65 protein-coding genes (2 of these 65 only partly in view) are annotated in these 55,060 nt (G+C 66.3%); 54 read left to right on the top strand and 11 right to left on the bottom strand.

Translation table 11 applies throughout. The features are described 5' to 3' along the window. From OPIT5_29535 to OPIT5_29500, 8 genes are all read left to right on the top strand, one after another. Positions 1 to 443, top strand: partial view of a LuxR family transcriptional regulator gene (locus tag OPIT5_29535; GenBank protein ID AHF93708.1) — the 3' portion only. It extends 235 nt beyond the left edge of the window; 443 of the gene's 678 nt are visible here — the last part of the coding sequence; its start codon lies off the left edge, out of view; its stop codon occupies positions 441 to 443. 215 nt (positions 444 to 658) lie between these two features. Continuing rightward, positions 659 to 877, top strand: a complete 219-nt coding sequence (locus OPIT5_29530) for a DNA-directed RNA polymerase subunit omega (GenBank protein AHF93707.1) — start codon at positions 659 to 661, stop codon at positions 875 to 877. Next, the gene (locus OPIT5_29525; protein ID AHF94902.1) at positions 874 to 984 is read left to right on the top strand and encodes a hypothetical protein; all 111 of its coding nucleotides are present in this window, start codon (positions 874 to 876) and stop codon (positions 982 to 984) included. Before OPIT5_29530 ends, OPIT5_29525 begins: the two co-directional genes overlap by 4 nt. A gap of 46 nt (positions 985 to 1,030) precedes the next feature. Beyond that, positions 1,031 to 2,611 (top strand): molecular chaperone GroEL, encoded by a 1,581-nt coding sequence (gene groEL / locus OPIT5_29520; protein ID AHF93706.1) that lies wholly within the window; start codon positions 1,031 to 1,033, stop codon positions 2,609 to 2,611. A gap of 51 nt (positions 2,612 to 2,662) precedes the next feature. Further along, a complete protein-coding gene (locus OPIT5_29515; protein AHF93705.1) occupies positions 2,663 to 2,857 on the top strand; it encodes a 50S ribosomal protein L35 in 195 nt (64 codons plus the stop codon). Positions 2,858 to 3,342: 485 nt separating this feature from the next. Further along, complete coding sequence (locus tag OPIT5_29510) at positions 3,343 to 4,296, top strand: N-acetyl-gamma-glutamyl-phosphate reductase (GenBank protein AHF93704.1); 954 nt, start codon at positions 3,343 to 3,345, stop codon at positions 4,294 to 4,296. A 71-nt stretch (positions 4,297 to 4,367) separates the two neighbouring features. After that, positions 4,368 to 4,829 (top strand): hypothetical protein, encoded by a 462-nt coding sequence (locus OPIT5_29505; protein AHF93703.1) that lies wholly within the window; start codon positions 4,368 to 4,370, stop codon positions 4,827 to 4,829. 30 nt (positions 4,830 to 4,859) lie between these two features. Further along, a complete protein-coding gene (locus OPIT5_29500) occupies positions 4,860 to 5,645 on the top strand; it encodes an esterase (GenBank protein AHF93702.1) in 786 nt (261 codons plus the stop codon). Positions 5,646 to 5,813: 168 nt separating this feature from the next. Here the strand turns inward: OPIT5_29500 and OPIT5_29495 are convergent, their stop codons facing one another. The 9 genes from OPIT5_29495 to OPIT5_29455 all read right to left on the bottom strand — a co-directional run bounded on the left by OPIT5_29495 (position 5,814) and on the right by OPIT5_29455 (position 19,011). After that, a complete protein-coding gene (locus OPIT5_29495; GenBank protein AHF93701.1) occupies positions 5,814 to 6,392 on the bottom strand; it encodes a guanylate kinase in 579 nt (192 codons plus the stop codon). A 30-nt stretch (positions 6,393 to 6,422) separates the two neighbouring features. Next, complete coding sequence (locus OPIT5_29490) at positions 6,423 to 6,962, bottom strand: hypothetical protein (GenBank protein AHF93700.1); 540 nt, start codon at positions 6,960 to 6,962, stop codon at positions 6,423 to 6,425. A 543-nt stretch (positions 6,963 to 7,505) separates the two neighbouring features. Continuing rightward, positions 7,506 to 8,879: a dimethylallyladenosine tRNA methylthiotransferase gene (locus OPIT5_29485; GenBank protein AHF93699.1), complete on the bottom strand. Its 1,374-nt coding sequence runs from the start codon at positions 8,877 to 8,879 to the stop codon at positions 7,506 to 7,508. Positions 8,880 to 9,185: 306 nt separating this feature from the next. Next, a complete protein-coding gene (locus tag OPIT5_29480; GenBank protein ID AHF94901.1) occupies positions 9,186 to 13,889 on the bottom strand; it encodes a hypothetical protein in 4,704 nt (1,567 codons plus the stop codon). Between the two features lie 29 nt (positions 13,890 to 13,918). Continuing rightward, entirely contained in the window at positions 13,919 to 14,320 is a 402-nt protein-coding gene (locus OPIT5_29475) for a beta-lactamase (protein AHF93698.1), read from the bottom strand. A 280-nt stretch (positions 14,321 to 14,600) separates the two neighbouring features. Continuing rightward, a complete protein-coding gene (locus OPIT5_29470; GenBank protein ID AHF93697.1) occupies positions 14,601 to 15,848 on the bottom strand; it encodes an ABC transporter in 1,248 nt (415 codons plus the stop codon). A gap of 80 nt (positions 15,849 to 15,928) precedes the next feature. Beyond that, on the bottom strand, positions 15,929 to 16,750 hold the full coding sequence (locus tag OPIT5_29465; GenBank protein AHF93696.1) for a macrolide ABC transporter ATP-binding protein: 822 nt from the start codon (positions 16,748 to 16,750) through the stop codon (positions 15,929 to 15,931). Beyond that, complete coding sequence (locus OPIT5_29460) at positions 16,747 to 18,117, bottom strand: RND transporter (GenBank protein ID AHF93695.1); 1,371 nt, start codon at positions 18,115 to 18,117, stop codon at positions 16,747 to 16,749. The genes OPIT5_29465 and OPIT5_29460 overlap by 4 nt, the downstream gene beginning before the upstream one ends. 435 nt (positions 18,118 to 18,552) lie before the next feature. Then, positions 18,553 to 19,011: a hypothetical protein gene (locus OPIT5_29455; protein AHF94900.1), complete on the bottom strand. Its 459-nt coding sequence runs from the start codon at positions 19,009 to 19,011 to the stop codon at positions 18,553 to 18,555. Positions 19,012 to 19,676: 665 nt separating this feature from the next. Between OPIT5_29455 and OPIT5_29450 the strand changes: the two genes are divergently transcribed. The 42 genes from OPIT5_29450 (at position 19,677) to OPIT5_29245 (ending at position 46,038) form a co-directional block, all read left to right on the top strand. Beyond that, positions 19,677 to 19,895, top strand: a complete 219-nt coding sequence (locus tag OPIT5_29450) for a hypothetical protein (GenBank protein AHF93694.1) — start codon at positions 19,677 to 19,679, stop codon at positions 19,893 to 19,895. Further along, positions 19,892 to 20,653, top strand: coding sequence for a hypothetical protein (locus OPIT5_29445; GenBank protein AHF93693.1), 762 nt, complete (start codon positions 19,892 to 19,894; stop codon positions 20,651 to 20,653). The genes OPIT5_29450 and OPIT5_29445 overlap by 4 nt, the downstream gene beginning before the upstream one ends. 48 nt (positions 20,654 to 20,701) lie before the next feature. Beyond that, positions 20,702 to 20,947: a hypothetical protein gene (locus tag OPIT5_29440; GenBank protein ID AHF94899.1), complete on the top strand. Its 246-nt coding sequence runs from the start codon at positions 20,702 to 20,704 to the stop codon at positions 20,945 to 20,947. 11 nt (positions 20,948 to 20,958) lie between these two features. Beyond that, the gene (locus OPIT5_29435) at positions 20,959 to 21,054 is read left to right on the top strand and encodes a hypothetical protein (GenBank protein ID AHF93692.1); all 96 of its coding nucleotides are present in this window, start codon (positions 20,959 to 20,961) and stop codon (positions 21,052 to 21,054) included. A 2-nt stretch (positions 21,055 to 21,056) separates the two neighbouring features. Next, complete coding sequence (locus OPIT5_29430) at positions 21,057 to 21,899, top strand: hypothetical protein (protein ID AHF93691.1); 843 nt, start codon at positions 21,057 to 21,059, stop codon at positions 21,897 to 21,899. Beyond that, positions 21,896 to 22,564, top strand: a complete 669-nt coding sequence (locus tag OPIT5_29425; GenBank protein ID AHF93690.1) for a hypothetical protein — start codon at positions 21,896 to 21,898, stop codon at positions 22,562 to 22,564. The genes OPIT5_29430 and OPIT5_29425 overlap by 4 nt, the downstream gene beginning before the upstream one ends. 8 nt (positions 22,565 to 22,572) lie before the next feature. After that, the gene (locus OPIT5_29420; protein ID AHF94898.1) at positions 22,573 to 24,450 is read left to right on the top strand and encodes a hypothetical protein; all 1,878 of its coding nucleotides are present in this window, start codon (positions 22,573 to 22,575) and stop codon (positions 24,448 to 24,450) included. Between the two features lie 55 nt (positions 24,451 to 24,505). Further along, positions 24,506 to 25,522, top strand: a complete 1,017-nt coding sequence (locus tag OPIT5_29415) for a hypothetical protein (protein ID AHF94897.1) — start codon at positions 24,506 to 24,508, stop codon at positions 25,520 to 25,522. A gap of 40 nt (positions 25,523 to 25,562) precedes the next feature. Then, the gene (locus tag OPIT5_29410) at positions 25,563 to 25,850 is read left to right on the top strand and encodes a hypothetical protein (GenBank protein ID AHF94896.1); all 288 of its coding nucleotides are present in this window, start codon (positions 25,563 to 25,565) and stop codon (positions 25,848 to 25,850) included. A gap of 7 nt (positions 25,851 to 25,857) precedes the next feature. After that, complete coding sequence (locus tag OPIT5_29405; GenBank protein AHF93689.1) at positions 25,858 to 26,211, top strand: hypothetical protein; 354 nt, start codon at positions 25,858 to 25,860, stop codon at positions 26,209 to 26,211. 1 nt (position 26,212) lies between these two features. Further along, positions 26,213 to 26,482, top strand: coding sequence for a hypothetical protein (locus OPIT5_29400; GenBank protein ID AHF94895.1), 270 nt, complete (start codon positions 26,213 to 26,215; stop codon positions 26,480 to 26,482). Continuing rightward, complete coding sequence (locus OPIT5_29395; protein AHF94894.1) at positions 26,479 to 26,823, top strand: hypothetical protein; 345 nt, start codon at positions 26,479 to 26,481, stop codon at positions 26,821 to 26,823. The genes OPIT5_29400 and OPIT5_29395 overlap by 4 nt, the downstream gene beginning before the upstream one ends. Beyond that, a complete protein-coding gene (locus OPIT5_29390) occupies positions 26,820 to 27,287 on the top strand; it encodes a hypothetical protein (protein AHF94893.1) in 468 nt (155 codons plus the stop codon). The genes OPIT5_29395 and OPIT5_29390 overlap by 4 nt, the downstream gene beginning before the upstream one ends. Before the next feature lie 2 nt (positions 27,288 to 27,289). Continuing rightward, the gene (locus tag OPIT5_29385) at positions 27,290 to 27,589 is read left to right on the top strand and encodes a hypothetical protein (protein ID AHF93688.1); all 300 of its coding nucleotides are present in this window, start codon (positions 27,290 to 27,292) and stop codon (positions 27,587 to 27,589) included. An 18-nt stretch (positions 27,590 to 27,607) separates the two neighbouring features. Continuing rightward, positions 27,608 to 28,156, top strand: coding sequence for a hypothetical protein (locus tag OPIT5_29380; protein ID AHF94892.1), 549 nt, complete (start codon positions 27,608 to 27,610; stop codon positions 28,154 to 28,156). Between the two features lie 48 nt (positions 28,157 to 28,204). Next, positions 28,205 to 28,531 carry a hypothetical protein gene (locus OPIT5_29375; protein ID AHF94891.1) on the top strand — a complete coding sequence of 109 codons (327 nt, stop codon included), beginning with the start codon at positions 28,205 to 28,207 and terminating at the stop codon, positions 28,529 to 28,531. A gap of 50 nt (positions 28,532 to 28,581) precedes the next feature. Then, positions 28,582 to 28,806 carry a hypothetical protein gene (locus OPIT5_29370; protein AHF94890.1) on the top strand — a complete coding sequence of 75 codons (225 nt, stop codon included), beginning with the start codon at positions 28,582 to 28,584 and terminating at the stop codon, positions 28,804 to 28,806. 140 nt (positions 28,807 to 28,946) lie between these two features. Further along, on the top strand, positions 28,947 to 29,651 hold the full coding sequence (locus OPIT5_29365; GenBank protein AHF94889.1) for a hypothetical protein: 705 nt from the start codon (positions 28,947 to 28,949) through the stop codon (positions 29,649 to 29,651). A 43-nt stretch (positions 29,652 to 29,694) separates the two neighbouring features. Beyond that, complete coding sequence (locus OPIT5_29360) at positions 29,695 to 30,501, top strand: hypothetical protein (GenBank protein ID AHF93687.1); 807 nt, start codon at positions 29,695 to 29,697, stop codon at positions 30,499 to 30,501. Next, positions 30,498 to 30,701, top strand: a complete 204-nt coding sequence (locus OPIT5_29355) for a hypothetical protein (GenBank protein ID AHF93686.1) — start codon at positions 30,498 to 30,500, stop codon at positions 30,699 to 30,701. The genes OPIT5_29360 and OPIT5_29355 overlap by 4 nt, the downstream gene beginning before the upstream one ends. Then, a complete protein-coding gene (locus OPIT5_29350; GenBank protein ID AHF93685.1) occupies positions 30,698 to 31,054 on the top strand; it encodes a hypothetical protein in 357 nt (118 codons plus the stop codon). Before OPIT5_29355 ends, OPIT5_29350 begins: the two co-directional genes overlap by 4 nt. Further along, positions 31,054 to 31,257: a hypothetical protein gene (locus OPIT5_29345; protein ID AHF93684.1), complete on the top strand. Its 204-nt coding sequence runs from the start codon at positions 31,054 to 31,056 to the stop codon at positions 31,255 to 31,257. Before OPIT5_29350 ends, OPIT5_29345 begins: the two co-directional genes overlap by 1 nt. 205 nt (positions 31,258 to 31,462) lie before the next feature. Beyond that, a complete protein-coding gene (locus tag OPIT5_29340; protein AHF93683.1) occupies positions 31,463 to 31,852 on the top strand; it encodes a hypothetical protein in 390 nt (129 codons plus the stop codon). A gap of 39 nt (positions 31,853 to 31,891) precedes the next feature. Further along, positions 31,892 to 32,146: a hypothetical protein gene (locus OPIT5_29335; protein AHF93682.1), complete on the top strand. Its 255-nt coding sequence runs from the start codon at positions 31,892 to 31,894 to the stop codon at positions 32,144 to 32,146. A gap of 12 nt (positions 32,147 to 32,158) precedes the next feature. Continuing rightward, positions 32,159 to 32,821, top strand: a complete 663-nt coding sequence (locus OPIT5_29330; GenBank protein ID AHF93681.1) for a hypothetical protein — start codon at positions 32,159 to 32,161, stop codon at positions 32,819 to 32,821. A gap of 7 nt (positions 32,822 to 32,828) precedes the next feature. Next, positions 32,829 to 34,385, top strand: coding sequence for a hypothetical protein (locus tag OPIT5_29325; GenBank protein ID AHF93680.1), 1,557 nt, complete (start codon positions 32,829 to 32,831; stop codon positions 34,383 to 34,385). Further along, positions 34,382 to 35,899, top strand: a complete 1,518-nt coding sequence (locus OPIT5_29320; protein ID AHF94888.1) for a hypothetical protein — start codon at positions 34,382 to 34,384, stop codon at positions 35,897 to 35,899. The genes OPIT5_29325 and OPIT5_29320 overlap by 4 nt, the downstream gene beginning before the upstream one ends. A gap of 126 nt (positions 35,900 to 36,025) precedes the next feature. Further along, entirely contained in the window at positions 36,026 to 36,853 is an 828-nt protein-coding gene (locus tag OPIT5_29315) for a hypothetical protein (protein ID AHF94887.1), read from the top strand. Next, positions 36,850 to 37,491, top strand: a complete 642-nt coding sequence (locus tag OPIT5_29310; protein AHF94886.1) for a hypothetical protein — start codon at positions 36,850 to 36,852, stop codon at positions 37,489 to 37,491. Before OPIT5_29315 ends, OPIT5_29310 begins: the two co-directional genes overlap by 4 nt. 11 nt (positions 37,492 to 37,502) lie before the next feature. After that, complete coding sequence (locus OPIT5_29305; protein AHF94885.1) at positions 37,503 to 38,588, top strand: hypothetical protein; 1,086 nt, start codon at positions 37,503 to 37,505, stop codon at positions 38,586 to 38,588. A 65-nt stretch (positions 38,589 to 38,653) separates the two neighbouring features. After that, the gene (locus OPIT5_29300) at positions 38,654 to 39,067 is read left to right on the top strand and encodes a hypothetical protein (protein AHF94884.1); all 414 of its coding nucleotides are present in this window, start codon (positions 38,654 to 38,656) and stop codon (positions 39,065 to 39,067) included. Positions 39,068 to 39,134: 67 nt separating this feature from the next. Further along, on the top strand, positions 39,135 to 40,088 hold the full coding sequence (locus OPIT5_29295; protein AHF94883.1) for a hypothetical protein: 954 nt from the start codon (positions 39,135 to 39,137) through the stop codon (positions 40,086 to 40,088). A 56-nt stretch (positions 40,089 to 40,144) separates the two neighbouring features. Further along, positions 40,145 to 40,600: a hypothetical protein gene (locus tag OPIT5_29290; protein AHF94882.1), complete on the top strand. Its 456-nt coding sequence runs from the start codon at positions 40,145 to 40,147 to the stop codon at positions 40,598 to 40,600. Between the two features lie 2 nt (positions 40,601 to 40,602). Continuing rightward, on the top strand, positions 40,603 to 41,097 hold the full coding sequence (locus OPIT5_29285; protein AHF94881.1) for a hypothetical protein: 495 nt from the start codon (positions 40,603 to 40,605) through the stop codon (positions 41,095 to 41,097). A 52-nt stretch (positions 41,098 to 41,149) separates the two neighbouring features. Further along, positions 41,150 to 41,974 carry a hypothetical protein gene (locus tag OPIT5_29280; protein AHF93679.1) on the top strand — a complete coding sequence of 275 codons (825 nt, stop codon included), beginning with the start codon at positions 41,150 to 41,152 and terminating at the stop codon, positions 41,972 to 41,974. A gap of 42 nt (positions 41,975 to 42,016) precedes the next feature. Then, positions 42,017 to 42,577, top strand: coding sequence for a hypothetical protein (locus tag OPIT5_29275; GenBank protein ID AHF93678.1), 561 nt, complete (start codon positions 42,017 to 42,019; stop codon positions 42,575 to 42,577). A gap of 12 nt (positions 42,578 to 42,589) precedes the next feature. Then, positions 42,590 to 43,444, top strand: a complete 855-nt coding sequence (locus tag OPIT5_29270) for a hypothetical protein (protein AHF93677.1) — start codon at positions 42,590 to 42,592, stop codon at positions 43,442 to 43,444. Between the two features lie 9 nt (positions 43,445 to 43,453). Continuing rightward, entirely contained in the window at positions 43,454 to 43,741 is a 288-nt protein-coding gene (locus OPIT5_29265; GenBank protein AHF94880.1) for a hypothetical protein, read from the top strand. Positions 43,742 to 43,797: 56 nt separating this feature from the next. Continuing rightward, positions 43,798 to 44,529 (top strand): hypothetical protein, encoded by a 732-nt coding sequence (locus OPIT5_29260; GenBank protein AHF93676.1) that lies wholly within the window; start codon positions 43,798 to 43,800, stop codon positions 44,527 to 44,529. A gap of 81 nt (positions 44,530 to 44,610) precedes the next feature. Continuing rightward, entirely contained in the window at positions 44,611 to 45,192 is a 582-nt protein-coding gene (locus OPIT5_29255) for a hypothetical protein (GenBank protein ID AHF93675.1), read from the top strand. 11 nt (positions 45,193 to 45,203) lie between these two features. Further along, positions 45,204 to 45,353, top strand: coding sequence for a hypothetical protein (locus OPIT5_29250; GenBank protein AHF93674.1), 150 nt, complete (start codon positions 45,204 to 45,206; stop codon positions 45,351 to 45,353). A gap of 115 nt (positions 45,354 to 45,468) precedes the next feature. Next, positions 45,469 to 46,038: a hypothetical protein gene (locus tag OPIT5_29245; protein ID AHF94879.1), complete on the top strand. Its 570-nt coding sequence runs from the start codon at positions 45,469 to 45,471 to the stop codon at positions 46,036 to 46,038. 72 nt (positions 46,039 to 46,110) lie between these two features. Here OPIT5_29245 and OPIT5_29240 read toward each other — a convergent pair whose 3' ends face one another. Then, complete coding sequence (locus OPIT5_29240; GenBank protein AHF94878.1) at positions 46,111 to 46,317, bottom strand: hypothetical protein; 207 nt, start codon at positions 46,315 to 46,317, stop codon at positions 46,111 to 46,113. On the opposite strand from OPIT5_29240, the gene OPIT5_29235 reads away from it, so the two are divergent. The 4 genes from OPIT5_29235 (at position 46,316) to OPIT5_29220 (ending at position 54,297) form a co-directional block, all read left to right on the top strand. Continuing rightward, positions 46,316 to 48,925, top strand: coding sequence for a hypothetical protein (locus tag OPIT5_29235; GenBank protein AHF94877.1), 2,610 nt, complete (start codon positions 46,316 to 46,318; stop codon positions 48,923 to 48,925). The two genes, OPIT5_29240 and OPIT5_29235, sit on opposite strands and share 2 nt — an antisense overlap. Before the next feature lie 21 nt (positions 48,926 to 48,946). Beyond that, positions 48,947 to 50,821: a hypothetical protein gene (locus OPIT5_29230; GenBank protein AHF94876.1), complete on the top strand. Its 1,875-nt coding sequence runs from the start codon at positions 48,947 to 48,949 to the stop codon at positions 50,819 to 50,821. A gap of 631 nt (positions 50,822 to 51,452) precedes the next feature. Next, positions 51,453 to 52,919 (top strand): hypothetical protein, encoded by a 1,467-nt coding sequence (locus OPIT5_29225; protein ID AHF94875.1) that lies wholly within the window; start codon positions 51,453 to 51,455, stop codon positions 52,917 to 52,919. A gap of 4 nt (positions 52,920 to 52,923) precedes the next feature. Next, positions 52,924 to 54,297: a hypothetical protein gene (locus tag OPIT5_29220; GenBank protein ID AHF94874.1), complete on the top strand. Its 1,374-nt coding sequence runs from the start codon at positions 52,924 to 52,926 to the stop codon at positions 54,295 to 54,297. 57 nt (positions 54,298 to 54,354) lie between these two features. On the opposite strand, the gene OPIT5_29215 is transcribed toward OPIT5_29220, so the two are convergent. Next, a protein-coding gene (locus tag OPIT5_29215) for a CRISPR-associated protein (protein ID AHF93673.1) crosses the window boundary here: on the bottom strand, positions 54,355 to 55,060 show its 3' portion. Its footprint extends 893 nt past the window's final position; the window shows 706 of its 1,599 coding nt (coding positions 894-1,599); its start codon lies beyond the right edge, outside the window; the stop codon is at positions 54,355 to 54,357.

The raw sequence follows: 55,060 nt of genomic DNA, 5'->3' as shown, positions 1-55,060 counted from the left end.
GGGTGCTGGTGCTCTCCGCGCACAGCGATGACGAGTATGTGGCCAAAATGGCCGCGGTCGGCGCGTCGGGCTATCTGGTGAAACAGAATTCCGGGCAGGTGCTGGTCCGTGCGATCCGGGAAATCGTCGCCGGGCATCCGTATTTCAGTGCGTCGATCCTGAAGCGTCTGCGGGACGCCGCGCAGAGATCCAGCGAACGTGGCGCGCCACGCAAGAAATCCGATCCGCCGCTGACCACGCGCGAAGCCGAAGTGCTGCAACTCGTGGCCGAAGGCGCGGCCAACAAACAGGTCGCGGCCGAACTCGGCATCAGCATCAAGACCGTTGAAAAACACCGGCAGCAACTGATGAACAAGCTCGACATCCACGACACCGCCGGGCTCACCCGCCACGCCATCGCGACCGGCGTCATCGAGAGCCGCGTTCAGGTGACGACCGACTGACGACACGCGCGCCGGCATTCATCTTTCATCTATAATCATTTCAACCGCGTGCCCCGCGAGCGTGTTGCCCCACCGGGCTGCCGGCGGGCGCGATATATGTCGCGTTTGCGGCACTTCACTTCTACACTGTTCAAACCAGCCGGGATCAAGGCCCGGATATATCATATGTCATTCACCGCCACTTCTGTTTCAGCGCCCGTACCCCCTTTTATCCAATGAGAGACGACTACATCCAAAACGCACTCAAGGTCATCACCGATCCCTATATCCTGATCAACGTCGTCTCGCGCCGCGTCAAGCAACTCCGCCTGGGCCATCGTCCGCTGGTGGTATCGCTGGAAAAAATGGCTCCCGAAGACATCGCCCTGCGCGAAATTTACGAAGGCAAAATCAGCTATGACCTTCCGACGGCCGGCGAACTGGCGCGCCGGTGAAGAGAGACACCGTGCCCGTCGTCCGGCACAGCGGTGACGAGGTGCGGCTCGACGACCGGAAATACACACTCGTCCGCGAAGACGACATCCCCGGCGTCGTCGCCTGAGCAGGTACGTATCCAACACTCAACCACAACCGGAAATTCAATCATCATGGCAGCAAAACAACTCCTTTTCGACGAGGCAGCCCGTCAGAAAATTCTCCGCGGCATCGAGCTCCTCGCCCGCGCCGTAAAAGTCACGCTCGGCCCCAAAGGCCGCAACGTCGTCATCGACAAAAAATTCGGTTCGCCCGCGGTGACCAAGGACGGCGTCACCGTCGCCAACGAAATCGAGCTGCCCGATCCTTACGAAAACATGGGCGCGCAGATGGTGAAGGAAGTGGCGTCCAAAACCTCCGATGCCGCGGGCGACGGCACCACCACCGCCACCGTGCTGGCCGAGTCCATCTACAAGGAAGGGCTGCGCAGCGTCACCGCCGGCTGCAACCCCATCTTCCTCAAACGCGGCATCGACAAGGCCGTGGAGGCCGCGGTCCTCGAACTCGCGCGCGTGTCGCGGAAAGTGTCCACCGGCGACGAAATCCGGCAGGTGGCGACCGTCTCGGCGAACTGGGACGATTCCATCGGCCGCATCCTCGCCGACGCGATGGACAAGGTGGGCAAGGACGGGACGATCACGCTGGAGGAAGGCAAATCCGTCGAGACCACGCTCGAGGTGGTCGAGGGCATGCAGTTCGACAAGGGTTACCTCTCGCCCTACTTCACCACCGGCGAGGACCGCCTCGAGGCGGTCCTGGAAGACGCTTACGTGCTCGTTCACGAAAAGAAAATCGGCAGCGTGCAGGATCTCCTGCCCCTGCTTCAGGTGATCGCCCAGGGGAAACGTCCGCTGCTGATCATCGCGGAGGACATCGAAGGCGAGGCGCTCACGACGCTCGTCCTGAACAAGATTCGCGGCATCCTGAATGTCTGCGCGGTCAAGGCTCCCGGTTTCGGGGATCGCCGCAAGGCCATGATGGAAGACATCGCGACGCTTGCCGGCGGACGCTGCTTCAGCGAGGACCTCGGCATGAAGCTGGAGAACATTTCCCTCAGCGAACTGGGCAGCGCCAAACGCATCACCGTGGACAAGGAAAGCACGATCATCATCGGCGGCGCCGGGACGCCGGCGGACGTCCAGACGCGCATCAGGCAAATCCGGCGCGAGATCGCGGAAACCACTTCGGACTACGATCGGGAAAAGCTCCAGGAGCGCCTGGCCAAGCTCGCGGGCGGCATCGCGGTGATCAAGGTCGGCGCCTCGACCGAGCTCGAAATGCAGGAGAAAAAGTCGCGTCTCGACGATGCGCTGCACGCCACCCGGGCCGCCGTGGCGGAAGGCATTGTCGCCGGCGGCGGCGTCGCCCTGTTGCGCTGCGGCCCGGTCGTCGACGCGCTGAAGCTCGAAGGCGACGAAGCCATCGGCGCGCAGATCGTGCGCCGCGCCATCGAGTCTCCCATCCGCGCCCTTTGCGCCAATGCCGGGATCGAGGGCGCAGTCGTCATCGACCGGGTGGAGGCGGGGAAGGGCAACCACGGCTTCAACGTCGCCACGGGCGAATACGAGGACCTGGTCAAGGCGGGAGTCGTCGATCCGGCCAAGGTGACGCGCACCGCGCTGCAAAACGCCGCCTCGATCGCCGGCCTGCTCCTCACGACCGAGTGCCTGATCACCGAAATCCCCGCGAGCTGACTCCGGTCCCCCTCCCCCCCCCCACACCGTATCTATTAGTCGAATACAATTATGCAAAAGACCAAAAAATCGGTCGCCAAGCGATTCAAGCTGACCGGAACCGGCAAGCTGTTGCGCCGCACTCCCGGCTTCCGGCACCTGCTGGCTGCGAAAAGCACGAAGGCAAAACGGCGCGCATCGAAGGACAAGCTCGTCGCCCCCGGGCACGCCGCTGCGCTGAAGCAGTGTCTGCCGTTCGGTCTTTGACACGGGGCCGGGGGGGGAGGGGAAGCCCGGACACGGAGGGCTTGCGGCTACGCGTCGCTGCAAGCGTTACCGGAGCCTCCTTGACTATACCTGATGTTATGCGGGCCGACGTGGCACGGGCATCCTTGCCCGTGGACGGCGCTCCGCGCCGCAAACGTCCCCCCTCTCCCCGGCAATCATGGGCACGGATGCCCATGCCACACCAAACCCACGGACTGGAAGCCCGTGCCACGACGCTCTCCGCGTAACATCAGCCAGGAAGATGACGAAGGCATCCCCGAAGACTGGCCGGTGAGGGTGCAAGCGCGGCGTTTTCTAAAAAAACAAAGGTTCCGGATGCAGGACCGGGTGGCAGGAGACGGGACCTCTTCGTGCTCTTCTTGTCTTCTGTTCAAAGGTTTGGTTTTGGCTCTGCCAATCCGGACCCAAGTGTGGAGAAAGGGTTGCGAGGCGCGGGACAGACTGCGATGGTGAGGCCTTTGCGCATGAAAACCAAAGTCTTTGTCGACGGCCAGGAAGGCACCACCGGTCTCCAGATATTCGAGCGGCTCGCGGCGCGCGCCGATGTCGAGGTGATCGAAATCGATCCGGCCCGGCGCAAGGACTCCGCCGCCCGCGCGGCCTGCCTCAACGCCGCCGATGTGGCGTTTCTTTGCCTGCCCGACGCCGCCGCCAAAGAGTCGGCCGCGCTCGTCACCAGCCCGCGCACCTGCGTGATCGACGCCTCCACGGCGCACCGCGTCGATCCGGCGTGGGCGTACGGATTGCCCGAACTCGGCGCCGCGTATCGCGAAAAAATCCGCACGGCGAAACGCATCGCCAACCCCGGGTGTCATGCGACGGCATTTCTGCTCGCGGTGCGGCCCCTGGTGGCTGCCGGGCGGGTGCCGGCCGATTTTCCGTTTTCGGCGTTTTCCATCACGGGTTACAGCGGCGGCGGCAAAAAGATGATCGCCGACTACGAACAGCAGCCGGCGCCGGCGAAGCTCGCCAGCCCGCGCCTCTACGCGCTCGGCCTCGCGCACAAGCATCTGCCCGAGATGCGCGTGCATGCGGGCCTCGCCGCCGCGCCGCTTTTTAATCCGGTGGTCGCCGCCTTTTACAAGGGCCTGTCCGTGACCGTGCCGCTGCCGCTCGCCAGCCTGCCGGGCAAACCCTCGCCGGCCGCGCTGCACGCGGTGCTGGCGGAGGCGTACGCCGGTGAAAAGTTCGTCCGCGTCCTGCCCCTTGGCGACGAGTCGGCGACGCTCGACGGCGGGTTTTTCGACGTGCAGGCATGCAACGACACCAACCGCTGCGACATCGGCGTGTTCGGCAACGACACCCAGGCGGTGATCATCGCGCGGCTCGACAACCTCGGCAAGGGGGCCTCGGGCGGCGCCGTGCAGAGCATGAATCTTCACCTCGGCCTCGACGAAGGGGATGGCCTGCCGGCATAAAACCGGCCACGGATCAGTATCCGCATCGGATCAGCGCCCCGGACACCCGCCTCCAACCCACACCACATCTCATGAAGGTAACGTTTACGACCAGGGAATACACCCGCCTGCTGGAGCTCGTCTGGCTCGGCCTGCAAACGACGATCCCGCGCGACGGGCAGGAGGCGCCGGCGACGAAGCGCTTTGCCGAGATCGAACAAAAACTGCTCGAGCTCGCCACGCCGTTCGGTTGCGCCGATCTCGTGACCGTGGGCAGCGACGGCCGCCTCACCCTTTCGGAAAAACTCTACGAGGACGAACGCCTCCGGAAGATCCTCGGCGATTACGACAACGATACCTTCTGGCACGAACTCGTGACACGCCTCGCCGACCGCGACCTGTCGGCCGAACAGGCGCGCCATCACGCCTCCGGCAAGGGCGGCCCGCCGATCAACGCCGACGCCCGGCTCAAGCAGCTCGAGGACGGTTACTGGGACGAGTTCGAGAAAAACGACCTCGCCAACGTCGTCCTGATCAAGGGGGCGAAGGGATAAATCCGGACGGATAACGCGAAAGGATCATTTATGGCCTGGGCAACGGTTCACTGGAAAAGCGCGATCATTGGCAAGCAGACGACCCTCCAGGTGCTGCTGCCCGAAACGGGCAAGCCGCCTTACGCCACGTTTTACCTGTTGCACGGGCTCTCCGACGACTCGTTCAACTGGCTGCGCAACACCCGCATCGAATGCTACGTGGCCGGCCTGCCGCTGATCGTTGTCATGCCCGACGGATACCGGAGTTTTTACACGGACCACGAGGAAGGGCAGGCGTGGGGGCGGCATGTGGGCGAGGAGATCCCGGCATTTGTCGAAAAGACCTTTCCCGCGAGGGCGGCCCGCAGCGGCCGCGCGATCGGCGGGCTTTCGATGGGCGGTTACGGGGCGTTGCGCCTCGGGCTTGGTTACGCGGACCGGTTTTGTTCGGTCAACAGCCATTCGGGCGCGGTCGGCTGGGGGCAGATCGCCCGTTCGGCGGATTACCGGAAGGCGGTCCGGGCGCGCGGGTGGGCGCCGGAGTTTGCGGAGGAGATGCGGCGGATTTTCGGACGCTCGCCCCGCCGCGGCAGCGCGCACGATCTGCTGGCGCTCGCGACCGAGGCGAAGGCGGCGGGCAAACTGCCGAAGCTGATGCTCGATTGCGGCACGGAGGATTTTCTCATCGAGGACAACCGCGCCTTCGCCGCCGCGCTGACAAAACACGGCGTGCCGCACCGGTACACGGAACATCCGGGCGAGCACAACTGGGATTATTGGGACACGCACATCCGCGAGGCGCTGGCGTTTCACGCGGCGAACCTGCGGTTGAAGTGAGGGTAAAGGAGCGGCGGCATTCCTGCCGCTGCTTTGCCGGACAGGGCATCCGGATATCGGAAAAACATCCCGCGGCACCGAGCGGTTACGACCTCGTGTTGTATTCCGGCAAATGAGGCGAGGCGCTTTCGCGCCTCGTCGCAGCGGCAGGAATGCCCCCGCTCCGGTTCAGGCCGCGTGCTGTTTCCAGATGCGGACGAGCGCCGCGAAATCTTCCTCGCGCGAACGGCTTTCGATGACGTGGTCGAACTTGCCGATCTCGCGCAGCTCCGCCTCGGCGGTCTGCATGCGGCGGTCGATCTCGGCAGGGGTCTCGCCGCGCAGCTCGAGGCGCTGGCGGAGTTCGGAGATGGGCACGGTGACGAACACCGTGGTCATGCAACGCGCCAGCAACGGATCGGTGGCGGCGGCGCGGCGAAAATTTTCCACGCCCTGCACATCGATGTTGAGGATGAGGCTGCGTCGGGCGGCGAGGGGCTCGTGGACCGACGAGGCGAGGGTGCCGTAGCGGTTCTTTTTGTGGACCCAGGCCCATTCGAGAAATTCTCCGGCGGCGACTTTTGCGTCGAATTGTTCCGGCGAGAGGAAATGGTAATGCACACCGTCGATTTCGCCGGGGCGAGGTTCGCGGGTGGTCGTGGTGACGACGCGTTCGAAGCCGGGGATTTCGGCGACCATGCGGTCGCAGAGCGTGGTTTTGCCGGAGCCGGCGGGGCCGGCGAGAACGATGAGGACGGCGGCGGACACGGGTGGAAAAGCGTGATCAGGCCGGGCGTTTCAGTAGCTGAAAGCCACGATGGTGAGGAGCACGCCGTAGCCGGCGAGCAGGGCGCCGAAGACGCGGGAGCGGCCGGGCGTGCGGTAGAGCCACTCGATAAAATCGCGCAACCGCCACGGCTGGGCGCCGATCCAGAGAGCGAACAGGATGCCGGCGAAGACGAGCGACACCATGAACAGCCGCGCCGGGTGTTCGTATTGCGTGAAGGCGGCGTGGAGGAGCGGCGAGGCGACGAGAAGGAGCAGGATGGCGATGCCGCGCACGGCGAGAAATTCGGGGACAAATTGCCAGGCCAGCACGGCGATCACCGCGAAGCCGATGAAGAGCGGGGTGCGAAACTCGCCGAAGTCGGCCGCGGAGAGGTTCCAGACGTTGAAGAGAAACCAGGCCGCGCCGAGCCCGAAAAACACCGCCGCGGCGCGGCGCGAACGGGGGAGCGCGCGGACGCTGGCGGTCACGAGGGAATTGTTGGCGAGGAAGAGGCTGCCGAGGCCGAGCAGAAACAGGCCGGGCAGGAGCGTGGCGAGGAGGAGCGACATGGAAATGATGATCTTCAGGAAAGTGGTTTTGACCGCAAAGAGGCCTAGAAACGCAAAGAGCGGGGCGGGTATCAAGATTTCTCCGGGAGAGGCGGGAGTTTTGGCGCAGGATCAGACCGGATAGCCGCGAAGGCGGTAAAATGTCACCGGATCGCGGTCAGGACGGACGGGGAGGATTTTTTAGCCGCAAAAGAGCGCAGCGCGGCGCAGCCGCAACCGAAGGCGGGAGGGAGGGGCTGCGGGCAAGGAAACAAGATACGGGGAGGGCGTAACCTCTCTCTCTTTCTCTCTGCGCCTGCTCCCAATCTCTGTGGTGCAAATTCTTACACCGCAGAGATTGGGAGTGGGCGCAGAGGGCAAGCCAGCGTCCCCGGAATGCTCAACTTCTCCCGGATTCAGAATCCTCGCGCACTGCAACGAATCCCCGGGATCGCAGTGCAAAGGGTCTTTTTGCAGGGAAATCCTCCATGGCGCTTATAAGCGCCACGCACCGTTTCATCCGCGTGAAGATTTTTACGCTCCTTCGCGGCTAATGGCTTGTTTTCACGCGGCTTCCATGCCGGCGAGTTCGAGCTGGCCGTAGAGGGTGCTGACGGTGGCGCGCTCGATGCGGAGGGGGACGAGCTGGCCGACGAGGCGGGGGCTGGCGTCGAAAATCGTCACGCGGTTGCCGCGGGTGCGGCCGGTGTAGCGCAGGCCGGTCTTGTCGGGGCCCTCGACCAGCACTTCCTCGATGGTGCCGAGGAGGGCGGCGTTGCGGCGTTCGGAATTGCGGCGGAGGATTTCGAGGAGGACCTGGTTGCGGTGCTCCTTCACGTCGTCCGGAATCTGGTCGCCCATGGCGGCGGCGGGCGTGCCGGTGCGGATGGAGTACTTGAAGATGTAGGCCATGTCGTAATTGCACTCCTCGAAGAGGGTGCGCGTCTCCTCGAACTCGGCGTCCGTCTCGCCGGGGAAACCGACGATGATGTCGGTCGAGAAATACATGTCGGGCCGGGCGGCGCGGAGGGATTCGACAATCTGCCGGTAACGTTCGCGTGAATACGGGCGGCGCATGGCGCGCAGGATGCGGTCGCTGCCGCTCTGCATGGGGAGGTGGACGTATTCGCAGAGTTTGGGCAGGCGGGTGTAGGCGTCCACGAGGTCCTGTTTGAATCCGCGCGGGTGAGGGGAGGTGAAGCGGATGCGGTCGATGCCGTCGATGGCGTGGACTTTTTCGATGAGCTGGACGAAGGGCGAGATGCCGCCGGTGTGGACATAATCGCGACGGCCGTAGCTGGTGACGATCTGGCCGAGGAGCGTGATTTCGCGGACGCCGCGGTCGGCGAGGGTGCGGCACTCGGCGACGATGTCGTCCATGGGCCGGGAGCGTTCGTCGCCGCGCGTTTTCGGGACGATGCAGAAGGCGCAGTCCATGTTGCAGCCCTGCTGGATGGAGACGTAGGCGGTGACCTGGCGTTCGCCTTCGGGGGGGGCGAGGTGGTCGCGGATGGTGTTCTGGGAGCCGGGTTCCTCGGCGATGTCGATGATGGTGTCGCCGACGGGGACGCCGGCCTCGCGGGCGGCGCGGAGGTTTTCGAGATAGTCGGGGACCTGGTGGAATTTCTGGGTGCCGATGATGAGGTCGACGTCGGGGAGTTTTTCGAGGATTTCGGCGCCGCGGTTTTGCGCCATGCAACCGAGGATGCCGAGGACGAAGTCAGGGTTGCGCTTCTTGCGCTGGCTCACGTAGCTGGCCTTGCCGAGGGCTTTTTGTTCGGCGGCGTCGCGGACGGAGCAGGTATTGAGGAGCATGATGTCGCACTCGTCCTCGGCGTTGACGATGCGGTAACCGCGGGCGCGCAGCATGGCGGCGACAGCGTTGCTGTCGCGCTCGTTCATCTGGCAGCCGTAGGTTTTGATATAAACGCGGTTCACTCGTGACGTGGTGCCTGTCGTGGGCGATCGGAAGAAAAAGGCTTGGGGTTAACCACGCCGGGCGGCGGGTCAAACGGGAACTGCGGGGAAGGCAGGGACGGGCAGAACAAGAATGCCATCTGGTATCATCAGGCACCTCCACAGATCGGGCGTCTTTGCCCTCCGTTTTGATGGAAGGTTCTCTGGCATGATTTTTTTGGATACGAGTTGGTGTTGGTCGTGACGACTACGACACCTTTTCCCCACTCGGAATGTTCATCTTTGGGTGTCCGGAGTTGGGTCATCCTGTGATAACTCTGGCCGTCTTTATTGCTGGTTCTTCGTCGCTTGAAGCTGCGCGGCGATCACCTCGGCGATCTTCATCGACCAAGGATGGCCCGACGCCAGTATCTTGCCGTCGCGACCGATCACGTATTGCGACGGGATGGAGCGCAGGCGAAAGGCTTTGGCGGCTTCTGACTGGAAGCCTCCACGCGGTGCCCAGAAATTGAGCGTCTTCGTCCAGCTTCGGAGCGCGATTTCCTGCCGGGCAATTTCCGGAGTGGAGTCGATGCCGACCGTGACGATCACCACATCGTCGCCCCACTCGGGATGGGCGTCCATGAGCGTCTGGAGTTCCGTCATGGGTTCCCGGCAGGGATGGCAGTCCCGGGACCACCAGTCGAGGACGACGAGTTTTCCGCGGAAATCGGAGAGCCGGGTCGGGCGTCCTCCTTCGGCGAGCGGGGTCAGTTCGACATCGGGCACCTTGGTGCCGGGCGGGAGTGCGTCGTGTTGGGCCACGTAATCGTCCAGTCGCATGGCGGCGTCATCTTCGGGGGCAAGCACGCCGGCGGGGAACGACTTCCAGCGGAGCGGCGCATCGAGCAGGTACCAGCGCCCATCGTGACGGACGCTGCGGCCTGCAACGAGGATGTAGTTGTCCAGGAGCGACCGGCGTTTGGGTGTCGTTTGCAGCGTGTCGATCGTGAATGTGATTTGCAGGGTGCGTGAACTCAGTCCGTCAGCCGATCCGTAAACTTCGCACCAGGGATCAAGCGCGCTGACTTGAAGCACGCGGATCGTCGCTAGCGCCGGGTTTATCCCGGCTTTCGCAAACAGGCTGAGGACGGCTTTCGCGTCTCTGGAAATTTTCTGGCGTGCGTTTATCCAGGTGTTGTCGGCATCCGTCACTGGCCGTCCCGGAAGCATTTTGCGGTGAGTTTCCGCCGATGGCATGACCGCGCCGACGAAGGAGGCGACATCCTGTTTCCGCAAGAGATCGACGAAAGCTTTGCCATAAGCGGACAACGCGGGATCGTCGGCGCCGCTGAGCGGGCGTTGCGGCGTCCATGACCAACTTCCTGTTGTGCGCGTAATGACAATCTCATGGCGGAGGGCGTCATCGCCAACGCCGGCGGGGAAGCCGCTCCAGCGCAGGCCGTTGGTCAGCCGTGCGGATGAGGGGAACAGCCAAACATTCGTATCCAGATCGATGGTGTAGTCTCCGGCCAAGCGTTGTGTATCGGCATCAGGCTCGGTAGAGCTGTCTTTCGATTCTATGGCGAGCACGAGGCGAACACCATGAAAAATGGGAATCATGACCATCTGGGTGCCAACATTCACGCTGGTTTGTCCCTGACCTGCGGCTTGCAGAAACTTGATGCGAAAGGCGAACCGGCCGGGGCGCAGGCCCATGCGCCTGGCCTGACCGAGAAATCGACGGGCGCTCTCGGCGATCGCGGCATGGATGCCGGCTTGAGAATAGCGAGTGGGTCCGAAGTTGATCTCCGGCATTTCGGTCGAGATTCCCAAAAGCTGGCGCCAGTCATCCACCGTTGGCGTGACGGCTTGGGCAAAGGCATCCGCATCTCCACTGGCGAGCAGATCGCAGATTTTTTGAGAGAGCGTTTCCAGTTGGTGGAGCGGTTCGCTGCCGAGAACTATAGGGTTGGTCAGGGTGGGAGAGGGCAGGGCGTCCGTGGCGGCGGCGCTACGTTTCAGTTTCACGGTGATGTCATGATCGGGTATGCTTCCTTCGAGTCGCGGGCTCTGCCAAGGCAGGTAGCCGGGGGCGCGGACTTCAAGGGCAGCGAAATCTCCAGCGCTCTGAATTGTCAGAGAGGTGGTGAAATGTCCTCGGGCACCGAAGAGACTGGTGTCGGCATAACCTGTCGTGGAATCGAAAGGCCACACTTCGAATTCGTCCAGCGGTGTGCCATTGGCTTCGTCGGTCACATGCAACGTAACATTCACTTTGAGCGGAAAGGCCGCCGAACGCCGGGTGTCGCGGACGAGTTTCACAATGTGCTCGGTGCCATCGCTCGGGAGGGAAACCGTCGTCTGCACATAACCGGTGCGCCAGACGGAGACCGGGATCATGCCCGCCGGCACATCGTCCCACACGATGCGTCCATCGTCACCGGTGGTGGTATCCCATGCGCGGCCTTTGAGCGGGATGAGTGCCTTTGTCTCATCAGGGTAAAAAATCCCTGCGTTGGCTTTCAGGGGGGCGTCGTTTTCGTCGAGCACGCGCAGACGAAGCGTTTGTGCTGGCGATAGGACTACACGGATTTCAGGCTGTTTATCCCTGTCGGACCCGGGAGTCGCATCGATGACGGTACCCGCGTAGCCGGCGTGCGCGGCGGCGATGATTATCTTGTTATTCGGCACCCAACCGGAAAGTTCAAAGCGTCCGTCCGGCTGCGAGGTGAAGGCATGATCGTGGTATTCGCGATCACCGGCGTATTGTATTTTCATGCTGGCGCCGCCGACCGGGAGGCCGGCCTCGTTTACGACGATGCCGCGTAGCGTGATCCCGATTGGTATGGAGAGCACTGCCCGGCCCGCGACGAGATCGCCGCGCGTTACGAGTCCCCTTGGCAGCCACGAAAATGAGCGATGAAGTTGATTGTCGAAAAATTCGATGGGAGCACCGTCGGGGCCGGTTACAAGTAAACGTATGTCAGGAGCATCCTCAGGATAGTGTTTCAGGCTCCAGCGACCGGCTCCATCGGTGACGGCAGAATGGCTGCTCCGCCAGTATCCGGTTGTCGAATATTCACTGCGAGTGCCGGACAGAGGTAGCGGTTTTTCATGCGACGGGCCGTTCCCGATCGCAACAACACTGGCATTAACGACGGGCCTGTCTTTTGAGTCGAGAACGGTGCCACCGATTGTGATGCCTCGGGTCAGGCGAACGGTGATGTCATCCGGCAAGGCCAGCCGTGCATCCTGCGCCGGTGTATGCCAGCGAAGACCGTGACCAACGTAGTCGCGATGCAGAATCTCATAACTGAAAAATCGGGTGTCGGCAGGGGTACCGGGACGTTCCAGAGAAATAGTGGAAACGGCGACACCCTGCTCATCGGTGATACGGGTATATTCATCCAGCATCCAGGAAGCAGAAGGTGTCACATTCGCTCCACTGACCGGCTGCCCGGTTTCGGCGTCGAGCACGGTGAAGGTGATGTGGCGGGTCTTGGCGGAACCGTTGGGAACGGGGACAAGGTTCACCTGATACTCGTGACGATCGCCAGGAACGGAAACGGCGAGCGTTTCTGTTATATAACCGACAGCGCGGATCGAAACGGGATGCGTGCCCGGCGGCACGTCATCCCACTTGATGCTTCCGGTATCGTCGGTGGTGCCAGTCCAGGACAAACGTTTGAGGGGGACGACGGAAAAGGAGCCCTCAGCGGGAATCATCGTCACATCGGCTTTAAGTGGTGTGCCACCCGGATCGAGCACGCGCAGATGCAGGGAGTGAGTGGCCCGGGAACCGAAGGGAGAAATCGCATCGGGATCAATTGACGGTTCCTTGCCTGTGTCTGCGCTTGGCTCATTTGCAGTAGCCGGTATGGATGCGGGTGCAGAAACTTGCGCATCCGTCAGCCCGATCAGAGCCAGGCCCCCGAGGAGGAACAGGGCGAGGAGGGACAGCCGGCGGCGGGGTGCCCAGGCGGCGATCATGGCGATGCGCTGGCGAAGCTGGCGTTTGTCCTCGAGGATGCCGACGAGTCCGGGAGCCATGGTTTGCGGGACGAAGTTTTCCAGAATGCGCAGGATCGCTTGGCCGTAGGCCCGGTTTTGCCCGTCGCCGGCGGCTTCGATCGCCAAAGCGTCGCAGGCCATTTCGCGTTCGGCACGCCAGCGGGCGAAGGCGAACCAGACGAGGGGATTGAACCAGTGCGCGACCTGGAGCAGGGCGAGCAGCCAGTTGACCGGGAGGTCGCGGCGTTTCACGTGCGCAAGCTCGTGAAGAAAAACGTAGCGAAGGTCGTCGGTAGAAAAGCGCCGGATGAAACCGGCGGGAAGAAGCAGGCGCGGGCGCAGGCAGCCGTGAAGGGCGGGGCTCGTCACGCGGTCGCATTCGTGGATGGCGAGCGAGGAACGGATACGCAGGCGGCGCCGGCAGTCCTCGAAGAGGGCGAGCACGTCGGGAGCGGTGACAGGGCGCGCCTGCCGGAAGCGGCGGGCCAGCGTGCGGCTGCCGCTCCAGACTCCGGCACACATGGCGGCGACGCCGGCCAGCCAGATGCCGAAAATCCAGGCGGACCAACGGGCGAGACGCGAGGCGGTGTTTGCCGGCGCGGCCGGATCGGGGTCCGGAGTGTGGGCATTCAGTGTAGCGGCGTCTGCACTGGCGAAGGCGGCAGAGGTGGCGGGGGCCGGTTCGTTGGCGATGGAGGATGCCGGGACGGCGGCGGAATCGGGCGGCGTGGCGATTGCCTGATCGGGCGGCGGGAACAGGGGTGGGGCGATTCCGGTCAACGCGGGGTTTGTCTGCTCACTCGCGGTCACAGGCGGAGTGTCGGTCGAAGCGCGCGGAGCCAGATTGTAGAGGCTGGCGGCGGTGCTGAAGGAGACGGGAATCAGGAGGCGGGCGGCGACGATCAGCCAGAGTGCGCAGCGCCACGAGGGAGCGAGGCGGCGGTGGAAGAGTTTCTGGAGAACAAGAACAAGGAGGGCGAGGGCAGCGGCCTCGGCGGAGCAGCGAAGAAGACCGGACACGAAATCGGGGAGGTGCATGGCGGGGAGCGGGAGAGGGAGGGGGTGGTCTATTTTTTGGACTGTTTGCGGCTGGCGGGAGCCTTGGCGTCGAGCAGGGCGCGGAGTTCGCTGATGTCTTCGCGGGTGAGTTGCCGGGTCTCCACGAGGTGGGCGAGCATCGGGCGTAGCGAGCCACCGAATACACGTTCGAGAAACGTCTCGCTGGCGGCGGCCACGCACTCGGATTCTTTCACGAGCGGCGTGTAAACATAGGCGCGCCCTTCGGCACGGTAGCCGAGCGCCTTTTTGCGGACGAGGCGGGCAAGCAGGGTACGGACCGTTTTGGGATGCCAGGTCGGGTCGCGTTCGGCGAGGCTGGCGATGATTTCGGCGGCGGTGGCAGGGTGGCAGGCCCATACCACACGCATGATTTCCCATTCGGTGTCGGAGATGCGCAGGTCGGTTTTCATCGGATTTGGCGGGGTGACTACATTTGTAATCTTAAATAAGGACCACAGATGTAGTCGTGGGCGTCAAGGTCTTTTTATACCAAAGCTCCAAAGCCTTCAGATTTTCACACAAAGCTCGCAAAGAGCGCAAAGGATTGCCAGTTACCTTCTTCGCGTCCTTTGCGGGCTTTGTGTAAAATCAAAAACATTCGGGACGCTGGTATTACGAACCGGTTACACAGGGGACGCAGAGGCGGCACAGAGGGGGAGGTCCGTCCGGCTGGAGGGGAGGCGAGGTCGGTTACTCGTGCCGGAGGGCTTCCACCGGGTCGAGCTTGCTGGCCTGCCAGGCGGGGGCGAAACCGCTGAGGACCCCCGTGGCAACCGAGACGGCAAGGCCGGTGAGGACGAGGCCGCCGGAAAATACGAGCGGGAATGTCGGGGCGACGACGGAAACCACGGTGGAGAGTGTGGCTGCCAGCAGCAGGCCGATGGCGCCGCCGACCAGGCAGATCGACACGGCCTCGATCAGGAACTGGAGCAGAATGGTGCGGCGGCGCGCGCCGAGCGCCTTGCGCGTGCCGATCTCGCGGGTGCGCTCCTTCACGCTGACGTAGGTGATGTTCATGATGCCGATGGCGCCGACGCAGAGGGCGAGTCCGGTAATGAAGAGGCCGGAAATGAAAATGCCGTTCTTTATCGGGTCGAGTTGCTGGCGGATGGTGCCCTGTTCGTTGAGTTCGAAGTCGTCTTTCTGCTCGGGAGCGAGCTGACGGATACGGCGGAGGAGGCCGCGGAGTTCGTCGCGGGCTTCGTCCATGCGGGCGGCATCGACCTGGACGCGGACTTCGCCGTTGCCGCGGGTGCTCCACTGGCGGCGGAAGGTGTTGATCGGAACGGCCGCGAGGGAATCCCAGCTGAAGAGCCCGAGGAAACTGCCCTGGCGGGCGATGACGCCGACGATGGTGTAGTGCTGATTGCGGATACGCACGGTCTGGCCGACGGGAGACTCGCCCGGGAAGAGAGCCGCGGCGACGTCGTAGCCGATGACGATGACATTGCGGCCGGTTTCGGCCTCGAACTCGCTGAAGAAGCGGCCGGCGGAGAGGTCGGTCTTGTTGAGGAGCGGGTAGGTAGCGGTGGTGCCGAGGGTGGCGATGTTGTTCACCCGGTATTCGCCGCGGATGAGGGTGGCTCCGCGCTGCATGACGGGGACGGCGAGTCTGAGGGGACCGTCGGGGCGGGCGGCGATCCACGCGTTGATCCGGTCGGCGTAGGTGGTCTTGATCGGGGGGCGGTTGCGGAAGGTCCACCAGTCGTCGACATCGCGCCAGGGCCATTTGTTGACGTAGAGGATGTCGTCCCCGAAGCCGGCGAAGCTGCGGTCCACGCCGACGTCGATGCCGTTGATGGCGGTGCCCATGAGCGTCACGGCCACGATGCCGATGATCACACCCAGCGCGGTGAGCGCGGAACGCGTTTTCGAGGCGCGGATCTGCGCGAAGGCGATGCGGAAGGCTTCGGTGAGTTCGTAAAGGAAGCGGCGCACGGTTCGGGATTTTTACACAAAGGACGCGAAGGGCGCGAAGGAGGAATGGGAGGAAGGGGCGGGGGGGCGGGCTGGTTTCTTCATGGATTTTCTGCTGCTTCGCGTTCTTTGCGATCTTTGTGTAAAACGGTTTGCTCAGGGAGGGTTGGTGCAGGGGGGGAGGGGGTGGTGTTGTCCGCGTCCGATTCCACGAGCCCGTCGCGCAGGCGGATGATGCGGCGGGCGTGCTGCGCGATGTCTTCCTCATGCGTGACCACGATGAGGGTGTTGCCCTGGCGGTAGAGCTCCTCGAAGAGAGCCATGATTTCCACACCGGTTTTCGAATCGAGGTTTCCGGTGGGTTCGTCGGCGAGGATGATCGAGGGGCGGGTGACGAGCGCCCGGGCGATGGCCACGCGCTGGCGCTGGCCGCCGGAGAGTTCGTTGGGACGGTGGTGCTGGCGGTCGGCGAGGTTGACGCTTTCCAGCGCCTGGCGGGCGCGTTCGAGTCGCTCGGCCCGCGGGACGCCCGCATAGATGAGCGGGAGTTCGACGTTGTGCAGGGCGGTGGAGCGGGGGAGGAGGTTGAAGGTCTGGAACACAAAACCGATCTCGCGGTTGCGGATGTCGGCGAGTTCGTCGTCGGTCATGACGGCGACATTCTTGCCGGCAAACTCGTAGTGGCCGGCGGTGGGCGTATCGAGGCAGCCGAGCATGTTCATGAGGGTGGACTTGCCGCTGCCGGAAGGGCCCATGATGGCAAGGTATTCGTTGCGCCGGATACGCAGGTCCACGCCGCGCAGGGCGTGCACCGTCTCGACTCCCATCCGGTACAGGCGGGTGACGCCGGCGATTTCGATGACCGCCTCCGTGGAGGCGGCAGGCGGCTGCAACGGAAGCTGCGGACGAGGCGAGGACGTCATGGGGTGGGGTTGCTTGCTCTTTCCGTCTCTACCAGGGAGCCGTCTTTCAGCGTGCGGGTGATGGCGCTGTAACTGCCGCTGACAACGCGGTCGCCGACGGCGACGCCGGTCCTGATCTCCATGTGCGTGGTGTTGGAAATGCCGGTCTCGACCGGAACCTGCTTCACGGTGTTGCCGCGGACGACGAAAACGACGCGTTGCAGGGAATCGTGGTCGGCCTGTTCGAGGGTCTGCCTCTGTTTCTCGTTGACGGCGGTGGCGGCGCGGAGGGCGCCGCTGCCGTTGCTGTCGCCGGCATTTGCCTGGGCGGCGGTCTCGCGGGCGGCGGCCAGTTCCTCGAGTGTTTGTCCCGACTGGCGGCTGCGGACCGCGACGGACTGGATCGGCACGCTGATGACGCCGGTGGCGGTCCGGGTTTCGATATCGGCGCTGGCGCTCATGCCGGGGCGCAGCGGCACGTCGCGGTCGGCGATGCGCACGCGCACTTCGAAGTTGGTCACTTCTTCCTGGGTATTGGCGCCGGTGGTCCTGGCGGTGGAGGCGATCTCCTTGACGATGCCGCTGAAACGGCGGCGCGGCCAGGCGTCGATGGTGATACGGGCGAGGTCGCCGATCTTGACGTTGACGACGTCGTTTTCGTTCACCTGCACGCGCACCTCCATCTCGTCGAGGTTGGCGATGCGCATGATTTCGGTGCCGGCAAACTGTCCGGTGGCGACGACGCGCTCGCCGAGTTCGCTGGTCAGGGAACTGACGGTGCCGTCGAGCGGGGAGTACACGGTGGTCTTTTCGAGGAGGTCGCGGGACTGCCTGAGCGTGCCTTCGGTGCGGCGGATGTTGGCGGCGGCGGCGTCGACGGAGGTGCGGGCGATATCGAGATCGGTTTTGGCGGCGAGGTGGTCGGCGTCGGAGATGAGGCCCTTTTTGAAGAGGTCGGTGGCGCGGCGGAAATCGGCCTCGCTCTTGAGGAGCTGGGCCTGCGTCTGGAGGTGGCGGGCCCGCGCGTCGGCGAGGGAGGCTTCCTGTTGCTCGACCTGGGCCTGGTAGTTGTCGGGTTTGATGCGGACGAGGAGGTCGCCTTTTTTCACGGACGCGCCTTCGCGGAAAGGCAGTTCGATGATCTCGCCGGCGACCTCGGGTGAAATCTTGACCTCGACCTCGGGCTGGATCTTGCCGGTGGCGGATACGGTCTGGATGATCGTGCGGAGGGCGGCGGGCTCCACGGTTACGGTCACGGGCCGGGCGCGGTTGCGGTAGTGGAACCACACGCCGGCACCCGCGCCGGCAAGGGCAAGACCGAGGACAAGGAGGAGGAGCTTGCGGGAGCGGCGGAATCCGGAACGGGGGGCAGACGACGAGGGAGCCATAATGGGAAGTGCGAACCCTGGAGAACGTTTCAGCCGGAATGAAGGCTGAAAACGACCTGGTAGCCGGAAGTGATGGAAGCCGGAAGTGGCACGGGCATCCCTGCCCGTGGACGGCGCGAAGCGCCGCCTTTTTCCTCCCTCCCTCCCTCGCCGATGGCGGGACACGGGCCAGGAAGCCCGTGCTGAGAGGCGGGGAAAGGGTTGAAAAGGGTTGAAGCGGGGCGAATCCCCCGGAAACGGGGCGAAACGCGGCGGGTAACGAGATGGGCGCAGGAAAGGGTCAGATGCGGCGGCGGCGCAGGGGTCGCGGGATGCCAGCGGATTGCTCGCGGGGCGGGCGCGAGCCGGACGCAAAAAACCCGGCCGGGGCGGGGAGGATTACGACGCGGGATGTTTACGCGGTCAGCCCACCACGCAGCGCAGGCCGGCGGCTGTTCACGGGGCCTTGCGGGTGTTGGCTTCGATCCGAAGGAGAAGCCGCACGACGGTGGCGAAAGCGACAAACGCGAGGGCAGAGGGGATGAGGCAGGCCGACCACCACAGCATGACCCCGTCTTCCGACGTGATGCCCCGCGCTATCCCGATAGCGGCCGCGATGCACTGGAAGGCGGCAAAAAGCTCCAGCAGCACGGCGATCATCCCTCCGGCTGCCGGGGCTGGTTTGGCGGGAGATGCCGGCGGCCGGGCCGCGCAGGCCAGCAGCTTGTCCACGAGTTCCGCCGCATCGGCTTCGCTGCCTCCCCACAGTCGCACCGTGTGGCGGATGGCGGCTTCGCGCCCCTCCGCACGACAGATTCGGAGAACATCGGCATTGGCTTCGGCCAGCCCGGTGGGGACAGGGGCGGGTGACTTGCGCGCTTCCGTGGAGGGTTTCTCAAATTGCTCGGGAGTCATGGTCGGGTTGAGGTTGTAGTTTATTTCTGGTTACGGATGGGAAAGTGTGGCCGTGATGTATGAATGAAATTTGCGAAGCATTGCTTCACATTAGGGGTCGCGGGATGTCTGCACGTTCGCACGCGAACAGTTAGGCTAAAATTTTTTGTCAGGCGGAGGAACGTCCAAGGCTGACAGGTGGGCAATATCCAGGTGAAGGCACACCTGCCCCCACGCGAAACCGAGTCCGCCGGGCACGCGCTCGGCGGCATCCAGATAGGCAGACACGCGGGACTCAATTTGTTCGCGTGTGATCGGTGGGGGAGGGAAGGCATAATCAGCAGAGGGAAGAATCGACACAGGAGGACGCCCTCGTGCGAAATCGGATGGCCCCATGTGCCGCCCGGCCTCTGGAGGAGGGACTCTGGGCGCACTTACCGGCTGCGTTTTCTTGGTCATAACCCCTGCCGTTACCTCCGCTGACTCTAATTTTCGCCATGTCTTATCAGAGATGTGATGTTTCCCGGTTCGGTGGGCATAAAACATTGCGGGAGATATACCTATAACAGGAGGAAGGTCACTTAATTTGACGCCAAGTTTTTGACTCAGTGCTTCAGTTCTCTCCGAAAACTCCAAGTAATTCTCTGATTTTTGTTGCATAAACTCTTATTTCTCCGATTTGGAGTATGTTCGCACGCGAACTGTTCGCGGGCGATGCCAAAACAATGACAGCCAAAGAAGCCAAACAAATCATGAAGCGTCGCGGGTGGAGCTACCGGACGGCGGCCCCGCGCCTCGGCGTCTGTTACCAGCACCTCAGCGACGTTCTCAACCGTCGCCGTGCCTCCCGCTCGCTCGTCGAGCGTGTGGCCGAACTCCCCGAACGCACCAAGGAGGCGGCATGAGCGGCACCATCCTCGATCTCATCGCCGGCATCCTCCTTGTCGTCGGCGGCACCGTCACGATCCTCGCCCTGTGCTGGCCGAAGCGCTCCGCCCGGCCAGCGGCCTGTGTGGTCGGGCACCGGCTCGTCGTCTGTTACGGCGGCAAGGTGGACGTGCAATCACTCGCGGGGACGCAGGAGGCTGCGCAGGTAGCGAGAAGTTCCCGTGCGGGTGCAGCCGCAAGCCGTGCGGGCAAAGGCGCGCCGGCCGGCCGTCCTGAGTATGTCATCTTTCTCAGCCCCCGGTTTTGCCCGAAAGGATACCGCATCGCGTGGTTCCAGCCGGTAGGGGCAGCGGCAGTTGGGGTCGATCGGGATAAACTGCCACTCCAGCTTCTTGTCGCGACGCAATTGCACCCCCACGGCCACGATCGTTACCGCATACTCGCCGCGGTTTACGACCTCGACGCACATCCCGTCGTTTCTCGCACTGTCGATCCAGCCACGGGGGATGACACGAAGCTTGATCCGGCTGCGGTCAAGCTCCCGCCAGAGGTTGATGATGCCGAGCACCGCGCCCAGCGCGGCGATAGAGAGGGTGATGGTATCCATGCCCCCGACTCCACGCCGGCGGATTGCTCCGGGCAAGACCGGAGCGGAGAGCCGCTGACGCTCCCGACGGTCACGATCCACCGGCGGACGTTCGCCTTGGCGCTGCTCAACGCCTTCGGCGCCGGGTTCCTCACCGCGATCCTCCTCGTGATCCTCATCATGCTCTGACCCCCCCGTCTTTTCCCCGTCTCAATCTGTAATATAAAACTGAATACCATGAAGACCCGCCCATGCAAGACCATGACCGAAGCGGAATCCGACGAGATCGTCACCCGGCTGTTCCGCCTGCCCGAAAACGCCCGCCGCGACGTGCTGTTCCGCACCCTCGGGGCGATGCAGGTCATAGCCTGCACGCCCGCGCCGGCGTCCGACTATTTCCGCCACCTCGAAAAGCAGATCGCAAGGCAGGAGCAGGCGCAGATCGCCCGCTTGCGGGACGCCCTCACCCCCGCCGCCGCCTGAGCCCCGCCCCCATGTTTACCATCGTCCTCTTCATCCTCTGGGCGGTCGGCGTCATCGACGGCGACGCCTTCCTCATCCTCTTCCTTTGCCACCTCGGTTTTAACTGACCATGCCCGAAAAACCACTCAAGCCGTCCACCGCGCTCACCCGCGACGAGCGCGACCAACTCACCCGCTGCGAACTCAACATCGAGCGCAACCTTTCCTCTATCGGCGCAGCGCTCAAGACCATCCGGGACCAGCGCCTGTATCGGGAGACTCACGATAGCTTCGATCGCTATTGCTACGAGCGCTGGCAGAAGAGCGCCCGCTGGGCGCACTACCAGATCGCCGCGGCGATCTTTGCCGAGGAGCACCCGGAGGCCGATGGCGGCGAAGTCCGCCGGATCGCGGCCGGCCGCGCTCCTGATCCGTCCCCCGCCGCGAAAGCCGCCCCGGCGAAGCCGACGAAGAGCGACCGCTACCGGGAGCAAATCCGCGCCCTGGCGGAGATGGACCGGGAGGCGCTGGACCGGGCGACGCAGCAGTCGATCGGCAAGCTGGCGGAGACGATGGCGAAGCGGGAGCAGATCAACCTCCACAGCCGCGAGAACAAGGGCAACAAGGCCCTCCGCGACGAGTACGAACAGCGGGCGATGGCGAAGCTGGCGCCGGGCGCGCAGATGGCGCTGGCGCAACTGGAGGAGAACCCGGCCCTGTCGGTCTCCCGCGCCTACGTCGGCGTTTTCGGCTCCGTCAAGAAGGGCGACATCCGCGGCGACACGGACCACCTCGGCAACTTCCACGCCGGCCTCCGGAAGCTGGCGACCTCGTTCCCCCATTGGGAAAAATTCTCCCGCGAGGACAGGGCGCATTTCGTGCAACTGTGGGTGGCGTTGCGCTCCACGATGCCGAAGGCGTTCCTCGACGATCTTGAGGCGTTTGCACCCGCCCGGAAGGGAGGCCGCTCATGAGTCCCGCCCTCCGCGAGAAGCTCGACAAACTGCTGGCGCTGGCCGATCGCGGCACGCCTGGCGAGGCCGCCGTTGCCTTGGAAAAAGCATGGCGCCTGTGCCGGGCGGAGGGCGAGGATCTCGACGCGATCCGCGGGCAGGCCGCCGCCGGCTCGCTGATCGAGCGCAAGGTATGGGAGGGCGCGGCATGGCGCGACGAGCACCGGCAGGCCGCCGCCATCGTCACCGAGTTTTACGGCGTCTCCGTGCGCCTGGATGCGCGCAGCGATCCGTTCTCCCGTCGGGAGCGCACCCTCTGGTCGTGCCACTTCATCGGCGCGCCGGCCGACGTGGATTTTGCCGAGTACGTGTTCGGCTTCGTTCACCCGCATTTCGCCTGGCTCTGGGAGTACTTCCGGGGCCGCTGCAAGGACCGCTCCGCCTACATCGACGGCCTCGGCGCCGGCCTCTGGTCGGCGCTCACCTACGAGCGCGCCCGCCACGCGCCGGCCCCGGAAGTGCCGGAGGCGTTGACGACGGCCGACGACGACGAGCCGGAGGATTGCCCCGCGCCCCGGATGCCCGCCGCCTTCTGGGCCGGGATGCGCGCCGGCCAGCGCGTGCGTATCCATACGCCCATCACAACCGGAGCCGCGCCTGCACCGCTCCCCGACGCCGCCCCCTGACTTTCGCCATGACACCCACCGCCGCGCAGATCGAAACCCTCCTTTCCGACGGCCTCTCCCGCCGCGAGGCCGCCCTCCGCCTCGGCTGCTCCGCGGCCACGGTGGACCGCGTGCTCGCCGGCCCGGCGCCGGACGCCGGCCTGTCGCGGATCGGGCGCCCGCCGGTGGCGGACCAGCTTTCGCCTGACGTGATCGCGCAGGTGCGGGCGGAGGCGCTGGCGATGTCCACCGCCGGGCGCTCCCCCTCGCCCGCGCTCCCCTTCGCGCTCATGGCCCTGCACGAGCCGGAGCGCCTGCCGGCCGGGCTGCGCGAGCGCGCCCTGCGCCGGAAGCCCCTGCCGCGCAGCATCCTCACCCGCGTCTGCCAGGGGCTGACCGGGGACGCCCGCGCCGAGATGCGCGGCGACAAGTTTGCGAAGCTCAACACCGTCGCCTCGCCGAGGGACAACACCTACATCGATGCCGACGGCGCCCGCCAGGACATCCGCGGCGGCGACTTCTACGTGGCCGACGACATGACGAGCAACATCCCCTTCTGGCGGGAGGGCGATGACCCGTCCGATCCCTGCACCGCCCGCTGGGGCGTCGCCCCCTCGCGTGCCCAGGTGCTGGCCGTGGCGGACCACGGCACCCTGCGTTTCATCGGGCATACGATCTGGGCCAACCCCGCGCAGAGCTACAACACCTACAGCGTGCTCTGGCTCTACCGGCAGGTATTCCGCGATGCCGGCAAACCCCGCCTGGGCATGAAGCACGAGCACGGCATCTGGGCGGGCGACGGCGTGGTGAAGCCGCTGCGGTCGCTCGGCCTGCATGTGGAGTTTGCCCAGAGCGCCAAGGGCAAGCGCATCGAGATGATGTTCGACAAGCTGCAAACGCTCATGTCGCGGCATTTCCGATACAGGGGCATCGACCTGGGCCGCCTGCGCGGAGAGTTTCAGGAGAGCAACAAACGCTGGCTCGACATCCGCGCCGGCAAGGTGGACCCGCGTGCGGCGGGCCTGCCCCATATCAGCGAGGTGAGCGCCGCCATCGCGGACGCCTTTGCCGACTACAACGCCCTGCCGTCCAACGGCGAGATCCTCCGCGGCCTCTCGCCCGACGAAGCCTGGGAGCGCGACATGGGCCGCGCCGCCCCGCTGGCCCGCCTCTCCGACCGCGAGGAGTGGCTGCTCATGCCGCAATGCAGTGAAGTTTCCCTGCGCGACGGGCTGGCGAAATGCCGCTTCAAGACCTTTGGCGAGGCCGTCTGGTGGTATGGCAACGCGGAGCTTTTCTCCCATCTCGGCCCCGGCTACCGCGTGCGCCTGCGCTTCGATGTGGCGGACCCCGATCGCGCCGCCGTGTATTCGCTGGAGACGGCAGCGCGGAAGGTGAAGACCCGCGGCTGGCTGCTCGACCACGTCCCCGCCTGCGCCGACCTCGGCTGGACGCCGGGGCAACTCGGCGCGGTCATCCCTCCGGGCGAGTTTCTCGGCCATGCGGAGTTGTTCCAGCGCGCCCCGTCCTTCGTCATGTCGGCGTGGGCGGAGCACCGCAAGGGCCACGACTACCGCAAACTTTACCGGCGCTGCACCCGCGCCCTCTTCCGCGGAGCGGCGGGCGGCAAGGTGGACGAACGCCACGACGGCGCCGGCAACTCCACCCGCATCGAGGGCGCCCACGCCGCGCCGTCGAAGCGCGGCACCGCCCCCGCCGAGGCCGCCGCGATCATCGCCGCCGCCGAGCGCGTCACGCCGGCCCCGCCGGCCGGCGCCCCCGTGCGGGTGACGCAGGTGGCCCGCGACACCCCCGCGGCCCCCTCGCCAGCCGGCCGCGTTGACGACGCCGAGGCGCTCACCCGCCGCCTCTACGGCGCCCCCGAAGACATTTTCGCATCACCCTGATGCAGACCGCCGCCCGACGGAAACCGGGCATATCCAGAAATAAAATACACACCCGATGAATACCACCGACACCGCCGCCGGCATCCCTGCCGAACTCGAAGCCCTGATCGCCCGCGTCATGCGGCACCAGGCTCGCCTGAAGCTGAACAACGCCCGCTTCGTCGCCCGCTACGCGAAGCGCCTCAAATGGTCCGCCGATGTCTGGGTGCGCACGCTCCGCTCCGACACCCGCGAGCCGGGCCGCCTCTCGGCCCGCAACTGGGGCAAGTGGACCGTCGCCCTGCGCGATCTCGTCGCCGAGATCGACGGCGCGGCCGGCGGCGAGAAGGTCTATCCGCTCCCCATCCTGGCCGAGTCGATCCGCCTGTATGACTGCCTGCAAGGCTCCGGCGGCGACATCCGCATCGGCTGGCTCGTCGCCCCCACCGGCACCGGCAAGAGCGTCTCCCTGCGCCACCTGGTCAAGACCAACGACAACACCGCCTACCTCTTCATCCCCGAACTCTGGCGCAACAACAAGCCGGCCATCCTGCGCGGCCTCGCCCGCGCCATCGGCATCGAGCCCGATGACGATCTCGACGAGACCATCGAGCGCATCGTCGCCCGCCTCAACCTCACCCCCATGACGATCCTCCTCGATGAAGTCCACGAGGGCGGCCTCAAGCTCGTCAAGCTGATCAAGACGCTCATCGAGTGGACGCCCACGCGCTTCATCCTCACCACCTGGCCGCTCGGCTACTCGAAGCTGGCCGATAGCCTCATGAACCTCACCGAGGTCAACCAGCTTTCCGGCCGCTCCCTGCTCCCCATCGCCCAGCAGTGGAAACGGGGCAACCGGCCCGAGGACATCGCCGCCTGGCTCTCCGGCGCCTGCCCGGAGTTTGACGCCGAGACACGCGACACCCTCGCCCGCGACCTGTGCCCCCGCCTCAGCCGCTGGGGACTCCGCCACCTGACCCAGGCCGTCGATGCCGCCCGCGCCGACGCCGGCGACGAGGACAGCCTCACTCCCGACGCCCTCCTCAAGTCGTTCAGCCACCTCTCCGCCGACGTGCTCGGCGTGAAGGCGTAACACTCCAGCCACTACACCCGCCACACCACCGCACACACACATGAGCAAAAACAACCTCAAGCTCGCCCAGATTATCCGCCAGGAGGCCGAGCGCCTCCAGTCAGTATATGAGATCGCCACCGGAGACCCGGACGGCAAGGCAATCGCCGACGGGCTCGGTCACGACACCCCGGAACTGCTGCGCGTGCTGGCGCGCCTCGTCGAGGGCCAGACCGTTTACCGCGCCTTCGGCGCCCCCGGCAACTGGGGCTACGGCACGCCCATCGGCGACGCCCTCTTCGCCGCCATCCGCGACGGCTCCATCTCCACCGCTCCCGCCAAAAAATAACCACCCGATGAAAAAGCCCACCACCACCGAAGATCTCGAATACAAGATGCGGGCGCAGCTCGTGCAACTCTACGAAGCCGCCTGCGCAATCGACTTCCCCCGCACCTCCGACACGGACTTCCGCTCCGCCCTCCAGGCGCGCATCCGCCAGGGTTGCGCCGAACTCGCCAGCGAGCACGTCGCCAACGAGGGCCGGCTCATCACCATCGCGCAGGATGTGCGCCTCTACAAGGCCAGCGCCGGCGTCCGCAACCCCGACGCCAAGGCACTCGACTTCCGCGTCGAAATCCAAAAAACCCTCGGCATCTTCTTCCGCCTCCGCGAGGCCGTGGGCGCCGACACGAAGAAAGGAGGACGCTGACATGGCTCCCTCCGACAACGACCCCGCCACGCCCGGCCGGCACATCCACGTCGTCATGAGCAGCGTGTCACTGGCGCACCTGCTGCATGGTGTGTCCCCCGCGAACGAGGTGGAGACAGCCATCGCCTCGCTGGCCGTCACCCTCTCACGCCGCCTGCGCGAATCGGGCAGCGACAAGGGCCACTTCGAAATCGCGCTCGGTCCCGTGTGCCTCTCGCTTACCCTCTCGGCGCGCCCCAACCCCGACTTCACGGAAGGAGACTCCTGGTGAAAAAGACCCGTCCCCGCGTGCGCTGGATGGTCACGATCAACGGCCTGCCCGCCCGCGAAACCACGCTACACATCCCGTCGATCGGGCGGTGGCCCCATGTCTTTGTCCTGTGCGAACTCCCGCCCGTGGATGCGACCACATGGGCGGGCAAGCATGGCAAGCGCGACGCCCGCCGCGCCGCCGAGCGCACCCGGCGCTTTAACCGCTACGTGCGCGGCAAGACCGCGCTGGCCGGCGACTGGTTCTTGCGCGGCGCCTCCCCGCGGCTGGCGATCTTCGTCAGTCCCGTGACCGTGGACATCGCCCCCGTCTCAACCCTCACCCCCGCCGAAACGACATGAGCGCCGCCACCGAAATCCCCGAGCCGCTGCGCGCCGCCCTCGCGGCCATCGTGCAGGATGCCGTCGGCAAGCTGGTCGGCGACATCGTCAGCGGCCTGGTGCGGGTCGGCGGCCCGTCGGGGGCGGCCGGCGACGCCCTCGTCCCCGCCGCCCTGGGCGCCATTGCCAGCGTCGTGATGGCGCATTACGGCATCACCCCGGAGCAGATGCGCAGCCGTTGCCGCACGGCCACCCTCGCCGAGGCGCGGCACGTCTACTATCACCTCGCCGTCACCCTGACCCGGTACAACCACGACCTCATCGCCCGCGCCATCGCGCACGGCCGCTGCTCCTGCACCCACTCCGTCGACCGGATCGCCGGCCTGATCGAGGTGGAGAAGCGGCTCGCCGCCACCGTGGAAATGCTCCGCGTGCGCGCCACCCTCGCCCTCGCCGGCCTGCCCTCCGGCCACCCCGCCCGCTGACCATGCGCCGCTCTCGCAAAGACGATCCCGCCCAGTTGACCCTCTTCGCGTTCTCGCGGGTGGAGCGCACCGGCGTCGATGCGCAGGGCAACGCCACCTTCCGCGTCGTCCCGGAGGGTGTGCCGACGGAGTGGATTCGCCCTGCGCGCCTCGCCCGCGCCCTTGGTTTCAACGTGCGCACCATTTACGGCTGGATCGACTCCGGCATCATCCCGGCCGACAGGTGGGAACGCCGCGGCCCCAAGAGCATTTTCATTCTCGCCAGCGAGGCCGCCCGCCTCCGCGACACCAGCGAGAAGTAACCAGATACCCGATACACCATGATCCGCATATTCCAACAGCACGAAATCCATGCCGCCCTCGAACACGCCACCTCCGGCGGGCAGGCGCTGCACCTCATGTCCGGCCGCTGGGCATACCTCCGGCCGGACACCCCCGGCTGCTTCAAAGGCCGCCGCGAGATCGCCCACCTGTTCGATCAGGATAAAGCGCGCCTCGTCGCCACCGCTCGCCGGCTCGGCGTGCGCGTCATCCTCATCGAGCGCCCCGGCACGCAGCGCCAGCACATCGACCTGTGCGGCCGGCCGCTGGAGCGGGCGAAACAGGAGGCGAAATGTCCCCTCCGGCTCTGCCAGCGGGCGACACTGAAAATCGGCCTGCCGTGCATGATGGACATCCATATCCTCGCCGGCCTCACGCCGGCCTGCGAAGTGTGCGGCGCCGGCATCGGCATCGCCCGGATGCGCGAGGCATCGGGTTTCCGGCCCGTCGAGGGCGGGTTTTACATTTCCGACAACCTGGCCGCCGACCAGATCAGGCGGCTGCAAGACGAGATCGCCCGGCGCAACACCACGGTGAGCCACGGCTGAAAGCCGTTGGTCTCTAGCACTTGGTTGGGCCTCTTAATCTCTCGAAAAATGAACTACCTCGAACTCTCCAACAAAATCGCAGGAATCGAACCGGGCCAATGGTTCACCGTGGATCGCCACGAGCTGGAGCGTATCGCTCCAGCAATGTCGCTGCTCGGGTCGCTCGGCCCAACTTGGTCGCCAGCCGAGCGCATCATGGAAAACATCGTGGGCAGCGCCTACAACTTTCGATTCTGGGAGGACCCCGCGACGGCTCGAATCACTTTCGAACATCTCAAACATCCGCTGCGCGACGGACTGCGGAGCTACGTCTCGCCCGACCGTGCCGGCCTCTTCACTCGCACGCCGGACGGATTCTATCGGCCCAACACCTGATTATGGGAATGGCTGTTTGTATATTGGTAAAACATGCTAACGAAAAAATCATGAGCTACATCATCATCGCTGAAGTGGACACCCGCGGAGAAATGAACGTCGGCGGCGACAAGGCCAAAGTGCGGGCGCGGATGCTGGATGAACAGGATGGGATCATCACCTTTGACGTGCAGGGTGACTACGATCCCTCGGTGAAACGTGAGCGAGTGCTCGCCCTCTGCCAGACCTTGGTCGATGCCGGGTTTGTCGAGTTCAGCATTCGCCACAGCTACTGATTCCGCGTCACTGAAAAATAATTACGCGAAAGTTGCGAGAGATGCGAGACACGCGAATGCGTGTCTCTTTTTTTTGGCTAATCTCGGCTCATGAACGAGACCGGCACCGAAGCCAAGAACAACAACGGGAGGCGCGCCCCATGAGCACGCGGCGCGTGACGGACACGATTGCGCTCCACGAGGTCAGCGGCCTCACGATCTGCCGCGGCGGCGATCGCGTGGCCGTGTCGGCCGCGACGCCCGCCGGCCTCGTGCGCCTGATTGTCCCGCTCTCCGTCTGGACGGCCACCGCCCGCACTGACTGCGACAGCAACGGCAACCCCTGGCCTGCCCCCGCCGATCCCGCGATGGCCGAGGCGCGGCTCGCCGCCCTCGTGGCCGACGCCGGACCCGCCCCGGCGCCGAAGCCCCGGATTGCCTGGCCGCGCCGCAACCGCGAGGCCGATCTGGTCAAGGTCCGTGCCATCGCGGCAGAGATCGAGAATGGCTCCACCGCGCCGGTCTCCGTGCTTTGCGGCCGTCACGGTATCACGCCCGTCATCTATTACCGGCTCTTTCACCAGGTCTCCGGCGGCGCGCCCAGCCTCCGTGAGCGGGCGAGCGCCGCCATCGAGCAGTCTTACCAGGCGATCGTCGCCGAGATCGCCGCCGGCTCGCAGGAGAGCCCCGACGTGCTGTGCGTCCGGCACGGCATATCCCGCGATTGCTTCTACCGCCGCGCCCAGCGCGACGGCATCGACACGCGCACCCTGCGCAGCAAACCGGCAGCCATCCCCGGCGGCTTCGCCACCGGAGGTCTCATCCCCACCCCCACCATTCACCCCGCGCTTCTCCCCAAGCCCTGATCATCGTCCGTATCCACGTTGTCTGTATCCACACCGCCCGCACATGAACAAAGACCTCATCCTTAACTTGCTCCGGCAAGTCCTCACCTACGGCGGCACCGCCCTCACCAGCGCGGGTGTCGCCTCGTCGGAGGAGATTGCCACCGGGGCCGGCGCGCTCGTCACGCTCCTCGGCGTCGCCTGGACGATCGTCGCCCGCCAGCGCGCCAAGTCCGCGGCAGCCGTGCAGGCCGCCAGCCAGGCCGATCCCGAACACCACACGATCGGGATGCCGCCCGCCACGGAGCGCGACAGCGCGGAGATGGCATCGCCGGAGGCGATGGCCCGCAGGGCCGACCGCGGCGGGCGCCCTCTGGGCGGCCAAGGGAGCAATCTCATCCTCCTCGCTTTTGTCCTGCCGGCTCTGCTGACGGGCCTGCTCTCCGGATGTCGCACCGTTATCGCAACGGACGGCGCCGGCAACGTGACCTCGGAGACGCAGGCCGACTGGGACACGATCAACCACGCCACCCGGCTTGCCGCCAAGTACGCAATAAAAACCGTGCTCGATCGCTCCCCCGACTACGCGGAGAACGTGACGGCCGTCACCGACAGCATGTCGGCGCTCTTCTCCGGCCTGCCCACCGAGGAATCCCTCGCCGGCACGCTCGCCATCATCGCCCCCGATCTGGATGACGGCGATGCCGCGCTCCTGGTCTCCGTCATCCTCGACGCCTGGGAGCTTTACACGACGAAGACGGGCAACCCCGTCCTCATCCCGCTCGATGAAAACGTCCGCGCCCTCGTGGAGGCTCTCACCACGGGCATCGCCGACGGCATCGCCCTGCACCACGCCACCCTCCGCCCATGAGCGCCACCACCGCCATCAGCAACGTCGCCGCGGCAGTCAAAAGCGCCTTCGACTGGCTGCTCGAAAAACTCCGCCTGAAAAACTCGGCGAAGATGCAGGCCAACGCGGAGGCCCGCACCGATCAGGAAATCAAGGACAACGCCGGCAAGATCGTTGCCAGCGGCGACCTCGAAAAAATCCAGAAAGCCAACAGCGAATGAAACGCCTCATCCCCCTCCTCGCTGCCATCGTGCTTGTGCTCGGCCAGCCAGCCTGCACCAGCACGATCACGCCCACGCCGGTCACTCCCGCCCGCGCCTCCTATGATGGCGACAACCAAAACAGCGGAGTGCTCGCCATCGACCCCGCCGGTTTCGTCGTCACGCCCCGTTGGCGCGAACGCTACAACCTCGCCATCGCCCGCTACGGCGCCGACTGGCGGCCGACCCTCGCTCCGGATCACGGCGTCATCGCCCGCACCGACGGCACCTTCCTTGCCTCCCGCGAGGCGATGGAAAAGGCGATCGTCATGTTCTCCTGGCTGCGCATGGGCCGTCCGGCCTCCTCACCATGATCGCCGCTGTCTCCCCCCTGTATCCGTGGATCGTTACACTCCTCGCCGTCATGGTCGTGGGCTGGGCGCTCCTCCGGCCGGTCGGAAGCTCCGGGGAGGAGCGCCTCGCCGCATCAGTCACCTTCCGGGTGGTCCTTGTCGCCGCCACCCTTGCCGCCGCCGGCACCTGGCTGGGCTGGCTCATCTACGCCCTCCTCTCGTGACCGCACTTCGCACACACACTTTTCCGCGCCCGCTCCGATCAGCGACCAGGGGTATTCATCGGGGTGAAAACAGGGGCGGGCGCGGATCATCCCTCCCGGCCGTTGCCGGGCTTCTGCATCGATAAACGCCACGACAAACCTCCCCGGCCGGGTCCGTCCTCTCCTCCGGCCGGGGAGCAAATTTCCGCACCGCTCGTCATCACACATGCCCACCAACCTCCCGACTCCTCCCGCCAACTTCCTCTCAGACTGGTTCTGGGCTGCGATTGTATTCGCTCTCGCCGGGCTGTGGATCTGGAGCCATTTCCGCAAGCCGCCCAGGACGGAGCTGGAGCAGCCGGTGGAAGTCTCCCTGTCCAGTACGCCCGCGAGCAAGAACGCCATCCGGGCGCTCTTCGCCAAACAGGACGAAATGCGCCGGGAGTTCGAGCAGAAGCTGCTCGTGCAGCGATCGGAAATCATGGCGGCCATCGACAAGAACCGCGCCGAGCAACGGGAGGACATGCGGCAAATCTTCGACCTGTTGCGCGCCCTCAGCGCCGAAAGCAAGGCCACCGCCGCCCTGGTCGATCAGATCAACCGCCGGATCACCTGACCCCTTTTTCCTCCACCGTAACCACAATCCGAATACACCATGAACGGCACACAACGCGAACTCCGCTGGGAAATCCTCCGCCTCCTCTGCGCCCAGCATCCCGGCACCCTGACCGAGACGCAGCTCTATGACGCCCTCCGGGCGAACGACGAAAGCCTCACGAAGGCCGAGACCATCGTCGCGCTCACCGCCCTCGTCAACCACGGGCAGGCGCAGCGCATCCCCGGCGATCTCTACAAGCCCGAACGCTACCGCGTCACCAGCGACGGCAAGGCCACCTTCGAGTCTGCCTGACACCCTCCCCTCGTGGCCATCCACCAATCAAAAATCTACCGCGCCCTCGGCGGCGACCTGAAGCTCCTGGAAAAATTCTGCGAGCGGATGGACGCCGGCGACTCCGGCCGGGCTCTGGCGAACTGGATCGAGGAGTACGCTCACGACGCCCGCTCGCTCCCGGTCTCCGACCAGAACATCACGGATTTTCGCCAGGGCTACTTTGTCCGCTGGCAGGCGCGGCGGTCCACGGCCGCCGCGATCCGCGAGCGTGCCGCGGCGGCCCGGCAACTCGCCCGCGAGGCCGCAGCCGGCGGCGCGTCGATCACCGAGGCCGCGCAGTTGCAGGCGGCCGACATGCTCACCGAAGTCCTGGAGACCTTCGATGTCGGCATGCTCAAGGCCGCGCTGATCGAGAAGCCCGGCCAGTTTTTGCAGGTCGTCAAGACCCTCGCCGGCCTCGCCCGCAGCGAGAACGAACGCAAGGCCCTCGCCCAGCAGGCGGAGAAACTCGCCGCCGATCTCAAGCTCCGCGACGAGCAGATCGCCGATCTCCAGGAGAAACGTACCGCCGCGAAGAACAAAATCCGGGAGCAAATCGCCGCCCTGCAAAAAGCCCTCAACGCCAAAACCGGCAACGCCGAGAGCCGCCAGCGCATGATGGAGTCCATCGTCGCAACGATCGACTCCATGTGACCCCCCGATGATCGTCCCCCCGGCAAAACCACTCTTCCGCCTGCGCGACTACTCACGCGAGATCATCCGGGAGACGCTCCTGCGCATGTTTCTCATGCTCTGGCGCCGGCAGAGCGGCAAGACCACCACGCTCGCCCTCCGCGCCCTGCGCGAAATGGCCGCCCACGCCGGCCGCCTCATCACCTTCGCCAGCGCGTCTCTCCTGGTCGGCCGCGAAGTCATCGAGAAAGAAGCCCACCTCTTCCGCGAGATTCTCCGGCACGTCCAGGCGCAGCAGAAAAACCCCATCGTTGCCGAGGACGCCCACGGCCGCGACGTGCTCGCCGACGGCACCGACGACGACTTTGTCGATGCCTTCGAGTCGCGCCGCATGGTCGTCAAGCTCTGGCACGACAACACGGTGTATTCGCGCACGCAGGTCATCGCGCCCAACCCCGCCACCGCCCGCGGTTTTACCGGCTCGGTCATGATCGACGAGTGCGGCCTCATCGCCGACTTCCGCGGCGTCTGGGATGCCATGATCTACATCATGTCGTCCGACCCCTCGTTTACGTGCCTTCTGGCGACGACCCCGCCGATCGACGACAACCATTTCTCTCACGAACTCCTCTTGCCCCCGCCGGGCATGACCTTCGATGTCAACCCCGCCGGGCATTGGTATGAGTCGACGGCCGGCCTTACGATCCACCGCGTCGACGTTCACGACGGCATCGCGGCCGGCGCGAAGCTCTACCACCCCAAGACCGGCGCCGTCCTGTCTGCCGAGGAGGACCGCCGCCTCTCGCTCGACCGCGAGTCCTGGGACCGCAACATGGGCCTCACCTTCTCGGCCAGCGGCACGGCCGCTTGCTCACGTCTTGCGTTGGAGCGCGCCCAGTCGCACGCACTGTCGCCCTCCTGCATCGCCGTGGACGACGGCGAAGAGCCGCCCGCCGACTGGCTGGAAAATCTCCGCCCTGGTCTGCCCACCGCGCTCGGCCTCGACCTCGGCACGACCGAAGGCGAGAAGAGCAATCCAAGCTCCCTCACCGTCGCCCAGCACGATGCCGGCGCGATCCCCTGCCGCCTCGTCTGGCGTTGGAAAACCAAAGACCCGGCCATCGCCAACGCCCGCATCGAGCAAGTCGTCAAGGCCGTCAGCGCCCGCCTCGGCCGCGCCCCCCGCTGCCTCTGTATCGACGCCACGAGTGAACGCTATTGGGCGCTCATGCTTCAAGCCGCCCTGCGCCATCTCATCCAGGTCGAACTCGTCATCGGCAGCGAAACCCTCGTCCACCAGGGCCAGACGTTTACGATGAAGCAGTATACGAGCGACGGATACGTCAACGACCTGGACGACGGCCGCATCGCGCTCGCCGCCTGCCGCTGGCTCTTCGACGATCACCGCCTGGTCAGGAAAACGAAGGGCCGCTACGAGGCATCCGTCGCCTCCGATGGCTGCCACGCCGACAGCTTCGATTCCAACCGCCTCGCCCGCCACGGCCTCACCGGCGCCATCGCCGCGCCCGCCGTCGCGCAAGCCGTGTCCGTGCGCGTCGGATACGAGGGAGGATACCCGCTATGAATACCAGCCATTCCATTTCCGCCGATCTCTTCGAGTCCTACCGCCGCTACCGCCTCCAGCCGGTCCGGCAGCTCAACCCCCTCACGCTGGCCCACATCCTCGACGAGTTTTTTTGGGGCCAGCCCCGCGAGGCCGCCCTGCTCTGGGACAAGATCGAGCGCCGCGACGACCGCGTGCGCACCGCCGTCGCCAAGCGCAAGCGCGCCGTCTCCGCCCTCAACTGGGAGATCATCACCGACGACGACAGCCCCGAAGCCACCACCCAGCGCGCCGATCTCGAATACTTCTGGGGCAACCTGCGCGCCACCGACATGCGCTGCCGTGACATGACCGGCGGCGTGGACACCTACATCCGCCAGGTCATGGGGGCGATCGGGTTCCAGTACGCCACCCACGAGATCCTCTGGCGGGTGTCTCCGGGCGGCCGCTACACGGCGGAACTCGTCGCCGTGCCCTTGTGGTATTTCGAGACGGAGAGCGGCCGCCTGCGCCTGCTCCGCGAGCCCGGCGCCAGGGAGGGCGAGGATCTCGATCCCCGCGGCTGGCATGTGTGCGCCAGCGAGGAGAGCCCCCTGCACGAGGCCACGGCCATCGCCTACACCTTCAAGGTCACCCCCCTCGCCGACTGGGCGCTCAAGTGCGAGAAATTCGGCATCCCCTGGACCGTCGGCAAAACCAATGCGCAGCCCAACTCCCCCGACTGGCACGCCTTTGCCCGCGCCGTCGGCGGCCTCGGCAACAACTGCGCCATCGTCACCAACAACGAGAGCAGCGTCGAGATAAACGCCTCCGCGGCCGGCGGCGAAGGCCCGCACCCCGCGCTGGTGGACCGCATGGATCGCGCCATCGTCTCCCTCTGGCTCGGCGGCGACCTCGCCACCATGTCGCAGGAGGGCGGCGCCAACGGCTCCAATCCGCAAAAGGCCGGCGGCGACGCCCTGCTCGGCGGCGACATCAAGTTTGTCACCGCGCAGGCCGAGGCACTCTCGAAAAAAGCCCTGGAACTCATCCACGGCGCCGGCGTCACTCCCAAAGCGCACTTCCGGCTGATCGCCGAGGCCGACACCGACACCACCCGCGAACTCAGCGTCATCACCACGGGCGTCAACCACGGCGTGGGCGTGTCCGTGGCGCACTTCCGGGAAAAATTCGGCCTGCCGGCGCCGGCCTCCGGCGAGGAACTCCTCAGACCCGCGACTCCTGGCGCGCCGGCGGCCGCTCCCGCTCCGTCCGCCGCCTGGAACTCCGCGGAGCGTGCGGACCTCGCCGCCCTGGCCCGCGCCAACGCGCAGGATCTCGCCCCGCTCGCCGCCCGCATCGCCGCGCTCGATGCTGCAAAAACCCCGGAGGCCCTCGCCGACGAACTCGCCGGCCTCCTCCGCGACTTCCCCGCGCTCGCCTCGCAGACCCTGCGCAGCGATGCCGCGGCCAACACCCTCGCCGACGCCGCCGAGGCCGCCGCCCGCGCCGGCCTGAAAGCGGCCGGAAAAACCCCCGAAACCCGCGCCCGATGAAAACCGCCCGTAAAAGGCCGGTTTCCCCGGCCCCCCTCGACGCCCGTCTTTCGTGCCCGACCCCGGAAATCGGGGCCGCAAGGCGCACGCAAGGCGCTTCCCGGCGACCGACCGAGAGGAGGCATTATGCCTGATCCCTCCGCCTCCGCCGTTGCCGGCCCCAACGCCGCGGCCGTCGCCCGCCTCTCAGGCAAGGCGATCGCGCCCACCGATCTCGACAGCGCCGAGATCGCCGGTCTCCCGCTGGCGATCCGCGACCGCTCCTTTTTTTCCGCCAAGGTTTTCCAGGCGAAAACCCTCGGCTCGATGAAATCGAAGCTGATCGACCTCCTCGAAATGGACCCGGAAAAAATCTGGCTCGGCCGCGCCGGCTTCATCGCCGACATGCGCATCGAGCTTGGCGCCGATCCCGGCGACTCCGGCCGGCTCACCGACACCACCAGCCTCAACCGCCTCGGTCTCATCCACGACATGCAGGTCGAGGACGCTTTCTCCCAGGCGCGCTGGTCGGCCGGCCAGGACCCCGCCATCCTCGACCGGTTCCCGTGCCAGGAACTCATCCGTGGTCGCGACGCGGAAAACCCCCGCGACTGGAAAGCCCGGTTTGTCGCGGCCGGCGGCAAACTCTCCCGCTCCGGCCGCATGATCGCCCGCAAGGACGATCGCGTCTGGACCAGGATTTCCCGGTTCGGGAATCCCTGGACGCCCTTCGATTATGGCTCGGGCATGGAGCTGATCGACATCGACCGCGACGAGGCCGTCGCCGAAGGCGTCATCGCTCCGGACGTCACCGTAAAACCGCAAACCGCCGCCCGCGCCCGCGAGGTGGAAATGTCCCTGCGCAACATTTCCGACACCGAGCGCGACCTGCTGAAAGACATGTTTCCCGCCGCCGTTTTCGAGGGCGGCAAGGTCACGTACACGCCGCCCGGCACAACCCCGCATACGTCATGATCCTCGCCACCGTCAACGTCGCCGACACCGCCTCCCCCCGCCTCCGCCAGGTTGCGCGGAAGCTCTCCGACCGCCGGCCCCTCATGGCCCAGCTCGGCAAGCAACTGGAGAAGGACACCCGCCTCCACTTTCTGGAGCGCGAGCGGACCACGCCCAACAAAAAGGGCTGGCCCCGGCAGCACCTCTGGCGGCAGATCGCCACGGCCACCGCCCTCGCCGCCGTCACCAACGACAGCGCCACCGTCACCATCTCGCATCCGGCGATCCGCGCCATCGCCGAGGGCGGCACGTTCACGCATCCGACCAAAAAATACGCCATCCCCCAGCGTCCCGAAGCCGCCGGCATCAATCCCCGCTCCGGCGCGATCCCCGGTCTCTTCGTGCTCGTCGCCAAACGCGGCGTCTATCTCGCCAAATGGGGAAACACCGCCTTCAAGGGCGCGGCTGCTCGCACCGGCCGCCGCATGGCCACCTCCACGCCGGCCGCGGAAAACGCCAGGCGCCTCACGATCTACTACAAGCTCGTCAAAACCATCACCCGCCGGGCGGACCCCGACGCCCTCCCCTCCAACGCGAAACTCCAGGAATCCGCCGGCCGCACCGTCACGGCGTATTTCGCCCGCATCGCCGCCGCCTGATCCCGCCGCTCATGAAAACCACCGACGCCCTCTCCACCTCTCCCGCCTGCCTCGCCCTCGCCACCAATTCCGCCGACGGCTTCATCCCCCTTGCCGGTTACGGTCGCCACCCCAACAAGGCCGGCCTGCAAGTCCTCGACATCGAGGCCGCCGTCCTCATGCAGGCCGCGCACGACACCGCCCGCGCCCGCCGGGGCGAGGAAGCGGCCTCCATCCCGATCTACAAAGGCCACCCCGACAGCCCCTCGCTTGCCCAGACCCCCGGCCACGACGACACCACCCGCTACGGCCGCATCCTCGAACTCGACGCCCGCGAGGAGGCCCTGTTCGGCAAAGTCGCCTGGAACGCCGGCTACGACCCGAAGACGGAGGCGAAAAAACTCTTCGTCTCCCCCGGCTGGGCGTATCGGCAAAACGACGACGGCACCATCACCCCCGTCAAACTCCTCTCCCTCGGTCTCGTCCCCAACCCCAACATCGCCGATGCCCCCGCCGTCAACGTCGCCGACGGATCGGCAGAAAAAACCTCTTCGGGCAATTCCGCCCACACCGACACCATGAAAAAAGAACTCGTGATCGCTCTTCTCAACGCCCTCGGCCTCACCACGGCCGCGGACGCCACCGACGAGCAACTCAACACCGCCCTCGGCTCCGCCGCGGGCAAGGCGAAGGAGCTTTCCGACGCCAACACCGCGGGCGAGGCCGACAGGGCCAAGGCCGCTGCCGATCTCGCTGCCGTCAACAGCGCCGTCGAGACCGCCAAAGCCGCCACGGCCGCCGAACGCGCCGCCCACATCAACACGATCCTCACCCGCGCCATCGCCGACGGCCTCATCACCGTCGCCGAGCGCGGCGCCTGGAACACAAAGCTCGCCGTGGCCGCGGACCTGCAAGCCGCCTACGGTGAACTCGCGGCCAAGGAGCCCTCGATCAAGACGCAGAGCCAGCTCCCCGGCCAGGCCGCCTTCAACGCCGCCCAGCGCGAGGACACCGCCAAGGCCGAGCGTATCCGCGCCAAGGCTCACGAGCTTCAGGCCTCCAACCCGTCCCTCCACTGGTCCACCGCCTGGGAGCAAGCCTCCAAATCCGTCACCTGAACCGGAAAACGTAACCGGTTCCCAACTACAAACTGCCAACTACAAACTTCAAATTCCAGACCGTCATGAATCCTGACCAATCCAACACCAAATACGGCCCCCTGCCGTTCGTCGCCACCGCGGCCATCGCCCGCACCCGGCTCGTCAAGCTCGTCAACAACGCCGGCAATCCCGCCGTTTCTCCCCTCGCCGCCCTCACCGACATCCCGGCCTTCTATACCAACGAAGCCGTCGACAACGCAGGCGGCATCGTGGACGTCAACCCGCTCGATCCCCAGCGCAACCACCGCCTCTGGCTCACCGGCGCCGCCAATCCCGGCGACGTCCTCGTCTCCGACGGCGCCGGTGGCGTCAAGGTCCTGCCCGCCGCGGCCGGCACCTACGTCCGCATCGGCATCGCCGAGGAAACCGGCGTCGACGGCCAGATCATCCTCCTCCGCCCCCACCTCACCGGCCTCCTCCAGACCGTGGCCGCCTGATCCGGAGCCCGTCCTCCTGCCGTATCCAATTATCCATTCACAACCTGATTTTTAACTCTTCATCAAAATGCCTTCACGCCTCTCTACCATCGTCTCCAAGAGCACGATCCAGGAATACGCCCAGGGCGCCGCGCAATCCGCCGCCGCCCCTGTCGCCGACTTCCTCGCCCCGACCGTCGAGGTCGCCAAACCCATCGCCTACTACAAGGTGTATGACGACAAGCGCCGCTTCCGCGTTCCCAACACCCGCCGCGCCATCAACGGTCGCGCCGTCGAAATCGGCTGGGAAGCCACCGACGCCCAATACAACTGCTCGCCTCACGCCCTCGACGTGCCGGTCGACATCATCGAGACCGACGACGAGAACACGATGGAGAACAGCCTCCGCGAGGCCGCCGATCTCGGCGCCGCCGTCGGCTCCCTCTCCCATGAGAAGGAGACCATCGACACCGCCCTGCAACTCCTCACGCCCGGCCTCGCCAACCTCGATTTCGCGGCCGATGCCGACGTGATCGACCAGATCGACGAGCGCATCATCCAGGTCATCAAGGCCGCCCGCTACGGCTCGCTCCTCGGCGTCCGCATGCTCTTCGGTCCGACCTTCTTCCGCCGCCTCAAGAACCACAAGAGCGTCAAGGGCCGCTTCCTCGGCGCCGGCAGCAAGAAGGAAGCCGTCAACCCCACCATCGACGACCTCCTCTCGCTCTTCATCGCCAAGCCCGAGATCAAGCTCTCGATGATGGTGGCCGATGAAGCCCCCGAGGGCAAACCCGCCGACGTGGACTTCCTCCTGGACGAATCGCTGATCGTCTTCGCGGCCAGTTCACACCCCACGCGCCATGATCCGTCCTTCATGAAAACCTTCCGTCTGCGCGGACGGTGGATGAAGCCCGGCACCTACGCCCGCGACGACGGTCGCGTCGAGGTCGCCAAGCTCGACTGGTCGCACGACGTGAAGATCACCAACACCCTCGCCGCCCAGCTCCTCAAGATCGAGCAGCCCGCGCCCGCCCAGGGCTAAACCTCATTGGCCTCATGGGGCCTTCCGCCCCATGAGGCCCATCCCCCGTCAACCACATGTCCTGGAGAACAATCACCGAAGACGATCTGCGCACCGTGCTCACCGGCACGGAAATCGACAGCGTGCGCACCGTGGCCCTGGAAGACGGCGCCGGCGATCCCGTGCCCGGCACCCTCGCCAACGTCGTGCAGACCGTCCGCGGCTACATCGCGGGCTGTTCGCGCAACACCCTCGGCCCCGCCGGCACGCTGCCCGAGCAACTCGTCGGCGACGCGATGGTCATCGCCCGTCACCGGCTCCTCACCCGCTTCCCCGAGGTCGGCCTCCTCAGCGACGGCCGCGTCAACGAATACAACCAGGCCATGACGGCCATGCGCGACGTGGCCGCCTGCCGCATCTCCGTGGAGGCCCCGCCCGTGGCCGGCCCGGAAAAAATGCCCGCCGGCGCCGGCGCGATCCTCGTCAGCCACACCCCCCTCAACTTCACCCGCGACAAGACCTCGCTCCTCTGACCATGCAAAAACTCTCGCAACTCACCACCCACGCCGCCGGCCTCATCGACGCCATCCCGCTCCTCGCCGGCAAGGGCATCACCGCGATCTGCGAATCCAGAGGCAACATCGTCTCGATGGTCAAACAGGCGGTGGGGAAACTCGGCCTCGCCGTGATCGTGCTCACCCCGGACGCCGAGCCCCTCACCGCCTCCATCGACACCACCATCCGCATCCGCCCCCGGATCGTCGTCGAAGTCGTGGAAAACGGCGGCATGAACAAAACCGGCCTCGCCGCCCTCGATGTCGTGGCGGAACTGCTCCCCGTCCTGCACCGGGCGCCCAACGGATTTCAACCCGCCGGCCAGCCCCGCCGCCCCGGCCTCCACGAGATCACCCTCGACCCGAAAGTGCCCTACGAACTGGTCCCCGACGACATGCTCGTCGTCTACCACGTCAACACCTCCACCGAGATCACGCTCTCCCGGAGCCCCGCGGCTCCCGATCCCGCTCCGTAACAAATTTCCCGATACGTCGGGATTCACGCCAACCGCCAACACACACACTGCCATGCCGCTCAATCCTGAAACGCTCCATCACACGACTGCCGACCTCGTCGGCACCGTCCAGCTCCTGTTTTCCGCCGGAGCCACCACCCGCGCCCAGGCGCTCGCCCGAGGCTACCTCGACATGGGCTGCTTCAACGGCGCCGAGTTCAAGGCCGAAGTCGCCAAGACCGAAGTGATAAAATCCTACCGGGGCCGGTCCTTCCTCGCCCGCAACATCCCCGGCATCATGAAGCACGGCTACGATCTCGCCACGAACGAGTTTTCCGACGCCCGCAAGATCCGCTTCGCCCTCCTCGGCGAGGACACCGATCCCTTCACCCAGCTTGCGCTCCCTGCCACCGAGGTCGATCCGCTCGTCTTCAGCGTCCAGGCGCCGGCCATTCACAACCTCTGGTATCCCGTCACCCGCACCACCGGCGGCGTCACCCGGCAAATCCGCGAGATCGAGGCGCTGACCTTCCCCGACCTGGTCGAAGGCGTCGACTTCATCGTGGACCCCAAGCTCGGCCTCGTGCGCTTCATCAACGCCGCTGCCCTGCCGGTCGCCGAGATCGCGCCCACCGTCACCGCCCCCGCCATCACCGGCGCCGATCACCCCCTCGGTCTGAAAGCGGTCAAGCCGCTCACGCGGGGCTCCTACAGCGGCTATGCGCGCTTCCTGATCTGGGACGGCAACGAGCAACAGCCCCTCGTCATGGATCATCAGGATTTCTCCTGCGAACTGTCCCTCTCCGGCCCGCCCACCATCTCCCGCGACTCCCTCAGCGAGCTCAAGATCCTCGTCACCATCACCCACGACCAGGGCCTCGTTTATTACAGGGACTGACCGGAGGACCAGAGGCCGGAAACCAGAGGCCGGAAAAACACCATGCAAATCTCACCCGATACTCTCCAGCCCGTGCCGCCCGGCACCGCGCCCGCGCTCGGCGCGGCCTCCGGCACGATTGTCATCTACGGCGTGGCGGCCGTCGAGCTGCGGCTCTACAAGCCCGGCGCGGCCGAGCCGCTCGTCACGCTCGATGCGTGGACGCCCACCCCGGCCACCGGCGCCTACACCGCCACGCTCACCCTGGAGCAGGCCGACGCGATCCTCGCTGCCGGCCCCACGCTCCACGCCAGCGTCAACGGAGGCCCGCCCTTCCAAGTCAAAAACTCCGGGAGTGCCACCGGCCCCTCTAACCCAGGCTCCGGCGGCAGCAACCCCGGCCCCGGAGCCGGCTACTACACCAAAGACCAGGTCGACCAGCTCATCACCGACATCGTCGCCCCGGCCGGAGGCACCTACGCCCTCACCGGCCCCGGCGGCCTCCGCGCCGTCCACGTCCGCCGCGCCGACGGCAAACTCATCCCCGTCGTCGGAGCCGGCACCGATGACGCCCCCGCCATCGCCGCCGCTGCGCCCGTCACGGAAGCGCAACCCGAAGCATAAGCCAGCCACGTCATGAGAAAAACACTACTGAAACACTCTGCCTTCTGGCTTCTGGCCTCTGTCTTCTGGCTTCCGTCCTCTGCCCTGGCCCAGGCGGTCCCCGCCGCGCAAACGACCGCCGTCATGGTCAACGACGCCGGCGTCGTCGTCTGGCCGCCCAACTTCGCCGGCGCCAACCTCACGCCCGCCCTCGCCGGCAAGCTCGACAAGGTGACGGGCTCCGGCAGTGAGCGCGCCTACACGGTAAATCTTGTCGGGAGCCAGGCGATGCTCATCATCTCGACAAGCGCCACGACGGGCAACCTCGTCAAGCGGTCCACGGAGGGGCATATCCTGTTGCCGGCCACCGCGCCGACCAATTCCATCCATGCGGCCAGCAAGGGCTACGTCGATGCCCGCACCCCGCAGCCGGCCTTCATGGTCTGCACGATCCAGCTCAACACCGCGCCCGGCGATGCTTACACGGATTTCGAGTTCAAGATCACCATCTCGAATTTCGGCGAACACACGCCGTTTACGGACCTGTATCTCTACTATCACAGCCCGGACCCCGGCCGCACCGTCGTCACCGGACAGGTTGGCCCCGTGCCCTCCGTCTGGTTCGTGGATAGCCAATACACCGACCCGCGCCGGCTCCGGAAGCAGAGCGCCACGCAGTCCATCTGGACCATGCGGACAAACAGCAACTCGCGCATCGCCTCCGTCATGATCGCCGTCCCGGTCGACAGCGTCATCCGCCCGGACAACGCCGCGCTCGTCGTGGAGTACCTGCGCTTCACGCCCACCGATCACGAGCGCGATGCCGGCGGACGCTCCGTCTGGCGCATGGTCGAGCCGTCCTGGCGCACCGTCATGCCCACCCCGTAATCGCCCGCGATGACACCCGACACCATGCTCACCTGCGCCAGCCTGCGCGATGCCCTGAAGACCCTCGCCCGATGCCCGGAGATCGAGCGCATCCGCGCCGAAAACCGGGTGCTGCGACGCACCCTCGATAACTGGATGGGCGGCTCGCCGGAGGGCCGCCTCGATCATGCCGTGGACGTAGTCTGCGCCCTGATCGTCGTGGAGACAGCCAACGAAATCCTCTCTGCCACGCCACCGCCGGCTGACACGGGCACGCCCCGCGACAACACCCCCGGCGACGACGCCATCATCTCCTGACTTTCCCGTCTCCCGGCGGGCAATCCGGGTATCCAAACCAACACCACATAAATACCATGAAAAAAATCATGATCATCATCCCGGCTCTCGTCTTTGGCGCGAGCCTCGCCATCGCCGCCGAGCTTTCGGACTTCGCGCAATCCATTGCCGACCTCCAGGCCTCACGTGTCGAAGTGAACAGGCTGCCGACCAAGACCCGCGCCGACCGGCTTGCCCGCCAGGCCGCGATCGACGCCTGGGACGCCGCCAATGCCGCCACCGTCGAAGCCGCCATCCCGCAAATCGACGCCCTCATCGCCGAGCGCCCCAACCTCGGCGGCTTCGTCATCTGGTATCATCTGGGCCAGAAAAACAAGGACGCCACTGCCGCCAAAATCGCGTGGCAGCAAAACCCGGAAGACAGGGCGCTCGCGGCCAAATTGCTGGCCGTCTCCTCGCACGCGCACAACTACATCCGTCGCTATGCCACCGCCGCCGAAATCGCGGCTCTCCCCGGCTCATCCGGCGTAAGCTTCGCCACTGCCGTCGTCGGACGCGCCGCCGAACTCGGCCAGCCCGAACTGGTGACGGACTACTACACGCGCTGTCTCGCCAAAGGTCTCATCACTACCGGCTACAACGCATGGTTTGACCAAAAGCTGATCGACCTCGCCGCCGCCGGCAAGGAAGCGGAGGGAGTCCGGCTCGCCCGCGTCGAAGCCCTCGCGGTCAACAAGCTCAAGACGACTCCCGCGCAGGAGGCCCGCCTGGTCAAACTCCGCGCCGCCGGCAAACTCTCGGGCGAATAACCGCCGCCCTGCACCTGCACCGCCACCGGGGGGCGGCGCTCACCCGCCGCCCCCTCCACCACAGACCCGCACCCGCCCACCATGAGCAAGACCACCACCGCCCTCGCCACCGCCGCCCTGGCCGCAGCCGGCATCGGAGGCTACATCGCCACCGACGCCCTCCTGGACGATCATCCCGCGCCCGTGTCCCTTGTCGCCGTCGCCGACGCACCTGCACCGGCCGGAAAGGAGACCTCCATCTTCGATGACATCGACAGGAAGCTCGACCCCTTCCGCCACATCGACGCCATCGTCAAGCCTCCGCCCCCGCCCATCCCGGCCAAGGTGCTGGAGAAAGCCATTGCCGCGACCATCCCCGACCAGATCATGGCCGAGGCAATCGCCAGGGCCATGATCGCCCGCGAAGCGCTGGTCGGCAAAAGCATCGCCGGCATCAACAGCCTTGTGCCGCTCATCCCCGAGGCCGCGCCCGGCCTCCCCGTGATCGAGCAGGCGCAACGCCTCTACACCATTCTCAAGCGCGCCGGCCTGCGCACCATCCCCTACTACGCCTCCGGCTCCCCCGCCTGGGTGCGCTGGCGGCAACTCCTCGCCGATCCCCTCGCCACGGACGCCGACTGGATCGCCTTCTACCAGTCTCTCTCCACCGCCGCCCTCGCCTGATCACCCAACCCATGAGCGCCGAATCACCGCCCGATCGCATAATGACCATGACCCGCGAGGATCTCGAAGCCTACGCCCGCGCCCTGCGCAACGAGGTCGAGGTGCTCACCGCCCGGATCGCCTCCCTGGAGGAGTGGGCTCCCCCTTTGCCGAAGCGCTAGTCGTTCATGCGGGGGAGGGCGCGCTATCGGCACGCCTGTGAATCGCCCTCCCCCTTTCTCCGCCGCCTGTATCCAATTCTTAATTATTAATTCTTAACTCTTAATTTTTCCTCCCGTGTCCGAAACACTCAAACAGCGCACCCGGCGCCACCCTCTCTCTCTCCCGCTGGGAGACATTACCTCCGTCGACGTCCGCCGCATGCAGGCCAAGCCCGCCCGCGAGTTCCTGCTCGCACTTGCGTATCACTGCATCAACAACCCCGCCTCGCTGGAGGTCCTGCTGGCCAATCCCGCCGGGTTGCCCGCGATCCTCATGAGCGCCTTCGACCTCGTCGAAAGACTCATCACCGCCAGCACCGGCCTCACCCCCGAACAGATCGACGACCTCGATCTCGCCGACCAACTGGAGATCATCCACATCGCCCTCCGGCTCAACACGGGGGACGAGCTAAAAAAATCATTGGCCGGAATCGGCAGCATGCTCAAGGACCTGTTCGCGATTCCGGCTTCCTTCACGCCCGGCTCCACCGTGACCGTTGCCACGCCCGGCGCGATCAGGCCGCCGAACTGGAGGCCGCCCTTCGAGAGTCCGAAGAATCCTGGGGACTCGCCTACACCCGCCTCGTCGAATGGGGATACGGCGCCGACTACCTCGACCGCTGCACCCTCTTCGACCTCGACCTGATTATCAGGCAAGCGGCCGCCGTCTCCGAAAAGCGTGCGGCCGACATGCGCCGCGCCCGCCGGTAATCAGCCATCACAAGGCCCAGGGGCTGCGTCCCTCCCGGCGGCAACGCTCGTTGTGATACCTGTTCTGCAAATGCGCCCCGATACCCCATGCCAGCGCGAACAACCCGACAGTCACGCCGATCACCACGCTCCGGAACTCCGGATAAACCGCGAATGCGACAAAAAATCCGGAGACCAGCAACACCAGCACCAGCCCTGCCAAAAAGGATTTCATGAGCGGGAACAATCTCGAAATTAACGTCAAGGTCAACGCCGATACTGCCGGCGCGGACCGCACCGCCAACGCCCTCTCCGGCCTCCAGCAGCGCCTCGGCCCGCTCGCTGGCCTGTTCTCGCGCAACGCCCTCGCCGCAGACCGCTTCAAAACCTCCATCAGCAACGGCGACGTGGCCATCCGCAAATGGGGCGCGCTCCTTACCGGCGGCGCTCTCCTCGGCGCCCTGCGCCAGCTCGGCCAGCAGGCGACCCAGTTTGACGCCCAGCTTGCCGCTTCCGGCCAGACGGCGGGCCAGACCGGCGACTCCCTCATCGAGCTCGGCCGCTCCGTCAACGCCGTCCGCGAGTCCGTCCGCACCGCCGCCACCCCGTTCGCCTCCCTGCTCGCCCCGGCCCTCAAGACGGGCGCGGAGGCGGCCGCCGCCCTCTCGCAAAACCTCGGCGGCGTCGGCGTCGCCGCCGTCGGTCTCGTCGCCGTCCCCGCCATCATCAACAAACTCGGCGAGACGGCGATGGCTGCCATCAACCCCGTCCGCACCCTCGCCGTCTCCCTCTCCGGCCGCTCCTTCTCCGAGATCCACGCCCTCAACACTCGCCTGCTCCAGACACGCGGCTCTTTCGGCGCGATGGCTACCCTCGCCAAAGGCGCCACCCAGTCCCTGAACGGCTTCGCCACCGCCGCCATCACCGCTGCCGGTCCGCTCGCCGTCCTCTTCGGCGTCTACGCCATCGGCAAGACCGCCGCCGATCTCTACGTCAATTCGGTGGAGGCGGCTGCGCAGCGCCACCAGGACGCCCTCGACAAGATCTCCATCGCTACGGCCACCTTCTACGCCAAAGTCGCCCAACTCCGCGACAAGGCCGGAGCCAGGACCCTGCTCCCCGACGCGCAAAAGGGACTCGCCGAGGCGGAGGCAAAGCTGAAGGAGTTCCGGGCTCAGTTCTCCTCCACCTTCGTAGAGGGCGGCACCACGAAAGGCCGCCTGTATATGTCCGAAGTGGAGGCATCCACGTACGGCACCCTCCGCAGGGAGGTGCAGCTGCGCCAGGCCATCGTCGACAGGCTCACCGATGCGGAGCGCATCCAGGAGACCATTTCCCGCAACGACTCCGCGGCCGCCGCCGACGCCGAGAAGGCCCGCATCGACGCCCTCGTCGCCAAGCTCTCCGAACTCAGGGACCTCGCCGCCGATCTCGACTTCCAGAAGCTGTCACCGCAGGGCCAATACGCCGCCCTCGGGATGCAGATCGACGCGCTCAAGGGCAAACTCGCCACGCTCCCCGCGCCCGACCCCGACAGCCGGGAGGCCGTCAACCGCCACCTCGCGCAGCAGCTCGACCTCCAGACCCAGATCGCCAAGGCCGAGGCCGACCGCGCCCGGATCACCAAACAGCTCGATACCGATGCCAAGGCCGCCACCGCAAAAGACCTCGCCGCCCGGCAGCAGCTCCAGCAAAACATCCTCGACCAGATCACCCGCGAGCGCGAGCTGATCGCGCTCCGCGAGGATATTTCACCGGCCCAAAAGGCGGAGGAATATGCCAAACTGCTCACCCGTCAGCAGACCACGCTTGCCGAGGTCGTCCGGCTCAAAAAAGAGGAACTCGCGCTCGCCGCCAACCCGCTGGATCGCGCCCGCATCCAGGCGGAAATCGACGCCGCGCAGCACGAGATCGACAACCCTTCGCTCGCCACGAAGCCCGCCCAGCCGAAGATCACCACCCTGCGCAGGTCCGTCGCCGGCATGGACGCCGGCACCGACGGCCAGCACTTCCGCAGCATCGGCGAGGGCCTGGAAGGCGGCCTGCTCTCGCAAATCCAGCAGATCGGCACCGAGGGCGACATCGTGGCGGCCGGCCTGCAAAGCGCCTTCGGCTCGGCCATCTCCGGCATCTCGCAAGGTATTCAGGGCCTCATTACGGGCACGCAGACCTGGGGGCAGGCGTTGCGCAACATCGGCGGTTCCATCCTCAACGGTGTCATCAGCGCGATCGCCGAAATGTTCGCGCAGTGGATCGCCGGCGAGATCGCCCGTTTCACCCTGGAGACCGTCCTCGGCCAGAAGCGCAAGGCGGAGAAGACGGGTGAACTCGCCCTCAACACCGCCAATGCCGGCGCGCAATGTGTCGCGCAGATGGGGCCGTGGGGACTCGCCGCCTTCGCCGCGTCGATGGTCGCCATCATGGCGATGTCGGCCGCCATCGCCGGCAGCTTCGCCACCGGCGGCCTGATCCGAGGCGCCGGCACCGGCACCAGCGACAGCAACCTCATCCGCGTGTCGGATCAGGAATACGTCATGCGCGCCGCCGCCGTGGGGAAATACGGCGTCGGTTTCATGGATGCGGTCAACACCGGCGCGCTCGATCTCGCCGCCGGCGTCAACGCCATCCCGGCTCCGCTGGCGCAATCTCCCGCCGCGGGCGGCTCGCAGGCCGCCGGCAGCGCCTTCGCGGCTTCCCCGCAGGGCGCCCGCGAAACCAGCCTCACCATCATCCTCGTGAGCAGCGAAGAGGAAGCGGAAGTCGTCCGGAAAAATGCCGACGGCGACGCCCACATCCTCCGCGTCGTCAAGGGCGGCAGAACCACCCTCGGCCTCCGCACCTGATTTTATTGCCGATCCGATCCCATGATTCACCCGATCAACCACCAGGGCTCCGCCCTCCTCATCATCCTCGACGAGCCCAACTGGGCGACACGCCCGAAGCTCACCCGCGAGGTGCAGACCGGCATCCTCACCCGGCTCGATGCGGGCGAGAGCCGGCGCCCGGAGCACACCCTTGCCCGGCACACGCTGACTCTCGCCTGGGACATCGAGACCGCCGACCTCGACAACTGGGAAGACGTGTTTGCCCAAAACCTCGCCGACGCCCTCGTCGCCCTGCCCGTGCCCTGCGACCGGCTCCTGCGCGATGACTACCTCGCCGCCCGCCTGTTCGACGCCGCCTGGACGCTCGTGATCCCCGCCGACGGCGCGCCGCCCTCTGTCGTGGCCACCGCGCAGCTCGACGCCAACCCGGCGCTCGTGCCGGCCACGGCCACGCTCGCGCCTCTCCTCGTCGGCAAACTCAAGGCGCGACCCAAATTCCGGGGCATCACCGCCGATGGCTCCAGTGTCTCGCTCACCCTCCTGGAGGAGTCGCCCGCCCGCTACGCCATCCGGCTCCCCGCCCGCCAGGCCATCCCCGACAACTGGCCCGCCATCCTCGAAGCCAACTGGGCGTACGCCGTCGAGACCGCCACCATCGACACCATTGAAAAAAAGACCATCGGGCGCGGTCGCCTCCCCGCCACCGATCTCACCGAGGCCCCCCCGCGCCAGACCCTTGTCCATACCCTCACCCTCGGCTCGCGGGAGGAGATCTCCGCCCTGCTCGACTTCCACCACGCCCGCGCCTCCACCGCGCAATCCTTCCTCGCCCTCTCCCCGCAATTCCCCGACCGGCCCCCGCGTCGTCACCGGTTCACCACTACATCACTGGAGATCACGTTTGTCTCGCAGGAAATGGCGGAGGCGAAGATCGCCCTCACCGAGGCCCCCGGCGAAGCCTCCGCCCTGGCCGCCGCGGAACCCGTCCGCGCCCACCTCTACACCTTCACTCTCCGCATCCCCGGCCTCGCGCAAAACCAGCTCCCCGTCTGGCGCTATACCGACTGGGAGACCGACATCACCTTCGAGGGCGCCACCTGGCTCGGCGACACCCGGTCCCTCATCGAGCACGACACCATCACCCGCACGGCGGACCTCTCCGACCCGGCCCTCAAGCTCACCCTCTCGGCCAACCTCCCGCAAAACCCGCTCTCCCTGCTCGCCTCCGGCGAACTGGAGGCCCCCCTCCAGATCGAAATCCATGCCTGCCGCCCCGACCCCGGAGCCAGCGCCACCGCTCCCGTCGCCACCACCCAGGCCCGCGAAGCCCTCCACACCGGCGACATCGCCGAAGTCTCCGCCGAAGGCCGCACCCTCACCGCCACCAGCCGCGCCCTCGCCGGTCGCCTGGAGAACAAGATCCCCCGCTTCGTCTTCTCCGGCGTGTGCAATCACCGCTTTTGTGATACCGGCTGCACTCTCCTCGCCGCCGCCTGGCGCGTCACCGGCGTCATCGCCGTGGCCAGCGCCGGCGCCGCCGTCCTCACCGTCACCCCGGACGCCCCCGCCAACACCGTCTGGCTGACCGGCGCGCTCGCCCGCGGCCATCTCATCCTCTCCCTCGCCCCGGAGGCCGGCCTGCCCGTCGGCGACTGGCAGGTGCGGCAGATCGTCGCCGTCGCCGGCAGCGTCAACGCCCGCCAGATCACCCTCCGCTCGCCCCTCCGCGCCCTCCCGGCCCCCCTCGCCCTCACCGGCCGCCCCGTCACCCTCATGGCCGCCTGCGACGGCACCCCCGACGCCTGCAAGGCGCGGGGCAACTACATCAACTTCGGCGGCCATCCCCACATCGGCCCCGACAACCTCTCCCTCCCCAGCTACAACACCAGCGATGCGATCGGAAAAAAAGGCTGACCGCGTATCCACCCGCACAACACACACCGCCATGCGCGACATCCTTCCCCCCTGGAGACCTTACTTCACCCCCGAGCGCCGGCCCGCCCTCCGGGCCGCCGTGGCACGCTGGACAGGCACCCCCTTCCGCGCCCACACCGCCGTCCCCGGCCCGCAAGGCGGCGTCGACTGCGTCCACTTCATCCATGCCGTGCTCGCCGAGTGCGGCGCCACCGCCGATCAGTCCCTGCCCGCCGGCTACAGCCTCGCCCACGGCCACCACTCCGCCCGGCCCGACCTCCTCCGCTGGCTCATGGAGGCCACCGCCCCCGGCCTCGCCCTCGTGATCGGTCCCCCCGCTCGGCCGGCTCATCCCCGGCGACCTCCTTGCGATCCAGACCGGCCTCACCGCCCACCACCTCGCCCTCTGCACCGGCGACGGCCAGTGCGCCCACGCCGCCGACGGCGCCGGCGTCATCGTCCACGACGCCGAGCACGAGACCTTTCTCCGGCGCGTCCTCTTCGCCGCCCGTATCATGGAGGCGGCTCCGCCGCCTCCGGTTCAGGGTTCAGGGTTTCCGGTTCAGGGTTCAGAAAACTCCAAACCCGAAACTCCAGACTCCAGACTGAAACCGGAGGTTTCCGCATGAGCATGGCCAACGGCGCCGCCGACATCGCGGCAGACGATCCCTCCCTCTACAACCAGGACGCGACCGACTCCTCCTCCAACCAGAAAGGCGTCCCCGTCCCCTGGTGGACCGGCCTCGACTGGAGACCGCTCACCTGGATCGTCCCCGACACGATCGACGCCACCGGCAAGCCGGGCCTGACCGGCACGACCATCAAAAAGAAAAAGCACGGCGTGAGCATCAAGTACGGTAAAAAATACCGGGCCAATGTCGCCGGCATCGCCGGGCTCGGCGTCATCGACTCGATCCACGCCATCGAGATCAACAAGGCCATCGTCTGGCCGGCCTCCGGCGTCCCCGACGAGCACGGCCTGCGCCGCGACGACGGCGCCGCCCACACGGCCGGCAACCCCGATTCCCCGTACTGGCGCGCCACCATCGCCCTCAGACAGGACGCGATAAATTCGCAGTTCCGCCTCTACTGGGGCCGCGCCGACCAGCCCGCGGACAACACCGTCCTCGCAAAATGGGCCGCCCTCGGCTACGAGCACCCCGCCTACCGCGGCCAGGTGCTCTGCTGCATGGAAAACTGGTACTTCGGCCGCAACTGCACCAACGTCCCCAACACCCGCATCCTCGTCCGCCGCTCCCCGCAGCCCGAGGTCGGCAATTTCCCGACGACGTGGAACCCCCGCGGCGAGTCCCTCCCCGCCGCCATCCTCGAACTGCTGACCAACAAAATCTACGGCGCCGGCATCCCCCCGGAGCATTTTACCCCGGCGCAGTGGGAGGCGCTCTCGGCGGCCGTCATGGCGGACATCGGCCACCACTCCCCGCAGCTCCTGCGCGCCGAGCCCGTCACCGATACGATGAAAAAACTTCTGTCCTATTATGACGGATACCTGACCATCCGCGGGTCGACCATCACCCCCGGCCGCTACCCTCACGACGCCGTGAAGGTTGCGCCCCGCGCCTCCATCACCCTCTACGACCTCACCGACAAGCCCCGCCTCTCCCTCACTCCGGCCGCGCAAGCCGTCAACACCGTCACTGTCACCTGCCGCGACCGCGCCGCAAAGCTCGTCGAGTCCACCGTCACCGCCCGCGACACCTCCGCGATCGCCGCCCGCGACGGAGGCGAGATCGCCGCCACCCTCGACATGCCGGCCATCACCGACCTCGTCATGGCCGAGCAATATGCCGCCCGCGCCGCCGCCACGGCCACCTCGGCCCAGCGCCACCTGGACCATCGAACTCCCGCCCGCCCGCGCCATCCTCACCTCCGGCGCCCAGGCCCTCCCCGGACACAACGCCGACTTCACCTATCCCCCGCTCGGCCTCTTCGAAAAATACTGCCGCATCACCTCCCGCACCGACACCCCCGGCGGCAAGACCTCGCTGACCCTCGAAGCCGAGCACGGCTTCTTCGGCGCACTTCCGCCGATCCCGCCTCCCGCGCCGCCTCCCGTCTTCGCGCAAAAAATCCCTGACCCCGTGACCGCCGCGAGGATCATCGAGCTGCCCCGCACCGATTTTTCCCCCACCGCTCCCGCGACGATCGCCTTCCTCATCCGCCGCCCCCTCGCCCGCAACCCGGACAATGCCGCGCTCACCGGCGACGAGGTCATCGCCACCCGCATCCTCCACGCCCCCACCGTCAATTCCGACGCATGGAGCACGCTCGCCGACTCCGACAACTGGGCCGCCTCCGCCCTGGCCTCCGGCGCCCTCACCTCCGCCGCCACTCAGGCCACCCTCCTCTTCGACGCGCAAAACCTCGACCTCGCCGACGACGATTTCCAGAGCCAACCCGACGCCGAGCAGGCCAACAACACCCTCCTCCTCGTCATTGACGACGAGATCATGAGCATCGGCGCCATCGCCATCGACGCGCAAAATCCCCTGCGCCGCACGCTCACTCTCCTGCGCGGCCGGCTCGGCACCAAGCCCGCCGCCCACGCCTCCGGCGCCGAAGCCTGGCTCATCCCCGGCTCCGATCTTGAGGCGCTCACCCACGCCGTCTTTCTCCCCGGCACCACCCGCGCCTTCAAGCTCCTGCCGCTGACGCCCTCCGACATGCTCCCGGCCGAGGACGCCGCGCCCATCCCCTTCGCTTTCGCGGCGCTACCCCCGCTCCCGCCGCTCCCGACCATTGCCTTTGCCGGCGTGCCAGCCAACGCCACGGCCGGCGCTCCCTTCACGTTTTCCCTGACGGTCCACTCGCAGACGGCCAACCTCGCCCAGGTCACTGTCTCCCTGATCCAGATCAACCCCAACGGCACGGACGGCCCTGCCAGCCCCGTCATTCAGGACACGTTTCCCGCCAGCCTTCCCTTTCCCCAGGACTACGTCCGGGAGCTGTCGGCGACGGCCCTGACGGCCGGCAGCCACAAGATCGCCGTCACGGTCTCGACCAGCGCAGGCCAGACGACAGCCGCCCGCTCGGCCGCCATCGCCGTCGCAGGGGCGTTTGCCCCCGTCTCCTGTTTCACCGACACGCTGCTTGTCTCTCCCTACAACGGTCAGAACTACAACTCCGAGATCGCCCGGCTCGTCTTCACCCTTCCCGCTGACGGCATCTGTTATCTCTATGCCAGCGCCAGGGTCGCCGGTTCGGACGGCTCCGGCAACGTGGACATGGATCTCTGGCTCCATATCGACGGCGGCACGGGCGAAAACAGGCACCTCCAATGGGACGGAGCGCCGGCGCTCCTCGAATTTTCCCCCTCCCTCCGCCGTTTCACGGCCGGGCAGCACACCATCCTCCTCCGGAGCGGCATCATGGGCAATGACAACACCCACCAGTACCTCGCCGCCTGCATCCACGTCCAGCAGGTCATCCCGGATATCTACATTCCGACGACATGAGCCGCGGCCTCGTCGCCAGCCGGCTGCGAGCCTCCCGCAGGCCTCCCGCGGCCTCGCTTACCGACCCTTTTCTTTCCACCCCGTCCGACCCTTTTCAGTACTTTCCCCGGCTCTTGCCGGGCCTTGGACGGGATTGGCGAAGCGCAGCCAGACGTGGATCTGCTGGCGTGCCGGGGCGCTTGGTTTACCAAGCAACAAAGGGAAGCCGCCGGCGCCGGGCCGAGCGCGAGGGGCGCCTTCGTGCCAGGAGGTTTTGTCTAGGTCGATTTCGACAGGACGAGGAAGGCCCGAATGTTCGCAGCTGGTGGCGATGATGTCGGAGATCTCGGCAAACCAGGCGGCGCGGTCGGGGTAGGGGTCGAGCTTGGGATGGCGGTTGAGCACGACAGGGGTCACGCTGGCCCATGTGTCCGTGGGTTCTGCGGTCTGGCACCAGGTCTCCGGGCGCAGCGTTAGCGGTGGCACGGTTCGCTCTTCTTGGCGCAGGGTCCAGACGCCGAGCTTGCCAAGGGTGAGGCGAATTTCGGCGGGCAGGCCGTCCTGATCGTAAAGAAACGGGCGCAGGACGCGGCCTCGTTCGCGCGCGGGCAGGTCGCGGGGGAAGGCGATAGCGAGGCCGAGTAAATGTCCGTCGGCATGCGGGAAACCGGCGAATGCCAGCGCGAGCAGCGCGGCGTGCGTGCGCTCGGAGGGGACTCCTCTGGCGCGATGGCCGGTTAGCCATTCGGGCGCGTCCTCTCCGCAGCTTTTGAGCAGTGCACCG

This window comes from Opitutaceae bacterium TAV5, from assembly GCA_000242935.3.
Classification (GTDB): domain Bacteria; phylum Verrucomicrobiota; class Verrucomicrobiia; order Opitutales; family Opitutaceae; genus Geminisphaera.
This window is presented reverse-complemented; position numbering and strand designations above follow the sequence as displayed.

What these genes read in the sequence shown, in the direction of transcription:
- OPIT5_29530 (AHF93707.1), top strand. Translation starts at nt 659, where the DNA reads ATGAGAGACGACTACATCCAAAACGCACTCAAGGTCATCACCGATCCC.
- groEL (AHF93706.1), top strand. Translation starts at nt 1,031, where the DNA reads ATGGCAGCAAAACAACTCCTTTTCGACGAGGCAGCCCGTCAGAAAATT.
- OPIT5_29515 (AHF93705.1), top strand. Translation starts at nt 2,663, where the DNA reads ATGCAAAAGACCAAAAAATCGGTCGCCAAGCGATTCAAGCTGACCGGA.
- OPIT5_29510 (AHF93704.1), top strand. Translation starts at nt 3,343, where the DNA reads ATGAAAACCAAAGTCTTTGTCGACGGCCAGGAAGGCACCACCGGTCTC.
- OPIT5_29505 (AHF93703.1), top strand. Translation starts at nt 4,368, where the DNA reads ATGAAGGTAACGTTTACGACCAGGGAATACACCCGCCTGCTGGAGCTC.
- OPIT5_29500 (AHF93702.1), top strand. Translation starts at nt 4,860, where the DNA reads ATGGCCTGGGCAACGGTTCACTGGAAAAGCGCGATCATTGGCAAGCAG.
- OPIT5_29490 (AHF93700.1), bottom strand. Translation starts at nt 6,962, where the DNA reads ATGTCGCTCCTCCTCGCCACGCTCCTGCCCGGCCTGTTTCTGCTCGGC.
- OPIT5_29480 (AHF94901.1), bottom strand. Translation starts at nt 13,889, where the DNA reads ATGCACCTCCCCGATTTCGTGTCCGGTCTTCTTCGCTGCTCCGCCGAG.
- OPIT5_29475 (AHF93698.1), bottom strand. Translation starts at nt 14,320, where the DNA reads ATGAAAACCGACCTGCGCATCTCCGACACCGAATGGGAAATCATGCGT.
- OPIT5_29465 (AHF93696.1), bottom strand. Translation starts at nt 16,750, where the DNA reads ATGACGTCCTCGCCTCGTCCGCAGCTTCCGTTGCAGCCGCCTGCCGCC.
- OPIT5_29460 (AHF93695.1), bottom strand. Translation starts at nt 18,117, where the DNA reads ATGGCTCCCTCGTCGTCTGCCCCCCGTTCCGGATTCCGCCGCTCCCGC.
- OPIT5_29455 (AHF94900.1), bottom strand. Translation starts at nt 19,011, where the DNA reads ATGACTCCCGAGCAATTTGAGAAACCCTCCACGGAAGCGCGCAAGTCA.
- OPIT5_29450 (AHF93694.1), top strand. Translation starts at nt 19,677, where the DNA reads ATGTTCGCACGCGAACTGTTCGCGGGCGATGCCAAAACAATGACAGCC.
- OPIT5_29445 (AHF93693.1), top strand. Translation starts at nt 19,892, where the DNA reads ATGAGCGGCACCATCCTCGATCTCATCGCCGGCATCCTCCTTGTCGTC.
- OPIT5_29440 (AHF94899.1), top strand. Translation starts at nt 20,702, where the DNA reads ATGAAGACCCGCCCATGCAAGACCATGACCGAAGCGGAATCCGACGAG.
- OPIT5_29435 (AHF93692.1), top strand. Translation starts at nt 20,959, where the DNA reads ATGTTTACCATCGTCCTCTTCATCCTCTGGGCGGTCGGCGTCATCGAC.
- OPIT5_29430 (AHF93691.1), top strand. Translation starts at nt 21,057, where the DNA reads ATGCCCGAAAAACCACTCAAGCCGTCCACCGCGCTCACCCGCGACGAG.
- OPIT5_29425 (AHF93690.1), top strand. Translation starts at nt 21,896, where the DNA reads ATGAGTCCCGCCCTCCGCGAGAAGCTCGACAAACTGCTGGCGCTGGCC.
- OPIT5_29420 (AHF94898.1), top strand. Translation starts at nt 22,573, where the DNA reads ATGACACCCACCGCCGCGCAGATCGAAACCCTCCTTTCCGACGGCCTC.
- OPIT5_29415 (AHF94897.1), top strand. Translation starts at nt 24,506, where the DNA reads ATGAATACCACCGACACCGCCGCCGGCATCCCTGCCGAACTCGAAGCC.
- OPIT5_29410 (AHF94896.1), top strand. Translation starts at nt 25,563, where the DNA reads ATGAGCAAAAACAACCTCAAGCTCGCCCAGATTATCCGCCAGGAGGCC.
- OPIT5_29405 (AHF93689.1), top strand. Translation starts at nt 25,858, where the DNA reads ATGAAAAAGCCCACCACCACCGAAGATCTCGAATACAAGATGCGGGCG.
- OPIT5_29400 (AHF94895.1), top strand. Translation starts at nt 26,213, where the DNA reads ATGGCTCCCTCCGACAACGACCCCGCCACGCCCGGCCGGCACATCCAC.
- OPIT5_29390 (AHF94893.1), top strand. Translation starts at nt 26,820, where the DNA reads ATGAGCGCCGCCACCGAAATCCCCGAGCCGCTGCGCGCCGCCCTCGCG.
- OPIT5_29385 (AHF93688.1), top strand. Translation starts at nt 27,290, where the DNA reads ATGCGCCGCTCTCGCAAAGACGATCCCGCCCAGTTGACCCTCTTCGCG.
- OPIT5_29380 (AHF94892.1), top strand. Translation starts at nt 27,608, where the DNA reads ATGATCCGCATATTCCAACAGCACGAAATCCATGCCGCCCTCGAACAC.
- OPIT5_29375 (AHF94891.1), top strand. Translation starts at nt 28,205, where the DNA reads ATGAACTACCTCGAACTCTCCAACAAAATCGCAGGAATCGAACCGGGC.
- OPIT5_29370 (AHF94890.1), top strand. Translation starts at nt 28,582, where the DNA reads ATGAGCTACATCATCATCGCTGAAGTGGACACCCGCGGAGAAATGAAC.
- OPIT5_29365 (AHF94889.1), top strand. Translation starts at nt 28,947, where the DNA reads ATGAGCACGCGGCGCGTGACGGACACGATTGCGCTCCACGAGGTCAGC.
- OPIT5_29360 (AHF93687.1), top strand. Translation starts at nt 29,695, where the DNA reads ATGAACAAAGACCTCATCCTTAACTTGCTCCGGCAAGTCCTCACCTAC.
- OPIT5_29355 (AHF93686.1), top strand. Translation starts at nt 30,498, where the DNA reads ATGAGCGCCACCACCGCCATCAGCAACGTCGCCGCGGCAGTCAAAAGC.
- OPIT5_29350 (AHF93685.1), top strand. Translation starts at nt 30,698, where the DNA reads ATGAAACGCCTCATCCCCCTCCTCGCTGCCATCGTGCTTGTGCTCGGC.
- OPIT5_29340 (AHF93683.1), top strand. Translation starts at nt 31,463, where the DNA reads ATGCCCACCAACCTCCCGACTCCTCCCGCCAACTTCCTCTCAGACTGG.
- OPIT5_29335 (AHF93682.1), top strand. Translation starts at nt 31,892, where the DNA reads ATGAACGGCACACAACGCGAACTCCGCTGGGAAATCCTCCGCCTCCTC.
- OPIT5_29325 (AHF93680.1), top strand. Translation starts at nt 32,829, where the DNA reads ATGATCGTCCCCCCGGCAAAACCACTCTTCCGCCTGCGCGACTACTCA.
- OPIT5_29320 (AHF94888.1), top strand. Translation starts at nt 34,382, where the DNA reads ATGAATACCAGCCATTCCATTTCCGCCGATCTCTTCGAGTCCTACCGC.
- OPIT5_29315 (AHF94887.1), top strand. Translation starts at nt 36,026, where the DNA reads ATGCCTGATCCCTCCGCCTCCGCCGTTGCCGGCCCCAACGCCGCGGCC.
- OPIT5_29310 (AHF94886.1), top strand. Translation starts at nt 36,850, where the DNA reads ATGATCCTCGCCACCGTCAACGTCGCCGACACCGCCTCCCCCCGCCTC.
- OPIT5_29305 (AHF94885.1), top strand. Translation starts at nt 37,503, where the DNA reads ATGAAAACCACCGACGCCCTCTCCACCTCTCCCGCCTGCCTCGCCCTC.
- OPIT5_29300 (AHF94884.1), top strand. Translation starts at nt 38,654, where the DNA reads ATGAATCCTGACCAATCCAACACCAAATACGGCCCCCTGCCGTTCGTC.
- OPIT5_29295 (AHF94883.1), top strand. Translation starts at nt 39,135, where the DNA reads ATGCCTTCACGCCTCTCTACCATCGTCTCCAAGAGCACGATCCAGGAA.
- OPIT5_29290 (AHF94882.1), top strand. Translation starts at nt 40,145, where the DNA reads ATGTCCTGGAGAACAATCACCGAAGACGATCTGCGCACCGTGCTCACC.
- OPIT5_29285 (AHF94881.1), top strand. Translation starts at nt 40,603, where the DNA reads ATGCAAAAACTCTCGCAACTCACCACCCACGCCGCCGGCCTCATCGAC.
- OPIT5_29280 (AHF93679.1), top strand. Translation starts at nt 41,150, where the DNA reads ATGCCGCTCAATCCTGAAACGCTCCATCACACGACTGCCGACCTCGTC.
- OPIT5_29275 (AHF93678.1), top strand. Translation starts at nt 42,017, where the DNA reads ATGCAAATCTCACCCGATACTCTCCAGCCCGTGCCGCCCGGCACCGCG.
- OPIT5_29270 (AHF93677.1), top strand. Translation starts at nt 42,590, where the DNA reads ATGAGAAAAACACTACTGAAACACTCTGCCTTCTGGCTTCTGGCCTCT.
- OPIT5_29265 (AHF94880.1), top strand. Translation starts at nt 43,454, where the DNA reads ATGACACCCGACACCATGCTCACCTGCGCCAGCCTGCGCGATGCCCTG.
- OPIT5_29260 (AHF93676.1), top strand. Translation starts at nt 43,798, where the DNA reads ATGAAAAAAATCATGATCATCATCCCGGCTCTCGTCTTTGGCGCGAGC.
- OPIT5_29255 (AHF93675.1), top strand. Translation starts at nt 44,611, where the DNA reads ATGAGCAAGACCACCACCGCCCTCGCCACCGCCGCCCTGGCCGCAGCC.
- OPIT5_29250 (AHF93674.1), top strand. Translation starts at nt 45,204, where the DNA reads ATGAGCGCCGAATCACCGCCCGATCGCATAATGACCATGACCCGCGAG.
- OPIT5_29235 (AHF94877.1), top strand. Translation starts at nt 46,316, where the DNA reads ATGAGCGGGAACAATCTCGAAATTAACGTCAAGGTCAACGCCGATACT.
- OPIT5_29240 (AHF94878.1), bottom strand. Translation starts at nt 46,317, where the DNA reads ATGAAATCCTTTTTGGCAGGGCTGGTGCTGGTGTTGCTGGTCTCCGGA.
- OPIT5_29230 (AHF94876.1), top strand. Translation starts at nt 48,947, where the DNA reads ATGATTCACCCGATCAACCACCAGGGCTCCGCCCTCCTCATCATCCTC.
- OPIT5_29225 (AHF94875.1), top strand. Translation starts at nt 51,453, where the DNA reads ATGGCCAACGGCGCCGCCGACATCGCGGCAGACGATCCCTCCCTCTAC.